The 42,691-nt window shown below is 45.8% G+C and carries 39 protein-coding genes and 3 tRNA genes; 28 read left to right on the forward strand and 14 right to left on the reverse strand.

Features of this window, described 5'->3' with window-relative positions; translation table 11 throughout:
- Positions 1-3 precede the first annotated feature (3 nt).
- From AACT18_RS08700 to luxS, 11 genes are all read left to right on the forward strand, one after another.
- Positions 4-80: transfer RNA gene (locus AACT18_RS08700), tRNA-Arg, on the forward strand.
- A gap of 36 nt (positions 81-116) precedes the next feature.
- Positions 117-193 (forward strand) — tRNA-Arg (locus AACT18_RS08705).
- Positions 194-259: 66 nt separating this feature from the next.
- Positions 260-336 (forward strand) — tRNA-Arg (locus AACT18_RS08710).
- Between the two features lie 374 nt (positions 337-710).
- On the forward strand, positions 711-965 hold the full coding sequence (locus AACT18_RS08715; protein ID WP_026027802.1) for an oxaloacetate decarboxylase subunit gamma: 255 nt from the start codon (positions 711-713) through the stop codon (positions 963-965).
- Between the two features lie 30 nt (positions 966-995).
- A complete protein-coding gene (oadA, locus tag AACT18_RS08720) occupies positions 996-2,774 on the forward strand; it encodes a sodium-extruding oxaloacetate decarboxylase subunit alpha (RefSeq protein WP_094125010.1) in 1,779 nt (592 codons plus the stop codon).
- Positions 2,775-2,783: 9 nt separating this feature from the next.
- On the forward strand, positions 2,784-3,914 hold the full coding sequence (locus AACT18_RS08725; RefSeq protein ID WP_013857700.1) for a sodium ion-translocating decarboxylase subunit beta: 1,131 nt from the start codon (positions 2,784-2,786) through the stop codon (positions 3,912-3,914).
- Between the two features lie 117 nt (positions 3,915-4,031).
- Positions 4,032-4,982 carry an NADP-dependent oxidoreductase gene (locus tag AACT18_RS08730; RefSeq protein ID WP_088720878.1) on the forward strand — a complete coding sequence of 317 codons (951 nt, stop codon included), beginning with the start codon at positions 4,032-4,034 and terminating at the stop codon, positions 4,980-4,982.
- The gene (locus tag AACT18_RS08735) at positions 4,976-5,437 is read left to right on the forward strand and encodes a YqaA family protein (protein WP_013857698.1); all 462 of its coding nucleotides are present in this window, start codon (positions 4,976-4,978) and stop codon (positions 5,435-5,437) included. The genes AACT18_RS08730 and AACT18_RS08735 overlap by 7 nt, the downstream gene beginning before the upstream one ends.
- A gap of 9 nt (positions 5,438-5,446) precedes the next feature.
- The gene (locus AACT18_RS08740) at positions 5,447-8,302 is read left to right on the forward strand and encodes a M16 family metallopeptidase (protein WP_094125009.1); all 2,856 of its coding nucleotides are present in this window, start codon (positions 5,447-5,449) and stop codon (positions 8,300-8,302) included.
- A gap of 102 nt (positions 8,303-8,404) precedes the next feature.
- The gene (gene gshA / locus AACT18_RS08745; RefSeq protein WP_094125011.1) at positions 8,405-9,970 is read left to right on the forward strand and encodes a glutamate--cysteine ligase; all 1,566 of its coding nucleotides are present in this window, start codon (positions 8,405-8,407) and stop codon (positions 9,968-9,970) included.
- A 64-nt stretch (positions 9,971-10,034) separates the two neighbouring features.
- Positions 10,035-10,553, forward strand: a complete 519-nt coding sequence (luxS, locus tag AACT18_RS08750; protein ID WP_010319518.1) for an S-ribosylhomocysteine lyase — start codon at positions 10,035-10,037, stop codon at positions 10,551-10,553.
- 83 nt (positions 10,554-10,636) lie between these two features.
- On the opposite strand, the gene AACT18_RS08755 is transcribed toward luxS, so the two are convergent.
- Positions 10,637-11,911: an HlyC/CorC family transporter gene (locus AACT18_RS08755; protein WP_017046996.1), complete on the reverse strand. Its 1,275-nt coding sequence runs from the start codon at positions 11,909-11,911 to the stop codon at positions 10,637-10,639.
- An 83-nt stretch (positions 11,912-11,994) separates the two neighbouring features.
- Complete coding sequence (locus AACT18_RS08760) at positions 11,995-12,789, reverse strand: cytochrome C assembly family protein (RefSeq protein ID WP_026027563.1); 795 nt, start codon at positions 12,787-12,789, stop codon at positions 11,995-11,997.
- 305 nt (positions 12,790-13,094) lie between these two features.
- Here AACT18_RS08760 and ffh point away from each other — a divergent pair, with 305 nt between their 5' ends.
- From ffh to rplS, 5 genes are all read left to right on the forward strand, one after another.
- Positions 13,095-14,468, forward strand: coding sequence for a signal recognition particle protein (gene ffh, locus AACT18_RS08765; protein WP_094125008.1), 1,374 nt, complete (start codon positions 13,095-13,097; stop codon positions 14,466-14,468).
- 214 nt (positions 14,469-14,682) lie between these two features.
- Positions 14,683-14,931 (forward strand): 30S ribosomal protein S16, encoded by a 249-nt coding sequence (gene rpsP / locus AACT18_RS08770; RefSeq protein ID WP_010319522.1) that lies wholly within the window; start codon positions 14,683-14,685, stop codon positions 14,929-14,931.
- Between the two features lie 29 nt (positions 14,932-14,960).
- Positions 14,961-15,515, forward strand: coding sequence for a ribosome maturation factor RimM (gene rimM, locus AACT18_RS08775; protein ID WP_013857691.1), 555 nt, complete (start codon positions 14,961-14,963; stop codon positions 15,513-15,515).
- Positions 15,516-15,542: 27 nt separating this feature from the next.
- Positions 15,543-16,289, forward strand: coding sequence for a tRNA (guanosine(37)-N1)-methyltransferase TrmD (trmD, locus tag AACT18_RS08780; RefSeq protein ID WP_010319524.1), 747 nt, complete (start codon positions 15,543-15,545; stop codon positions 16,287-16,289).
- A gap of 41 nt (positions 16,290-16,330) precedes the next feature.
- Positions 16,331-16,684, forward strand: coding sequence for a 50S ribosomal protein L19 (gene rplS / locus AACT18_RS08785; protein ID WP_010319525.1), 354 nt, complete (start codon positions 16,331-16,333; stop codon positions 16,682-16,684).
- Between the two features lie 69 nt (positions 16,685-16,753).
- On the opposite strand, the gene yacG is transcribed toward rplS, so the two are convergent.
- The 8 genes from yacG to nadC all read right to left on the reverse strand — a co-directional run bounded on the left by yacG (position 16,754) and on the right by nadC (position 23,877).
- The gene (gene yacG / locus AACT18_RS08790; RefSeq protein ID WP_094123371.1) at positions 16,754-16,951 is read right to left on the reverse strand and encodes a DNA gyrase inhibitor YacG; all 198 of its coding nucleotides are present in this window, start codon (positions 16,949-16,951) and stop codon (positions 16,754-16,756) included.
- Positions 16,952-17,040: 89 nt separating this feature from the next.
- On the reverse strand, positions 17,041-17,781 hold the full coding sequence (zapD, locus tag AACT18_RS08795) for a cell division protein ZapD (RefSeq protein WP_013857689.1): 741 nt from the start codon (positions 17,779-17,781) through the stop codon (positions 17,041-17,043).
- Between the two features lie 32 nt (positions 17,782-17,813).
- The gene (gene coaE, locus AACT18_RS08800) at positions 17,814-18,422 is read right to left on the reverse strand and encodes a dephospho-CoA kinase (protein WP_094125007.1); all 609 of its coding nucleotides are present in this window, start codon (positions 18,420-18,422) and stop codon (positions 17,814-17,816) included.
- Entirely contained in the window at positions 18,413-19,294 is an 882-nt protein-coding gene (locus tag AACT18_RS08805) for a prepilin peptidase (RefSeq protein ID WP_094125006.1), read from the reverse strand. The genes coaE and AACT18_RS08805 overlap by 10 nt, the downstream gene beginning before the upstream one ends.
- A 38-nt stretch (positions 19,295-19,332) precedes the next feature.
- Positions 19,333-20,559, reverse strand: coding sequence for a type II secretion system F family protein (locus tag AACT18_RS08810; protein ID WP_047688859.1), 1,227 nt, complete (start codon positions 20,557-20,559; stop codon positions 19,333-19,335).
- 42 nt (positions 20,560-20,601) lie between these two features.
- Positions 20,602-22,290 (reverse strand): type IV-A pilus assembly ATPase PilB, encoded by a 1,689-nt coding sequence (pilB, locus tag AACT18_RS08815; RefSeq protein ID WP_094124774.1) that lies wholly within the window; start codon positions 22,288-22,290, stop codon positions 20,602-20,604.
- The gene (locus AACT18_RS08820; RefSeq protein WP_176428362.1) at positions 22,291-22,731 is read right to left on the reverse strand and encodes a type IV pilin protein; all 441 of its coding nucleotides are present in this window, start codon (positions 22,729-22,731) and stop codon (positions 22,291-22,293) included.
- A 258-nt stretch (positions 22,732-22,989) separates the two neighbouring features.
- Entirely contained in the window at positions 22,990-23,877 is an 888-nt protein-coding gene (gene nadC, locus AACT18_RS08825; protein ID WP_017047002.1) for a carboxylating nicotinate-nucleotide diphosphorylase, read from the reverse strand.
- 124 nt (positions 23,878-24,001) lie between these two features.
- Here nadC and ampD point away from each other — a divergent pair, with 124 nt between their 5' ends.
- Positions 24,002-24,553 carry a 1,6-anhydro-N-acetylmuramyl-L-alanine amidase AmpD gene (gene ampD, locus AACT18_RS08830; RefSeq protein WP_202599069.1) on the forward strand — a complete coding sequence of 184 codons (552 nt, stop codon included), beginning with the start codon at positions 24,002-24,004 and terminating at the stop codon, positions 24,551-24,553.
- A 21-nt stretch (positions 24,554-24,574) separates the two neighbouring features.
- On the opposite strand, the gene fldB is transcribed toward ampD, so the two are convergent.
- A complete protein-coding gene (fldB, locus tag AACT18_RS08835; RefSeq protein ID WP_013857680.1) occupies positions 24,575-25,093 on the reverse strand; it encodes a flavodoxin FldB in 519 nt (172 codons plus the stop codon).
- 152 nt (positions 25,094-25,245) lie between these two features.
- Between fldB and xerD the strand changes: the two genes are divergently transcribed.
- The 7 genes from xerD (at position 25,246) to lpdA (ending at position 36,232) form a co-directional block, all read left to right on the forward strand.
- Positions 25,246-26,154: a site-specific tyrosine recombinase XerD gene (xerD, locus tag AACT18_RS08840; RefSeq protein ID WP_013857679.1), complete on the forward strand. Its 909-nt coding sequence runs from the start codon at positions 25,246-25,248 to the stop codon at positions 26,152-26,154.
- A 13-nt stretch (positions 26,155-26,167) separates the two neighbouring features.
- Positions 26,168-26,941: a thioredoxin fold domain-containing protein gene (locus tag AACT18_RS08845; RefSeq protein WP_017045785.1), complete on the forward strand. Its 774-nt coding sequence runs from the start codon at positions 26,168-26,170 to the stop codon at positions 26,939-26,941.
- Positions 26,942-26,982: 41 nt separating this feature from the next.
- Positions 26,983-28,722, forward strand: coding sequence for a single-stranded-DNA-specific exonuclease RecJ (gene recJ / locus AACT18_RS08850; RefSeq protein WP_094124741.1), 1,740 nt, complete (start codon positions 26,983-26,985; stop codon positions 28,720-28,722).
- A gap of 383 nt (positions 28,723-29,105) precedes the next feature.
- Positions 29,106-29,873, forward strand: a complete 768-nt coding sequence (pdhR, locus tag AACT18_RS08855) for a pyruvate dehydrogenase complex transcriptional repressor PdhR (protein ID WP_013857676.1) — start codon at positions 29,106-29,108, stop codon at positions 29,871-29,873.
- 53 nt (positions 29,874-29,926) lie between these two features.
- The gene (gene aceE, locus AACT18_RS08860; RefSeq protein ID WP_013857675.1) at positions 29,927-32,602 is read left to right on the forward strand and encodes a pyruvate dehydrogenase (acetyl-transferring), homodimeric type; all 2,676 of its coding nucleotides are present in this window, start codon (positions 29,927-29,929) and stop codon (positions 32,600-32,602) included.
- 18 nt (positions 32,603-32,620) lie between these two features.
- Positions 32,621-34,504: a pyruvate dehydrogenase complex dihydrolipoyllysine-residue acetyltransferase gene (aceF, locus tag AACT18_RS08865; protein ID WP_088731724.1), complete on the forward strand. Its 1,884-nt coding sequence runs from the start codon at positions 32,621-32,623 to the stop codon at positions 34,502-34,504.
- Between the two features lie 300 nt (positions 34,505-34,804).
- Positions 34,805-36,232 (forward strand): dihydrolipoyl dehydrogenase, encoded by a 1,428-nt coding sequence (lpdA, locus tag AACT18_RS08870; protein ID WP_013857673.1) that lies wholly within the window; start codon positions 34,805-34,807, stop codon positions 36,230-36,232.
- Positions 36,233-36,349: 117 nt separating this feature from the next.
- Here the strand turns inward: lpdA and AACT18_RS08875 are convergent, their stop codons facing one another.
- Positions 36,350-36,967, reverse strand: coding sequence for a LuxR/HapR/OpaR family quorum-sensing transcriptional regulator (locus AACT18_RS08875; protein WP_013857672.1), 618 nt, complete (start codon positions 36,965-36,967; stop codon positions 36,350-36,352).
- 371 nt (positions 36,968-37,338) lie between these two features.
- On the opposite strand from AACT18_RS08875, the gene hpt reads away from it, so the two are divergent.
- The gene (gene hpt / locus AACT18_RS08880) at positions 37,339-37,869 is read left to right on the forward strand and encodes a hypoxanthine phosphoribosyltransferase (RefSeq protein WP_010319544.1); all 531 of its coding nucleotides are present in this window, start codon (positions 37,339-37,341) and stop codon (positions 37,867-37,869) included.
- Between the two features lie 84 nt (positions 37,870-37,953).
- On the opposite strand, the gene can is transcribed toward hpt, so the two are convergent.
- Positions 37,954-38,622: a carbonate dehydratase gene (gene can / locus AACT18_RS08885; protein ID WP_013857670.1), complete on the reverse strand. Its 669-nt coding sequence runs from the start codon at positions 38,620-38,622 to the stop codon at positions 37,954-37,956.
- 250 nt (positions 38,623-38,872) lie between these two features.
- On the opposite strand from can, the gene AACT18_RS08890 reads away from it, so the two are divergent.
- The 3 genes from AACT18_RS08890 (at position 38,873) to AACT18_RS08900 (ending at position 42,377) form a co-directional block, all read left to right on the forward strand.
- Positions 38,873-40,540 carry a SulP family inorganic anion transporter gene (locus tag AACT18_RS08890; protein WP_094124037.1) on the forward strand — a complete coding sequence of 556 codons (1,668 nt, stop codon included), beginning with the start codon at positions 38,873-38,875 and terminating at the stop codon, positions 40,538-40,540.
- 140 nt (positions 40,541-40,680) lie between these two features.
- Entirely contained in the window at positions 40,681-41,601 is a 921-nt protein-coding gene (locus AACT18_RS08895) for an ABC transporter ATP-binding protein (protein WP_026027559.1), read from the forward strand.
- 5 nt (positions 41,602-41,606) lie between these two features.
- Positions 41,607-42,377 (forward strand): ABC transporter permease, encoded by a 771-nt coding sequence (locus AACT18_RS08900; protein WP_010319547.1) that lies wholly within the window; start codon positions 41,607-41,609, stop codon positions 42,375-42,377.
- A 65-nt stretch (positions 42,378-42,442) separates the two neighbouring features.
- On the opposite strand, the gene AACT18_RS08905 is transcribed toward AACT18_RS08900, so the two are convergent.
- The coding region (locus AACT18_RS08905; protein WP_303396196.1) for an IS4 family transposase at positions 42,443-42,691 on the reverse strand (249 nt) is incomplete at its 5' end.

Raw genomic sequence — 42,691 nt, forward strand, 5'->3', positions numbered from 1 at the left:
TGCGCGCTCATAGCTCAGCTGGATAGAGTACCTGGCTACGAACCAGGCGGTCGGAGGTTCGAATCCTCCTGAGCGCGCCACTTATTTAAAGTTAGTGATACTGTCATTAACTCTGCGCGTCCTTAGCTCAGCTGGATAGAGTACCTGGCTACGAACCAGGCGGTCGGAGGTTCGAATCCTCCAGGACGCGCCACTTATTCAAAGGGTCATTGATCCTGATACTGTTAGCGATTATCGCTGATTAATATCAAAGCTTTGCGCGCTCATAGCTCAGCTGGATAGAGTACCTGGCTACGAACCAGGCGGTCGGAGGTTCGAATCCTCCTGAGCGCGCCATTTATTAAGAAGCCTCGCATTGTGCGGGGCTTTTTTTTATGTTGGTTTTTTGTTGCTATTTTGTTAAATTGAAAATGGCAACTATTTGTTTTATCTTGTTAATCTGCAATGTTTTAACTCCCTCTCAGTATCTGCATCATTTTTTGATTAACGTAGCCGTATTGGCTAGTTAAATGCCCTTCTTAATAGAGAAAATTCAGAGTTTTGTGATTTGTGTGAGTAATTGTTCGCCGATTTTGTGTGTTATCTACAAGAGTCCCTTAAACAAAATTGACAATTATTAACCAATCGAGATAATCCTAGTCCACTTGCCAAGATCGCATTTGTAAAAATGCGTAGCAATTGTTGTCAGGATGACACAGAAAGGAAGCAACATGACTACTATTGGAAGCCTATTAGTTGACGCCGCCACCCTTATGATTACGGGGATGGCTGTAGTCTTTATTTTTCTAACTATTCTCGTTTATCTCGTTCGGTTAATGTCAACCTTGGTACCGGAAGAAGTACCACAACCGATCGCAGCGCCGATTCCACATCGAAAAGTTCAACCAAACCCTTCAGCTGTGAGCCCGCAAATTGTGGCGGCAATTTCTGCAGCAGTGCATCAGCACCGCGCATTAGCTAAATAGCATAGAAAGGATGAAAAGGAGTTTATGAGCATGTCTAAACCACTAGCTATTACGGATGTGGTCCTTCGTGATGCCCATCAGTCACTATTTGCCACGCGCATGCGTATCGAAGACATGCTGCCTATTGCAGCAGAGCTCGATAAGATCGGTTATTGGTCACTGGAAACTTGGGGAGGAGCAACGTTTGATGCTTGTATCCGTTTTCTCGGTGAAGATCCATGGGAGCGTTTACGTTCGCTTAAGCAAGCGATGCCCAATACCCCAATGCAAATGTTGCTACGCGGCCAGAATTTACTAGGCTATCGCCACTATGCTGACGATGTTGTTGAAAAGTTTGTCGAACGAGCTCACGCGAATGGTATGGATGTTTTCCGTATTTTTGATGCGATGAATGATGTTCGCAATTTTGAAAAAGCGGTCAAAGCGACAATTGATGTTGGCGCACACGCGCAGGGCACACTGTCTTACACCACTAGCCCTGTTCATAATTCAGATACTTGGGTTGATCTTGCCAAGCGGTTGGAAGATCTCGGCTGCCACTCTTTGTGTATTAAAGATATGTCTGGGCTGCTCAAGCCGTATGAAGCTGAAGATCTGATCACCCGTATTAAATCCTCTTGTGCCGTACCTTTAGCGCTGCACAGCCATGCAACGACTGGTCTTTCAGCGGCAACAGCCGTTAAAGCGGTAGAAGCTGGTATCGATATTTTGGATACCGCTATCTCGTCAATGAGCCAAACTTACGGGCACACACCAACCGAAACAGTGGTCGCTATGCTTGAAGGAACCGAGCGTGATACGGGCCTGAGCCTGACACAGCTTGAACCGATTGCCACTTATTTTCGTGAAGTGCGTAAGAAATACGCTAAATGGGAAGGACAGTTAAAAGGTGTCGATTCTCGTATTCTTATTGCGCAGGTTCCTGGTGGTATGTTGACTAATATGGAAGGTCAACTAAAAGAACAAGGAGCGGCCGATCGCCTTGATGAGGTTCTTGAAGAGATCCCTCGTGTGCGAAAAGATTTAGGTTTCATTCCCCTTGTGACTCCAACATCTCAAATCGTGGGAACACAAGCGGTGATCAACGTCCTTACTGGTGAGCGCTATAAGAGCATCACGAAAGAAACTGCAGGGGTATTAAAAGGTGAATACGGTGCAACGCCTGCGCCAGTGAATGCTGAGTTGCAAGCCAAGGTGTTGGGTAATCTTACGCCGATCACTTGCCGTCCAGCCGATTTGTTGGATGCAGAAATGGCCGTGTTGACCACTGAATTGCTTGAAAAGGCAAAAGCAGAGGGAATTTCATTAGCTACAGATACGGTGGATGATGTTCTGACTTATGCATTGTTCCCACAAGTTGGTTTGAAGTTCTTGAAAAATCGTCACAATCTGGATGCATTTGAGCCTGCGCCAACCTTGGAGTCAGCCAAACCTACACCTGCCACCGTTGTGACAAAAGGTGGTATTGAAACCTACAGTGTTAAAGTGGATGGGCAAATTTACACGGTTGAAGTGGGGCCACAAGGCCAGCTTAGCTCGATTTCTGCCAGCCAGTCTCAAGCAGCACAGCCATCAAGCGTGCCGACAAGTAACAATGCAGAAGCCGTTCCTTCACCACTCGCTGGCAACATTTTTAAAGTGAATGTTCAAGCTGGTTCTGAGGTGTTAGAAGGGGATGTGTTAGTGATTCTGGAAGCGATGAAGATGGAAACCGAGATCCGTGCGGCACGTGGCGGTATTGTTCAAGATCTTCATGTCAAAGAGGGTGATGCTGTGACTGTTGGTGCACCATTGCTTAGCTTAGCGTAAGGGAGAACCATGGACGGATTACTGACCTTATGGTCTGAAACAGGGATCGCTAATTTTCAGCTAGGCCAAATCTGCATGATTTTGGTCGGTTGTTTACTGCTGTTTTTGGCTATTCGCAAAGGCTTTGAGCCACTGCTGTTATTGCCGATCGGCTTTGGTGCGATTTTAGCGAATATTCCGAATGCGGGTTTTACCGAACCCGGCGGTCTGCTTTATTACGTTTATCATGTTGGTATTGAGACGGGCGTTTTTCCACTGCTGATTTTTATGGGCGTGGGCGCGATGACCGATTTCGGGGCATTGATTGCAAACCCTAAAACGTTATGGCTAGGTGCGGCCGCTCAGTTTGGTATTTTCGCCACCCTGTTTGGTGCGATATTACTCAACTATGTACCGGGTATGGAATTTACCATGGCCGATGCTGCGTCCATCGCCATCATTGGTGGAGCCGATGGCCCAACCGCTATTTTCCTTGCCAGTAAATTATCGCCGGATTTATTAGGTGCAATCGCTGTGGCGGCTTATAGCTATATGGCATTAGTTCCTATCATTCAGCCACCGATTATGAAGGCACTTACAACACCTGAAGAGCGAAAAATCAAAATGGCTCAGCTACGCCACGTTGGGAAAACGGAAAAAATACTGTTTCCTTTGGCGGTGCTATTGATGACGATTCTATTTTTACCGTCAGCAACGCCATTAGTGGGTATGTTCTGTCTAGGTAATTTAATGCGTGAATCGGGTGTAGTTGAGCGTCTATCCAAGACAGCACAAAATGAACTGATCAACATCGTTACTATCTTCTTAGGCTTAGGCGTTGGTTCTAAACTGCAGGCTGATAAGTTTTTGAACTTGGAAACATTAGGTATTTTGGCGCTCGGTGCTATTGCTTTCAGTATTGGTACGGCTGGTGGTGTGTTGATGGCGAAAGTGCTTAATAAATTCTCGAAAGAGGATATTAACCCTCTTATTGGCGCTGCTGGTGTGTCTGCGGTACCGATGGCGGCGCGAGTAGTGAACAAAGTGGGGCTTGAAGCTAATCCACAGAACTTCTTATTGATGCACGCCATGGGGCCAAATGTAGCAGGTGTACTGGGCTCTGCTGTTGCAGCAGGTGTTTTGCTTGCTCTTGTTGGCTAAGCCTAGACGAGCTGATGGTTATTTTGCGAGCTAAAGATTAACTAGAAGCAATAAAATGGTATATATTCAAAGGGATGCTGAGGCATCCCTTTCTTTTTATCAATAGGGAAGTTTGACATGGATAATAAACAGATCGCAATTACTGAGTTTGGTGGACCAGAGGTGCTCGTTATTCAAACCAGTGACGTTCCTCAACCTAAAGCTGGCGAAGTGTTAATAAAAGTGGCGTTTGCTGGTGTAAACCCTATTGATGTAAAAACTCGGGCTGGTCTGGGGTGGGCTGCAGCGCAAAACAAAGATAAACTGCCATGGGTGCCAGGTTACGATATTTCTGGACAAGTTGTTGAGGTAGGGAAAGATAATCGCCGCTTTCAAATTGGAGATAATGTGGCGGGCTTTGTTGGGTTTCCGTTGCGTGGCGGCGGTTACAGCCAATATCTGTGTGTGGCAGAAAGCGAACTCAGCCTTGTTCCTGATGCTGTGACCTTAGAAGCCGCAGCTGTGCTGCCACTGGCAGGGCAAACGGCGGCGCAAGCCCTAAATAAAGCGCAAGTGAAAGAGGGGGATTGCGTATTGATCCTCGCGGGCGCCGGTGGTGTCGGGCACTTAGCGGTACAAATTGCTTTAGCAGCAAAAGCCGAAGTGTATACCACGTGCAGCGAACAAAATTTGGATTATTTAGCGACTCTTGGTGCTCATGCGATTAATTACAATTTTGCTCCTGCTTCACAGCGTTTAGAAGAAGTGGATGTGCTGATTGATTTAGTCGGTGGTGATGCGGCTCTCGACGCTTTGAAATGCTTGAAAGATCATGCGCGTGTCGTTACTGTTCCGACTCTAAGTGCTGAGCTTATTTGTGAAAAAGCAAAATTACTTGGTTTTGAAGCTACAGGCATGTTAGTTGATCCTAATCCTGAACAGCTTGATACCATGCTTTATATGGTCAGCGTTGGCTTATTGAAAACGGAAATTCAAGCTGTTTATCCAATGGCGGAAGTGGCTGCGGCTCATCAACAGATTGAAACAGGCCATACTCGAGGCAAAGTTCTTCTTGATATGAAATGTTAGACATTTTTAGCACCTATTTGGAACCGCTCTCGTATTGGTTTGCTGGCTCTGCTCTGTGGGTGCTTTTTTTTAGTGGTTTTCTCAGTGCTACCTTATTACCGGGAAGCTCAGAAGCGAGTTTATTCGCCACATTAAGCCTGAATCAATTTCCCGTATTTTGGGTTATCGCCGTTGCAAGCGCTGGCAATACCCTCGGCGGTCTGACCAACTATTGGCTCGGTATCTGGTTGCCTAATCGAACTGAAAGCGAAAAGCACGGTCATAAAGCGTTAGCTTGGCTCAATAAATATGGTTATTGGGCTCTCTTATTTAGTTGGCTACCTGTGGTGGGTGATGTGCTTTGTTTGGCCGCAGGTTGGCTACGCATGAAATTTTTACCTACTTTTGTCATTATTTTGATCGGCAAAGCACTGCGTTACATCATGCTTGCCGCTGTATTCTATGGTTTTTTCTAAGGAGCTGTCATGAGAAAAATTTGGCTAGGTGCCCTTTCTCTTATTGCCATTTATGGCTGTTCATCAACGGTCGCACCTATCGCTTTTTTTTCATCATTACCGAAAGGAGTTACGCTGATTGAGCAAGTGGATGCTCAACCAGAAAAAGTGATGATCCCTTATGCAAAATATCAGCTCGATAATGGTCTTACTGTCGTGCTCTCACCGGATCACTCAGATCCTTTAGTGCATGTCGATGTCACTTATCATGTGGGTTCGGCACGTGAAGAGGTTGGAAAGTCAGGGTTTGCTCATTTCTTTGAACACATGATGTTTCAAGGAACGGAGCACGTTGGCGATCAAGAACATTTTCGTTTGATCACCGAAGCGGGAGGAACCATGAATGGGAGTACCAACCGTGACCGTACTAATTATTACCAAACCGTGCCTTCAAATCAGCTAGAAAAAGTGTTGTGGCTCGAATCTGATCGGATGGGATTTTTACTCAACGCGGTTTCTCAACGTAAATTTGAGATCCAACGTGACACAGTAAAAAACGAACGCGCACAAAACTACGACAACCGCCCCTATGGCTTGATGTGGGAAAAAATGGCGGAGGCGATGTATGCCGAAGGACACCCTTATTCATGGCAAACCATTGGTTATGTAGAAGATCTTGACCGAGTGGACGTCAACGATCTTAAAGCGTTTTTCTTACGTTGGTATGGGCCGAATAATGCGGTGCTGACCATTGGTGGCGATATTGATGTTCAGCAAACACTTGAATGGGTTAATCAATATTTTGGCACCATACCGGCAGGCCCAGCCGTTGATAACGCACCTAAACAGCCGGCCCAGTTGGCGCAAGATCGTTTCATTACCTTGGAAGATCGCATTCAGCAACCCATGGTTGTGGTGGGCTGGCCGACAGAATATCGCGGTGCTCAAAGTCAAGCATCGCTAGATGCGCTTGCCAAAGTGCTAGGCAGCGGTACCAATAGTTATCTCTACCAAGCGTTAGTCAAAACTCAAAAAGCCGTCAATGCGGGTGCATTCCAAGATTGCGCCGAATTGGCTTGTAACTTCTATGTTTATGCCATGGCCCCTTCGGGCGAAAAGGCTCAGCTTGCTCCTTTGTATCGAGAGTTAATGCAAACACTCAGTCAGTTTGAACAGCAAGGGGTAGATCAGAGTCGACTTGATCAAATTACCGGTATGGCGGAAGCGAATGCGGTCTTTGCGCTGCAAAGCGTATCTGGAAAAGTGACGCAGCTTGCGTCCAACGAAACGTTTTATGGGCAGCCTGATCGCCTAGAGCAGCAATTAGCTCAGATTCATGCGGTCACCCCAGAGTCAATTCAGCAGGCTTATCAGCGCTTCATTGCTCATCAACATAAGGTTACCTTAAGTGTTGTGCCTAAACATAAAGCCGATCTTGCCGTTCAAAAAGCCAATTTCGTACCACCTAAAAGAGTGCTACCTGAGCATCAAACGATAACCGAAGATCAATTGGCTTATCGCCAGGTTGAAGATCAATTTGATCGCTCAATCATGCCTTCTGTGGCAAAAGGTGTGAAAGCACAAATGCCGACACTGTATGAACTCTATTTTGATAACGGTATTGAGTTATTAGCCACACAAACCAGCGAAACGCCGACCGTGCTAATTAATATCAATTTACCAGCAGGAGAGCGACATGCCGCGCGTGGCAAAGAAGGGTTAGCTAATTTAACCGCGGCGCTACTTGAAGAAGGCTCAACTCGACGCTCAGTGGAAGCGATTCAAGCTCAACTCGACACGTTAGGTTCGACTATCAGTGTTACTGCCAATGAGTATTCGACCAGTATTATCGTCTCTAGTTTGAAGAAGAATGTTGCAGCAACATTGGATGTGGTTGAAGAAGTTTTATTTCATCCTGCTTTCAAAGAGAGCGATTTTACACGGCTGAAACAACAGATGCTGGAAGGGTTGGTTTACCAGCACCAAACACCGGGCTGGCTTGCTTCACAAGCTACTCGTCAAGTGCTGTTTGGCAACTCTATTTTTGCGCGTTCAAGTGAAGGCACTGAGCAATCACTAAACGATTTAACCTTAGAAGATGTAAAACGCTTTTATGCGAAACATTACACGCCACATGGTACGCAAATCGTTGTGGTTGGCGACATTTCCAAAAAAGAGGTCGCTAAACAGTTAACCTTTTTAGGGCAGTGGCGTGGTGAAGCTTCTCCTTTGTTACGTCCCCAAGTGGTGAACTCACTGACAGAGCGAAAGATATATCTGGTTGATAAGCCTGATGCGCCGCAGAGCATCGTCCGTTTTGTGCGAAAAGGGTTGCCTTTTGATGCCACTGGCGAGCTTTTTCTCAGCCAACTGGCTAACTTCAATTTAGCGGGCAACTTTAACAGCCGCATTAATCAGAATTTGCGTGAAGATAAAGGCTACACCTATGGCGCTGGGAGTTATTTCGCGAGCAATCGAGAAGTGGGCGCTATCGTTTTCAATGCTCAAGTGCGTGCTGATGCCACTGTAGCTTCAATCGTTGAAATAGAAAAAGAGATGGCAACATTCAGTCAAAGTGGCTTAACCGACCAAGAGCTAAAATTTATGCGCCTTGCTGTCGGCCAACAAGATGCACTGACGTATGAAACACCATCACAAAAAGCGCAGTTGCTTAGTAATATTTTGACCTATAGTTTGGATGAAGATTACCTACAGCAACGAAATGAACTGGTAGAAAACGTAAAAAAATCAACGCTCAATAAACTCGCCGCTAAATGGTTTGCACCACAAGAGTATCAAATTATCGTGGTGGGTGATGCGAAAACGTTGAAGCCACAACTTGAAAAATTAGATATTCCCGTAGAAGAGCTTGAAATCATCCGCTAGAGTACACATTTATAGGGGGCAGATTGTTTGCCTCCATTCTACTCTCTTGCTGAGTTAGAGCCGCTTTCATTCGGATCATTCACCTATAAGCGAATCATTATTTTGACTAATTTTGCCGCACGACTTGAACAAGTCACTAAAAAATCAGAAGTGTTTAAGCAGTTTGGCCGAGGCGTTGAGCGTGAAACGTTACGCTATACCCCAGAAGGCTCGTTAGCTCTGACTCCTCATCCAGAAGCACTCGGCAGCGCATTAACCAACCGTTGGATCACCACTGATTTTGCGGAGTCATTGCTTGAATTTATTACACCAGTCTCTCATGACGTGCCGACTTTACTCTCACAACTGGCGGATATTCACCATTTTGCTCAAACCAAATTGGGTGACGAAAAGATGTGGCCGCTTTCTATGCCTTGTTATGTTGGCAGCGAAGATGATATCGAACTGGCGCAATATGGTTCATCGAATACGGGTAAAATGAAAACCCTTTATCGAGAAGGCTTAAAGCGTCGTTACGGCAGCTTAATGCAGATCATTTCTGGCGTACATTTCAATTTTTCATTTCCAGAATCATTTTGGGATGCCTTGCATGGCGAGCAAACTGAATCCCAGCGTACTGAGACAAAATCGGCAGCCTATTTTGGTGTGATTCGTAATTACTACCGTTTTGGCTGGCTTATTCCCTATTTCTTTGGCGCATCACCTGCGTTATGTTCATCGTTTGTGCGCGGACGTGAAAGCCATCTGCCATTTGAAAATATTGGTAAAACGCTTTATTTGCCTCATGCTACCTCGTTGCGCCTCAGTGATTTAGGTTATACCAATAGCGCGCAAAGTGGCTTGCAAATTGGTTTTAATAGCTTGGATCAATATCTAGAAGGGTTGAATCAGGCGATCCGCACTCCATCAAAAGAGTTTGCAGAACTAGGCGTGTATGTCGATGGTGAACATCGTCAGCTCAACAGCAATGTTTTGCAGATAGAAAACGAACTCTATGCACCGATCCGTCCTAAGCGTGTGGCCAAAAATGATGAAAAGCCGTCACAAGCGTTAGAGAGAGGCGGAGTCGAATACATCGAAGTGCGTTCGTTAGACGTAAACCCGTTTAGCCCGATTGGTATTACTGAAGATCAAGTGCGTTTTCTCGATCTGTTCCTCACTTGGACCGCTCTTTCAGATTCAGATCCGATGGACAATTGTGAGCTGGCATGTTGGCGAGATAACTGGAACAAAGTGATTTTAGAAGGTCGTAAACCGGGTTTAGAGTTACAAATTGGCTGTCGCGGAGAGAAACTGACGCTGCAAGCGTGGGCGCATAATGTATTCGATGACTTACGCAAAATAGCGCAAGTAATGGATAGCGCTTGTGGTGGCAACGCATACCAAGCCGTATGCGAGAAACTAAGCTCGTGGATTGATAATCCAGAATTAACCTTTTCCGCCCAACTACTTGAACAGACTAAACAGTTTGGAGGGCTCGGTAAGGTAGGTTGTGCATTAGGAGCCGAATACCGACAAGCCAACCTGGCACATCACTATCAAACTTATTCTGAGTCTGTGATGGAAGAGGAAGTGCTGCGTTCTCGAGCCGCTCAGCAACAGATAGAACAACACGATACTCAAAGTTTTGAAGAATTTCTTGAAAGATATTTTTCGTACCTAAAATGATCTCTCGATCATAATCTAACATTGATAGGCAGAGCATCGCTCTTTGCCAAATAAGGAGAAAGCAATGCCATTACTCGACAGTTTTACTGTAGATCACACTCGTATGCATGCGCCTGCGGTACGTGTGGCAAAAAATATGCAGACGCCTAAAGGGGATACAATCACCGTATTTGATCTCCGTTTTACTGCTCCAAACAAAGATATTCTTTCAGAAAAAGGGATCCACACTTTAGAGCATTTATACGCTGGCTTTATGCGCGCGCACTTAAATGGTCATGATGTAGAAATCATCGACATCTCACCTATGGGCTGCCGCACAGGTTTTTACATGAGTTTGATTGGCGCGCCAACAGAAGCGCAAGTGGCGCAAGCGTGGTTAGCGGCGATGCATGATGTGCTAAAAGTAGAGAGCCAAGATCAGATCCCTGAACTAAACGAATACCAATGTGGTACAGCCTCAATGCACTCGTTAACAGAAGCTAAAGAGATTGCTCAAGCGATTATCACAGCAGGTATTGCGGTGAATAAAAATGATGAGCTTGCTTTACCTGAGTCGATGCTCAAAGAGCTGAAAGTGGATTAAAGATCGCCAGATCTGGCCCTTTAAAAACAAAAAGCTTGGCAGTGACCAAGCTTTTTTTCTTTCTTTTATGCAGTGACTGGCGATTAATGTTTTTTGGTTTTGCGTGGAAAGACTTTAACCTGCTTAATGCGGTTTTCTTCTACATCTACAATCTCCATCGCATGGCCAGAAACTTTGACACTTAAATGGCTACTTGGAATATCTTCAAGGTGCTCCAAAAGTAAACCGTTTAAGGTTCTTGGGCCCGTCGTTGGCAGTTTCCACTTCAGCCCTTTGTTAATGTCACGGATATTTGCGCTGCCATCAATCAAGAAGCTGCCATCACTTTGTGGGGTAATTTCATCGGCTAAGCTTGGTGCCATTGAGGTGGTGAATTCCCCCACAATCTCTTCGAGAATATCTTCTACAGTGATCAAGCCATTGATATCACCATATTCATCAACGATCAGGCCAATCCGCTCTTTGTTGCGTTGGAATTTAAGTAATTGTACGTTGAGCGGTGTGCCTTCCGGGATGAAGTAGACTTCATCAGCGGCACGTAAAATCATCTCTTTATTGAACTCTTTTTTTTCCAACATCAAACGAGAAGCATCACGAAGGCGCAATATGCCCACCGCTTCATCAATTTTGTCTCGGTAAAGCACCACGCGTCCGTGTGGCGAGTGAGTTAACTGACGCACGATAGATTTCCAATCATCGTTAATATTGATACCAGTAATTTCGTTACGTGGGATCATGATGTCGTTCACCGTGACATGTTCGAGATCGAGAATGGAAAGCAGCATATCTTGGTGGCGACGAGGAATAAGGCCACCCGCTTCGTTGACGACGGTTCTCAACTCTTCAGAGCTTAGATGATCCTCCGCCCCATGCTTGGCTTTAAGGCCTAGTAAGCGGATGAAACCATTGGTGATGAAGTTAATGAACATCACCAATGGTGACAATATCTTCATTAAGAAGGTCAGTAAGATGCTGCTGGCGTAAGAGACGCGTTCAGGGTAAAGCGCTGCTAATGTTTTTGGCGTCACTTCAGCAAAAACCAGAACGACCAACGTCAGCGCACCAGTGGCAATGGCCACTCCTAGATCCCCATAAAGGCGCATACCAATAATAGTGGCAATTGCAGAAGCTAAAATATTGACTAGGTTGTTGCCAATGAGGATCAAACCAATGAGGCGATCTGGACGATCAAGCAGTTTTTCAACACGCTTTGCACCTTTGTGGCCAGTATTGGCCAAGTGCTTTAAGCGGTAGCGGTTCAAAGACATCATGCCGGTTTCTGAACCTGAAAAATAAGCCGAAATTACGATGAGACCCGCGAGTAGTGCAAACAATATACCCGTTGAAATGTCGTCCAAAACGTGGTGTTTCCTTATAAATAGTGTGATTAAGTAATGATCTAATTAAATGAATGTGTCAATACGCTATCAAACGTGTTGAGTTAGCTCAAAATGATTTCTTTTACAAAACGGCTACCAAAGTAGGCCAGTGTGAGTAAGGTTGCACCAGCGACAGCAAACCAAGTCACTTTTCTACCGCGCCAACCTTTTCGGTAATGTCCCCACAACAATACAGAATAGACAACCCAAGCAATGAAAGACAAAATGCCTTTATGCGCTTTGCCTTGAGCAAACATATCACCGACAAAATCAAAGCCAGTAATCAAGGTACCAGTAAGTAATACGTTACCTATCAAGATGATTTTAAACAGTTGCCTTTCTACCATCAGTAGTGGTGGCAAATTGGGGTTGATGGTTAGCATCTTCTTTTTCTTTAGCTTGTAGTCCAGCCAAGCCAATTGCAAAGCGTAGAGTGCGCCAATCGAAAGGGTTGAATACGAAAATAGTGCTAGAGAAATATGCAACAACAGTGGCGGATTGTTTTCTAAGTGAGTCATGAACATGCTGGGAAGAAATGAGGCGGCGCTGACGTTGATCGCGGCGAAGCTATACACCACCGGCAACAGAAACCACAATCGCGTTTTTAACATCGCAATGCTCATCACCAGTGAGATGATAAAGCTTATCAATGATGCCACATTGAGCATACTGAGGTTTTGCCCATTAGCGTTGAAGATTAAATCACTCAGTAACCACGCATGAAAAGCCAGCGCCAGTGCTGAACTGAACAATACTGTCTGCGCACGAATCCCAGTTTGATTAACTAAGCCTGGAATAATGGTCGCTATGGATAAAAAATACAAAATAGTGGCGACTATTGCGATTAAGTTTTCCATACTTCTTACAAAATGGTGGCTGAATTGGCGAATTATACCTTGCATCACGATAATGAGCTACGTTGGATACCGATTGATTTGACATATACCCACCTTAGTTGAGGTCATGGTGCAAATAATTAACAGGGTGAAGGCTTTTATTCGATAAATCGCAGAGATAACTCTTTTTGACCCCCCTGTTTTGGGGACCCAATGTTGCGTTTACGGGTTTAAGTCGCTTATCGCGAAGCGTCAATGGGTATGACTATTAGATTGGCTAAGGTATACTGACCCCAATTAATCGCCGAACTAGCGAAGAGACAACGATGTTTGAAAATTTAACGGATCGACTATCCAAGACGCTGAAAAATATCAGCGGCAAAGGCCGTCTCACCGAAGACAATATTAAAGAAACCCTACGCGAAGTGCGCATGGCGCTGCTTGAAGCGGACGTTGCACTGCCTGTAGTGCGTGATTTTGTCGCGCGCGTTAAAGAGGGCGCAGTGGGTGTTGAGGTGTCTAAATCGCTGACACCGGGACAAGAGTTCATCAAGATTGTTCAAGCGCAGCTTGAAGCGGTAATGGGCGAATCCAACGAAGCGCTTAACCTTGCAGCCCAGCCGCCAGCAGTGATTTTAATGGCGGGTTTACAAGGGGCGGGTAAAACCACCAGTGTTGGTAAGCTTGCTAAGCTGCTTAAAGAACGTGATAAAAAGAAAGTACTGGTGGTTTCGGCTGACGTTTATCGCCCAGCGGCGATAAAACAGCTTGAAACTCTAGCTAACGATCTGGACGTTGAATTTTTTCCTTCTTCAGCCGACCAAAAACCGATTGATATCGCCAATGCGGCCATTGACCATGCGAAGAAGAAATTCTTCGATGTGCTGATTGTCGACACTGCAGGCCGTCTTGCTATTGATGAACTGATGATGGCAGAGATCCAAGATCTGCATGCGGCGATTAATCCGATTGAAACATTGTTCGTTGTGGATGCCATGACGGGGCAAGATGCCGCGAACACCGCAAAAGCCTTTGGTGATGCGCTGCCGTTAACGGGGGTTATCTTAACCAAAGTTGATGGTGATGCTCGAGGTGGTGCCGCACTTTCCGTTCGTCATATCACCGGTAAACCGATTAAATTCTTAGGGGTCGGTGAAAAAACTGACGCGCTCGAGCCTTTCCATCCTGATCGTATTGCATCACGCATATTGGGAATGGGCGATGTTCTCTCATTAATTGAAGATCTACAACGTAATGTTGATCACGAGCAAGCAGAACGCCTAGCTAAAAAATTCAAGGAAAAGAAAGGATTTGATTTAGAAGATTTCCGCGAACAGCTCGGGCAAATGCAGAATATGGGCGGCATGATGGGCATGCTCGATAAACTGCCTGGCATGGCAAACCTACCTGCCAACGTGAAAGATAAGGTCGATGATAAGATGTTCAAGCAGATGGAAGCGATCATCTGTTCGATGACCATGCACGAGCGTCAGCACCCAGACATGATAAAAGGTTCACGTAAAAAACGTATCGCGACGGGTTCTGGCACCCAAGTACAAGATGTTAACCGCTTACTGAAACAGTTCACCCAAATGCAGAAAATGATGAAAAAAATGCAGAAAGGTGGCATGAAAGGCATGATGCGTAATATGCAAGGCATGATGGGCGGAATGGGTGGCAGCGGTTTCTTTGGTCGTTAACCTAACTCATTGCGATGCTTAAAATTTACTAAAGCGTGATGCTCATCACTGCAAAAGCATAATGCTTCTGCTGGTGAAAAAATAGCTAAACCCCTTGCAAAGCCTCGGAATAAGAGTAAAATTCCGAGGCTTTATTTTGGCACGAGACCCCAGACTGTTTTTCGTAAATGGTTTTTGGGGTTAATTTTATTATTGAGAAAGCAAAGAGGACGACATGGTAACCATTCGTTTGGCACGTCACGGCGCTAAAAAGCGTCCATTTTATCAAATCGTAGTTGCGGATAGCCGTAACGCAGTAACTGGCCGTTTCATCGAGAAAGTAGGTTTCTTTAATCCTACGGCTACTGGCCAAGAAGAAGGCCTACGTGTTGATCTAGATCGCGTTAACCATTGGGTTGGTCAAGGCGCATCTCTATCTGATCGCGTAGCTAAGCTAGTAAAAGACGCTCAAAAAGCGGCTTAATTCTTACTTTTATAGAAGAACATTAGCTTATGTCGATGAAAGGTAAAGAAACAATGAGCAAAGAAAACGAAAAGATTGTTATGGGCAAGTTTGGTGCTACCTATGGCATTCGTGGCTGGCTCAAAGTTTTTTCCTACACAGACGAAGCTGAAAGTATTTTTGATTACAGCCCTTGGTTTATTAACCAAAAAGGCCAGTGGATCGAGTACAAAGTAGAGAGTTGGAAGCGCCATGGTAAGAGTATGGTGGTAAAACTTGAAGGTTTAGATGTTCGAGAAGACGCACATCTACTCACCAACTTTGAAATTGCTATTGATCCCGCATCATTACCAGAATTGTCAGCAGATGAATTCTACTGGCGTGAATTGTTCGGTATGCAAGTTATTACCACTAAGGGGTATAACCTTGGTGAGGTCACTGACCTATTAGAAACTGGCTCCAACGATGTTCTGGTTGTGAAAGCGAATTTGAAAGATGCTTTTGGCCAAAAGGAACGGTTGGTACCGTACCTTGAAGAGCAAGTGATCAAGAATGTTGATCGCGAAGCTCGACGGATCGAAGTTGACTGGGATCCGGCATTCTAACTCTAAAATTTCAGAGCGAGAGAACACATGTGGGTTGGCGTTATAAGCCTATTTCCTGAAATGTTCCGTTCTGTTACTGATTTTGGAGTAACAGGTCAAGCGGTTAAAAAAGGTTTGCTGTCTATTGAAGCTTGGAATCCTCGAGATTTCACTCATGACAAACATCGCACCGTCGATGACAGACCTTACGGTGGTGGTCCTGGAATGCTCATGATGGTTCAGCCTTTGCGCGATGCCATTCATGCAGCAAAACAAGCCGCACCGGGAAAGACGAAAGTCATTTACCTTTCTCCTCAAGGTCGAAAACTCGACCAAAAAGGAGTCGAAGAGCTGGCGACGAATGAGAACCTAGTTCTTATTTGCGGACGCTATGAAGGGGTAGATGAGCGTATCATCCAATCAGAAGTTGACGAAGAATGGTCGATTGGTGATTTTGTGATGACAGGCGGCGAACTGCCAGCTATGACGTTGATTGATTCTGTCTCTCGGTTTGTTCCGGGAGTATTAGGAGATTTCGCATCAGCAGAAGAGGATTCTTTTGCAAATGGCTTGCTAGATTGCCCGCACTATACGCGTCCTGAAGTGTTAGATGGAAAAGAAGTACCTGCGGTACTGAAATCCGGTAATCACGAGGATATTCGTCGCTGGCGGCTGAAACAGTCGTTGGGCCGAACTTGGCATAGAAGGCCAGAGCTCCTGGAAAACCTAGCTCTGACTGACGAACAGGAACTATTACTGGTTGAGTTCATTAAAGAAACTCAAATACATCAGTAACCTATTTAATTTAGTATCAGTTTATTCTAGGAATTTTTAAAATGAGTAACATCATCAAGGCTCTTGAAGAAGAGCAAATGAAACAAGGCCTACCTAAATTCGCACCAGGTGACACTGTTGTTGTTCAAGTTAAGGTAAAAGAAGGTGATCGTGAGCGTCTACAGGCTTTTGAAGGCGTTGTAATCGCAATCCGTAACCGTGGCCTACACTCTGCATTCACTGTTCGTAAGATCTCTAACGGTGAAGGTGTTGAGCGTACGTTCCAAACTCACTCTCCAGTGGTTGATAGCATTGAAGTTAAACGCCGCGGTGCAGTACGTCGTGCCAAACTGTACTACCTACGTGAGCGTTCTGGTAAGTCAGCTCGTATCAAAGAGAAACTTGCTAAGAAGTAATGCTATAAACTAGCGTTCTCATAGTAATAAACAGGGGTCGAGCAATCGGCCCCTGTTTTTATATGTGCGCTAATATTGATCTTCTGACCAACCATCACTGTCTGACATATCCGGTGCACCGGGAATACTTTTTTCCTCATCGGCCCACTCGCCAAAATCGATCATCTGACACTGTTTGGAACAAAAAGGACGATAAGGGCTCTGTTCTCCCCATTCGACATCGGTTTTGCACTGCGGGCATTTTACAATGGTAATTTTCTTTGACATAACGGACTTCAAGTAACGATGGATAGGCGTAAGTGTATTACCTAACGCAATGGAAAGTAAGAGTCAGTCGGGAATTGAAGCGGAATTGATTAACAGCAGACGGCGAGATCAAACTCGATATCGCGCCCTGTTGCTTGGCCTGATTGGAATTCGATAAATTTAATCGCGAAGCGATTTTTATGACCAGAGATCATGGGATATACCCCATACTCAAGTGGGATCGACAAGCGCAAGATATTGGCGTCTTCTGCATCGCTTTGATAAAAACCTAATCGTGCTAGGCGTGCTTTAAAATGGCCCGTTTCGCGGGTTAACTTCAACCAAAGTTGCAACGCATCTGATAACGGTCGCAGCGTTTCCATCCATTGGTGCGCATCTTGGGTCTTCTTTTCTATCGGAATGTGTAGCCAGTAGTGCAGGGCTGGCAGGTCAAAACAGCACGACCCGCCCGGTAAATTAAAACGTTGGCGAATCGTGCTTAAGAAACGATCTTCTTTGAGTGATTGACCAAAGCGTTCAGCGCTCATTAAATTACGATGCACCTCGTCGATCTCTTCAAGGAGCGATAGCAACATTTCTTGATCAACACCATCCACATTGAGCCAGCTACGGTAGTTCAAACGCTGTTTTTCAATATCTTTAGCCAACTCGCTTTTGAGTTGGATCTGTTCGAAGATTTCGAGTAAATCAAACAATGAACGAAAGAAGAGTTGGTGTTGAATACCGTCACGAAACTGAGCGGAATGCATCAACTGGTTAAGCAGCGCTTCGACTCTTAAATAGATACGAGTTTTTTCGTTCAGTGGGTGTTCAAACTTATGCGTGGTCATCTAGCTAGCCTTAGGTCCGGTCTGGGTTATTCTTACAGACTTAGGCTGCATATGGCTAGATACTTTTTGTGTAATTCTGTGATTTGAGGCAAAAGTTTTTGGTTTTCTGCGCTATTTTTAATCACATCGTCAGCGTATTGCAATCTTTGCTCACGGCTCACTTGAGCGGCTAAGATCGAACGGACTTGTTGCTCTGATACCTTGTCTCTTGCCATAGTGCGAGCGATTTGGGTTTTTAGATCAACATCAACCACTAAGATGCGATCGACTAAGGTTTGTAGGTTATTTTCTATCAATAATGGCACAACCAATAAAGCATAAGGCGAGGTGGTTTTTGCTAAATCAGCGATCATTTTTGCACGGATCATGGGGTGAAGAAGCTGATTAAGCCAAGCCTTTTCTTGCTCATCAGCGAAGATCTTTTCTCTTAACGCGGTGCGATCCAATTGTCCATCGGGCTTTAATATGGCAAGGCCAAAGTGCGCGCAAATCGCCGTTAATCCTTCACTACCTGGTTCGACGACTTCTCGAGCGATGATGTCAGCATCCACGACATCAATCGAGAAATGCTGCTGAAATAAATGAGCAACGGTGCTTTTTCCGCTGGCAATCCCGCCGGTTAAACCCACCACTAACCCCATGACGATAACCCCATAATTGAACCTAAATACCAACTCATAATATCGTTACCCCACAACAAGGTTAGCCAGCCGGCAATGGCGAGATAGGGGCCAAAAGGAAAGGCTTTGTCGATCCCTTTTTTTTGCAAGCGCAATTGAATTAGGCCAAAGACAATGCCAACCACAGATGACATGAGGATGATGATGGGCAGATATTGCCAGCCCAACCAAGCGCCGAGAGCAGCCAGCAGTTTGAAATCGCCATAACCCATTCCTTCTTTGCCTGTGACGAGTTTAAACAGCCAATAGACCGACCATAAGCTCAGATAGCCAGTAATGGCGCCGATCACCGCATCTTGCAAACTGACTGGGCTAATGTGCATCAATGATAAGCTGAGGCCCGCCCACAGTAGTGGCAGTGTCAGCTTGTCGGGTAACAGCATGGTATCGAAATCGATAAACGTCGCCGCGATTAGCACAAAAGTGAAAAACAATAGCGCTAGTGAAAAATAACTAAAACCGAAGTGGCTAGCCACGACAAAGCTCATACTGGCGGTGAGCAGTTCAATCAAAGGATAGCGTGCACTGATCGGACCTTGGCAACGGGAACATTTCCCTTTTAAAAAGAGCCAACTGAGTAGCGGAATATTGTCAATAATACGGATTGGCGTATCACAGTGTGGGCAGCTAGAACGGGGGACACTGAGCGTGAGTTGCCCTTCCGGTGGCGCAATGTGATATTCGGGAAAGCAGTCAGCGCACTCTTGTCGCCATTCTCGCTCCATGATTTTGGGTAGACGATAAATGACCACATTGAGAAAACTCCCCACGATTAAGCCAAACAACGCTGCAAAAAGTGGAAAGAGCCAAGGGTAATAAATAAAAACTTCCATGCACAGACTCGATAATTAAAAGATTAGCAGTGCTAATACTATCCTAATACACTCATTAAGTTAAAGATGGGCAAGTACATTGCCACCACCAAACCACCGACCACCGTACCCAAAAAGACAATGATCAATGGTTCGAGAATTTTACCTAAGTTATCGACGGTATTATCAACTTCAAATTCGTAAATGGTGGCGACTTTATTGAGCATGTCATCCAATCGGCCTGATTCTTCACCAATCATCACCATTTGCAGCACCATTTCAGGAAAGGCTTCGGTATTACGCATCGCAATATACATTGGCATACCGGCTGCCGTATCACGATAGACCTCATTAATCGCCGTCTCAAAATGGACATTGCCAGCGGTTTTGGCGGTGGTTTTTAAGCTGGCTAAAATCGGAATGCCTGCGCTAAAACTGGTGGCGAGTGTGCGACTGAATTTAGCAATAGAGGCTTTGCCTATCACCCCGCCAAGAATGGGAAACTTTAATCCTAATCGGCTGGTTTTTAAGCGTATTAAAAAAGATTTTTGCCGTACTGCTTTCACGGCAATTGTGGTGAGGATTATGATGATGAGTACCCACAAACTGTAACTTTGCACCCAATGAGAGAGTTTCAATACTTGCTGTGTAAACCAAGGTAATTCGGCTCCGAATCCTTTGAACATGCTTTCAAACTCAGGGATCACCATAGTAAGCATTAAGTAAGAAACACCTAACGCGACCAACACCACCATGGTTGGGTAGATGAGCGCTTTAATGACTTTAGCGCGCAGTTGTTCACTTTTTTCTCGATAAGTCGCTAGCCGCTCAAACACTTCAGCCAAGTTACCTGACTGTTCGCCTGTGTGAATGAGATCAACATACAAGGTATCGAAATGGGTGCTGGCGGTACGCATCGCTTTGGAAATTGGCGTTCCGGCTTCAACCCCTTTGGTGACTTGCGACAAAATGGATTTCATTTCGGCTTTACGATGGTTATCTCCGACCAGTTTTAAGGCTTGCACGATGGGCACGCCCGTGGTCAGCATGGTCGCCAATTGGCGTGTCAGAATGGTGATGTCTCTGGCCTTCACGCGATGAGTCAAGCGGGTGATAAAAGAGACGCCCCCTTTTTTGATTTTTTTGATCTGAATGTGCTGCTCTTTAAGTTTGTCACGCACTTCCAGTTCGGTTAAAGCGAGAGTTTGGCCAGATACTTTTTTGCCCGAACTATTGATGCCTTTCCAACGATAATTTTTGAGTTCTGATTTGATTTTTGTGTTCATACAATAGAGTCACCCAATGGCTAGCTAAGAGGGGTCAAAGCGTTAGAAATAGAGCACGCGTTGCAGCTCTTTGAAGCTGGTTACGCCGTTTTTGAGCTTTTCAATGCCTGATTCTTGTAGTGTCTGCATTCCGTTGGCTTTCGCGATCTGCTCTATTTGATGAATGCTTGCTTTTTGCATAATCGCTTCAGCCAGCTGTGGGTTAAACGCCATCACTTCATAAATGCCGACTCGACCTGAATAGCCCCCTGTGCATTCGTTGCAACCATGCGGGTTTGCTTCATAAATGGTTTCTGTCGCTAGCAGCTGAAAATGTTGCTGCAACTGCATTGAGGGCACGACGGCAATTTTGCAGTGCCGACAAAGGCGACGAGCTAAACGCTGGGCAATAATTAAACTGAGTGAAGAGGCTAAGTTAAACGCTTCAATTCCCATATTACTCAAGCGAATTACCGTTTCGGCGGCGGAGTTAGTATGCAAGGTAGAAAGAACTAAATGCCCGGTTTGTGCCGCTTTCACGGCGATTTCGGCAGTTTCTAAATCGCGGATTTCGCCAACCATCACAATGTCGGGATCTTGCCGTAAGAAGGAGCGTAATGCTTGCGCAAAGCCAAAGCCAATTTTTGGCTGCACTTGAACTTGGTTGATGCCGGATAAGTTAATTTCAACCGGATCTTCAGCGGTGGAAATGTTCACTTCAGCAGTATTTAAAATGCGTAGCCCCGTATAGAGCGAGACGGTTTTTCCGCTGCCCGTCGGGCCCGTCATTAAAATCATCCCTTGTGGTTTTTTTAGCGCAGCTAAGTAGAGCTGTTTTTGCTGGTCGTTATAACCCAATTTGTCGATATCTAAGTTAGCAGCGCTGCTATCGAGTAGACGTAGCACGATTTTTTCGCCCCATAAAGTGGGGAGGCTGGAAACGCGCATATCGATGGCGGTGTCTTGATTCAACCGCAGTTTAATGCGGCCATCTTGTGGTAAGCGCCGCTCGGCAATATCGAGTTTGGATAAAATTTTAAGCCGCGCGGCAAGCCGGCGACTTAAGTTGCTTGAGGGACGCTGCGTTTCCACCAAAATACCATCACAGCGCAATCGTACTCGGTAAAGCGCTTCGTACGGTTCGAAATGGATATCGGATGCGCCTTTACGCACCGCATCAAGCAGAATTTGGTTAATAAAGCGACTGACTGGGGCGTCATCTTGGCTGAGGTCTTCAATCGATTGAATCTCATCATCAGACAGCTTAACTAAGTTCGCCAGTTCATCTTGGCTGATCTCTTTCCCTGAAGGAGAGGATCCTTGAATTGTTCGGCCATACAAGCGCCGGATGGCTGCTTGCAGCGCTTTGTAGTCGGCTAAAACCAGTTCAACTTGTAAGCCTGTCGCGAAGCGAAAATCATCTTCCACTTGTAAATGGGTCGGGTCGGAAACCGCGATGGTCAGGGTTTGGCCATTATTGGCAATCGGCAGTGCTTGGTAACGGGTGATGAGATCACGCAAACCAAGCTGTTGGCAGAGCTGTGGGTAGTCGTAGCGGGTTAAGTCGGTGTCCGGTAGGCCGAAAAGGGTACTTAACTGCTCAGTCAGATCATGAGGATGGAAAAAATCCAAAGCGAGCAAAGCTTCTGGCACACTCGCACCAGACGCTTTGATATGTTCAATAACTGCGTGTTCTTGCGTCGGGCTCAATATCTGAGCCTGACGCAGAATCGCAGGTAGGTTGGTTAGCATTTAGTAAGTATTGATACAACTATTTGGTCTTGAATCAGTTGGAATATTTTTTGTTGCACACTTCCATCCAGTAGTGTTGTTTTTTGCAAATTGGACACTAGCTGTTGAGCTTCGAAGCGATCCTTGAGTGAACAAAAATGTTGCAGTACCGCCAGATGTTCCTACAGGATCTAATGTGATTGTGCCCAAGCCATTCATGCTACCATCTCCACCAATAAGGTTAGTGTTATTTGGGAATGTTCCGCCATTTTCTTGTTGGTACATATCAATGTTCGTTAACAAGCCTCTTAAGGTTGCTGTTGCTGAAGCAACCTCTGTCTTTTGAACGTAGTTTTTATAAGCGGGAATAGCTACTGCCGACAACACTCCAATAATCGCTACAACAATCATCAATTCAATTAAGGTAAAACCACTTTGTTTCGTTGTCTTATTTGTGTTCATTATTTGATTTGCTCCGTTTGAACGCATAAGGATGGGCAGAGCATAAGAAGCTTGTGGGTTGGTGTGAATGAGATAAAGAGCAGTGCGCGAGTGATTTGGATTTTTTACCTGTTTAGTTGCATATATCAATCACTAAAATACGACTGACTTAAAAATGCCGTCTTGCTTTTGATACGCAAGCAATAAAAAAGGAAGCTCGTCCGGCTTCCTTAACTATTTGAAATTTTTGATCTTTATTCCAATAATTGATGTAATTAATTACTGAAAGCGCATTGAGAGATCGAGTGCTTTAATGTGCTTAGTCAGCGCGCCGACTGAGATGTAATCGACACCGGTTCGCGCGTAATCGCCAATGGTTTCTAATGTGACGTTACCAGAATTTTCTAAAGCCGCGCGGCCTGCGTTAATTGCTACCGCTTCGCGCATCATCTCAATGCTAAAATTATCCAGCATAATGATGTCAGCACCCGCTTGAATCGCCTCTTCTAACTCTTGCAAGCTTTCGGTTTCGACTTCGACAGGTTTACCGGGGTTGAGCTGTTTAGCGGTGCTGATGGCTTGGGTAATACCGCCACAAGCAATGATATGATTTTCTTTAATTAAATAAGCATCAAACACGCCAATACGATGGTTAAAGCCGCCGCCACACGCGACAGCATATTTCAGTGCGCTGCGCAGGCCAGGGATAGTTTTGCGTGTATCAAGTAGTCGGCATTCGGTGCCTTCTAGCTGTTTGGCATACTGAGCAGTAATGCTGGCGCAACCTGACAAGGTTTGAATGAAGTTCATCGCATTGCGTTCACCAGTCAGCAGCGCGCGAGCTGGACCTTCAAGAGTGCACAAAACTTGGTTTGGCTTAACTTGATCACCATCTTGGACATGCCAGTCAATTTTCACTTCACCACCAAGTTGTTTGAAGACTTCCTCTGCCCATGCTTGGCCACAAAATACGCCATGTTCACGGGTGATGAGAGTCGCGCTATTACGCGCATCCGCTGGAATAAGGTTTGCGGTGATATCAGCAGTCGCATCCAAGCTGCCACCGAGATCTTCTCTGAGTGCATCGCTAACGGCACGAGTAATTTCCAATGGGAGTTGCTGTTTCAGATAATCAAGGCGTTGTTGGCTGTTGTGTGTATTTTTCATCGCAAATCTAATATGGTGTTGAACAGAGTGAGAATGATACGCTGAGTTTTACTCAAATTCAGCCACTAATCTCGCATTTCCTCTGGCTAAGGTTCATTTTTGTGTGAGTGTAAGGGGTCAACTGATGATCGATAAAAAGGGTTGGTATCAAAGCGCACGTCGAGTGCCATCGCCGTTTTATGATCAGCGAAGCGATGCGCAAGATATTTCATTGCTGGTGGTACATAATATCAGCTTGCCTCCGGGCCAGTTCGGCGGCCCATATATTGAGCAGTTTTTCACTGGCACGCTTGACCCGAATCAACACCCTTTTTTTCAAACCATCCACCAGATGCGCGTCTCGGCTCACTGCCTCATTCGACGAGAGGGAGAAGTAGTGCAATTTGTGCCATTTAATGCCAGAGCTTGGCATGCGGGCCAGTCAAGTTTCGCTGGCCGTGCAAAATGTAATGATTATTCGATAGGGATTGAATTGGAAGGGAGCGATGAGACGGCTTATACACCTGCGCAATATCAAGCCTTAGCGACTTTGACGTGTGCATTGCAGCGGCGTTATCCGCTCATCACCAATCAACGCATCACCGGGCATCAATACATTGCGCCATTACGCAAAACTGACCCCGGTTTGGTATTTGATTGGCGGTGCTATCGAGCCTTGTTGGCAACAAATGACTAACAACAAATAGCGAACAACGAATTAAATCGAATCGTGATATTCCACTAAAATTTGCTCAACCCAGCATTGAATGCGTTCGTCGCTTTGCTCGTATTGCGAATCTTCATCGAGTGCGAGACCAACAAAGTGGCGGCCATCTTTCGTTAGGGCTTTTGACGCTTCAAAATGGTAGCCTTGGTTGGGCCAGTAGCCAATCAATTGAGCGCCAATTTGTTTTAGCTCATCATGCAGCATCCCCATCGCATCGAGGTACCATTCGCCATAACCTTCTTGATCGCCTAAGCCGAATAATGCGACGTACTTGCCGTTTAGCGACACGCCACCGATTTGATCCCATATTGCGCTCCAATCTTCTTGGATTTCGCCAAAGTCCCAAGTTGAGATGCCCAGTATTAAAAGATCATAGTTGCTCATCAAAGAGAGTGGCGTTTCTTTCACATTGTGAATCTCCACCAAATCCTCACCGATGAGCGCACGGATCTTCTCTGCTGCCATTTCGGTATAACAAGTTGTTGAGCCGTAAAAAAGACCGATCTTCATAATTTTGTGTTCGTTTTAAATCAAGAATAGTGAATTCTAACCATAAAATGACGCGCTTTGCAGCGATTATCCTGCCGATGATGTTTTTTTATGGTATTAAACCAGTGGCTCACATAACCTGAGCAACTCGATTTTCACCACAGAGGTTTGATGTGTCTGAATATATTTCTCCTGATCAAGGGGTTGTGGAACAGTTTTTAGATGCGATGTGGATGGAGCGTGGTTTAGCTGAAAACACGCTCTCATCGTATCGCAATGATCTGACGAAATTGTTGCAATGGATGCAGCACAATAATTATCGCCTCGATTTTATTAGTGTCACTGGTTTGCAGCAGTACCAAGCGTGGCTCGCTGATCAAGACTATAAGCAAACCTCGCGGGCGCGTATGTTGTCGGCGATTCGTCGTTTATTTCAATATCTGCACCGTGAGAAACTCCGCGGCGATGATCCGAGCGCACTCTTAATTAGCCCTAAATTGCCACAGCGTCTGCCTAAAGATTTATCTGAGCAGCAAGTGGAAGATCTATTGAATGCTCCCGATACCAATAATCCTCTAGAATTACGTGACAGAGCGATGTTGGAACTCTTGTATGCAACAGGGCTACGGGTGACCGAATTGGTTTCACTGACCATGGAAAATATCAGTTTACGTCAAGGCGTAGTAAGAGTGATTGGTAAAGGTGGCAAAGAGCGTCTTGTACCGATGGGCGAAAATGCCGTTGATTGGATTGAAACTTTTCTTGAACAAGGGCGGTCTACTCTGCTGGGCGAACAAACGTCGGATGTGGTTTTCCCCAGCCGACGAGCAAGGCAGATGACTCGTCAAACCTTTTGGCACCGAATTAAACACTACGCAGTGATCGCACAAATCGATGTGGAAAAACTCTCTCCACACGTATTAAGGCATGCTTTTGCCACGCATCTACTCAATTACGGTGCCGATTTGCGTGTAGTGCAAATGCTGCTCGGTCATAGTGACTTATCGACCACGCAAATTTATACTCATGTTGCGACTGAGCGACTTAAACAATTACATAGCGAGCACCATCCAAGGGCTTGAAAAGGTGAATTTAATGAGCGTATTACGCCAACTGACTCTTCTTACATTGCCACTTTTTGCTGTGGCGTGTAACGCCGAAACCACAGAGCAAGTGACGTCAACGGCTGTGCAAGCGGCTGCGCTTGATAAAACGGTTTTTGAACAACGTTTTTCTAAACTCGGATTGGAAGTGCTGAGTGTTCAAGCCTCTGATATTCCGGGAGTGATTGAAGTGCAAACTTCCGGTGGCGTGCTGTTTTCTGCGCCTGACGCGAGCCATTTTATCGCCGGAACCTTGTATGAATTAGATAAGAATGGTGGTTATGTCGATGTGTTAGCCAAACGCCAAGCGCCCGTTAATGCGGCGAAGATCGCGCAGTTTGAATCGAGTATGATCGAATACAAAGCCGCCAATGAAAAATACGTGGTGACTGTTTTTACTGATATTACCTGTGGTTATTGCACTCGTTTGCATAGTCAAATGAAAGGGTATAACGATTTAGGGATCACCGTGCGCTACATGGCTTACCCGCGTCAAGGCGTTACGGGGCAGGTAGCTGATCAGATGGCCGCTATCTGGAATGCAGATGATAAAATGGCAGCGATGAATGAGGCAAAAACCAATCATCAATTGCCAGAAGCAGGGCAGAACATCCAACAAGCTAAGCAGTTGATTACCAAACACTATCAGCTCGGGCGTGAGTTAGGCATCAACGGCACGCCTGCGATTTTCCTACCGAATGGCGAAATGGTTGGCGGTTATTTACCACCAGAGCAATTGTTGCAACGCCTTCAGCAGATTCAATAACTTTAGGAGTCGGGCTTGAGTGTTCTTGAGCCCGCTGATTTATGATTGAAATAAAACAAAGACCAGCCCCCGATCTTTCGCAACTCCCTGACACGATTCCTACACTGCTTAAACGTATCTATATCAACCGTGGTATCACGAACCTTGAACAACTCGACAAGGCTGCGAAAGCACTGCATTCCTACCAACAATTAGGTGGTATAGAGCAAGCGGTACAACTACTTTTTTACGCCATTGAGCAGCAGCAGCGCATCATAGTCGTCGGGGATTTTGATGCTGATGGCGCAACCAGTTGCGCCTTATCTGTTTTGGCGTTGCGAATGTTGGGATCGAACAATGTGGACTATCTCGTGCCTAACCGTTTTGAAGATGGTTATGGCTTAAGCCCTGAAGTGGTCGATCAAGCGATTGAGCTTGGCGCGCAGATGATCATGACGGTCGATAACGGCGTCTCCTCTATCGACGGGGTGCGTTATGCCAAGCAGCAAGGGCTGACCGTCTTGGTGACCGATCACCATTTACCGGGACACGAGTTGCCAGAGGTTGATGCGATGGTGAATCCCAATTTGGCTAACTGCCCGTTTCCCTCGAAGGCATTAGCTGGCGTAGGGGTGGCTTTCTATTTGATGATGGCGCTGTGCGTGCATATGCGAAAAAACGGCTGGTTTACTCGACAAGGTATGAGTGAACCCAAGTTGATGGAGCTGATTGACTTAGTCGCACTGGGTACTGTCGCTGATGTTGTGCCGCTCGATGAAAACAACCGCATTTTAGTGCATCAAGGTTTGCAACGCATTCGCGCCGGGCATGCAAGGCCGGGTATTCAAGCTTTGATTGAGGTTGCTAAACGTGACGCGAGGCGTTTAGTTGCCTCGGATTTTGGCTTTGCGTTAGGGCCACGCATCAATGCGGCAGGGCGCTTGGATGATATGTCATTTGGCGTTGAGCTGCTAATGTGCAATGACATTCACGCTGCGCGTAGAATGGCCAGTGAGCTGGATAGCCTTAACCAAACTCGTAAAGAGATTGAAGAGGGGATGAAGCAAGAAGCGCTGGCTTTTTGTGAGCGCTTACAACTGAGTGAAAATAGCGAATTGCCGCACGGTTTAGTGCTGTTTCAACGCGATTGGCACCAAGGTGTGATTGGTATTTTAGCCTCACGTATTAAAGATAAATATCATCGCCCTGTGATTGCGTTTGCCGATGGTGGCGATGGCAGTATCAAAGGGTCATGCCGCTCTGTTGCTGGGTTACACATGCGCGATGTGCTGGATCGCATTGATACACAAAACCCCGGTTTAATCGTCAAATTTGGTGGTCACGCGATGGCGGCAGGTTTAACTATTGCCGAAAAAGAGTTTGAGCGTTTTGCTGAGCTGTTTGATCAAGCTGTACGTCGCGAGTTAGATGAAAGCGCGCTCAAGGGCGTGATTTTATCCGACGGGGAGTTAACACCTGAAGAGTTCTCGATGCACACCGCTGAAACCTTGCGTTCCGGTGGCCCCTGGGGGCAGGCGTTTCCTGAGCCTCTCTTTGACGGTGAGTTCAAACTATTGCACCAAAAGCTGGTAGGAGAAAAGCATTTGAAACTGATGCTTGAGCCGTTATTCAAAGGCCACCCAACCAACATTATGATCGATGGCATTGCTTTTAATGTCGATTTAAGACGCTGGCCAGATGCGTCGGTGAAAACGGTGCGTCTTGCGTATAAGCTTGATATTAATGAGTTTCGCGGCAATCAGTCATTGCAATTGATGATTGATCACCTCGAAGCGAAGTAACGGCTTGATATTTCTCTTCCTTCGATGCGTGACATGATCTCCCTCCCCTAGAAAGGGGAGGTCCCAACCAATGTTTGCTCTTACATTCCCTCCCCCTAGAAGGGGGAGGAGCCAAAGAATGTTTCCTCTTGAAAGGGTAGATGACAAAGAATGTTTCCCCATTTCTAGCCCATCATTTCCCCATCTGTATTCATTTTGTAATTGGTCTGACCAATAATATTGCTGTTTTAATCGACTATTGTTATCAAAGTGTTTAAGCGTGGGCTGTTCTATGATTTAGGTCAACTTTTGGCTGGACAGCTACGTTTTAATTATGTTAATTTCTGCACCAACTTAAAATTGGTATTACCAATTGACTGCAAAGAGTAGAAGAATAATAAATTATGGCTTATCAAAGGATTCGTCAGCCAAAACTCTCTGATGTAATTGAACAGGAGTTAGAAAGGCTGATAGTGGAAGGAACACTCTCTCCGGGGCAACAATTGCCTCCAGAACGAGAACTGGCAAAACAGTTCGAGGTGTCTCGTCCATCCATTCGTGAAGCCATTCAACGCCTCGAAGCCAAGCGTTTATTAACCCGCCGTCAAGGTGGAGGTACGTTTGTCAGTGAGAACATTTGGCAGAGTTTTTCTGATCCTCTGCTAAATTTATTGTCTAGCCACTCTGAAACCCAGCTCGATCTATTGGAATCGCGCCACGCGATGGAAGGTATTTCAGCTTATTTCGCAGCATTGCGTGGTACTGAGGAAGATTTTGCTCGCATTCAAGCCTGTTTGGCGAGAATTGGTGAACAACAAGCGAAAAAAGAGGTCGAAGCAGAAGCGTCTGCGGTGGTCGCGTTTTTAGTCGCTCTTACTGAAGCGGCCCACAACGTGGTGCTTTTGCATATTGTTCGCAGCCTCGCTCCTTTGCTTGAGCAAAATGTTCTACAGAATTTAAAACTATTACACCGCCGCCATGAAGTGGTGGAGAAAGTAAGTAGACACCGAGCTAATATCGTGGATGCGATCGTTTCTGGTCAGCCGGAAAAGGCGCGCGAAATGTCCCATTCTCACTTAGCTTATATCGAAGAAACATTGCTGGATTTGACCAAAGAAGAGTCTCGTCGTGAGCGTTCGTTGCGCCGAATTCAGCAGGGTAATGAGTCGTAACCTACGGCGAATTGCTTGTTTTATAGATCCAACCAATAGAAGGATAGATCGCCATGTCTGACATGAAGCATGACGTAGATGCACTGGAAACTCAGGAATGGCTAGCCGCCCTTGAGTCAGTTGTACGTGAAGAAGGTGTAGAACGCGCTCAGTTCTTACTTGAGCAAATTCTAGATAAAGCACGTCTAGACGGTGTTGATATGCCAACCGGTATTACCACGAACTACATCAACACCATTCCAGCTGCGCAAGAACCAGCATACCCAGGTGACACAACGCTTGAGCGTCGCATTCGCTCAATCATCCGTTGGAACGCGATTATGATCGTTCTACGTGCATCGAAAAAAGACCTCGATCTTGGCGGCCACATGGCGTCATTCCAGTCTTCTGCTTCGTTCTACGAAACATGTTTTAACCACTTCTTCCGTGCGCCTAATGAAAAAGATGGCGGTGACTTGGTTTATTATCAAGGTCACATCTCTCCAGGGATCTACGCACGTGCGTTCGTTGAAGGCCGCCTAACGGCTGAGCAACTTGACAACTTCCGCCAAGAAGTGGATGGCAAAGGTATTCCTTCCTACCCACACCCGAAATTGATGCCTGAATTCTGGCAATTCCCGACCGTATCTATGGGTCTGGGTCCAATTTCTGCAATCTATCAAGCGCGTTTCCTCAAATATCTTGATGGCCGTGGTATGAAAGACACTTCTGAACAGCGTGTATACGCGTTCCTAGGTGATGGCGAGATGGATGAGCCAGAATCACGCGGTGCGATTTCATTCGCCGCTCGTGAGAAGCTTGATAACCTATGTTTCCTTATCAACTGTAACTTGCAACGTCTAGACGGCCCAGTCATGGGTAACGGTAAGATCATCCAAGAACTTGAAGGCCTATTTAAAGGTGCAGGTTGGAACGTTGTTAAAGTGATTTGGGGTAACAACTGGGATTCTCTACTGGCGAAAGACACCACAGGTAAGCTGCTTCAGTTGATGAACGAAACCATCGATGGTGACTACCAAACATTTAAAGCGAAAGATGGTGCTTACGTGCGTAAACACTTCTTTGGTAAATACCCAGAAACAGCGGCGCTTGTTGCTGATATGACTGACGATCAAATTTTCGCGCTGAAGCGTGGTGGTCACGAGTCTTCTAAACTGTACGCAGCCTTTACTAATGCTCAAGACACGAAAGGCAAGCCAACCGTGATTCTGGCGAAGACCGTTAAAGGTTACGGCATGGGTGAAGCGGCAGAAGGTAAGAACATCGCTCACCAAGTGAAGAAAATGGACATGACTCACGTGCTGCAACTGCGTGATCGTCTTGGTCTACAAGATCTTCTGACGGATGAAGCTGTGAAAGAGTTGCCATACCTAACATTGGCAGAAGGCTCGAAAGAGCACGAATACTTACACGCTCGCCGTAAAGCGCTAAAAGGTTACACACCTCAACGCTTGCCTAAGTTCACTCAAGAACTTGTGATTCCAGCGGTTGAAGAGTTCAAGCCTCTGCTTGAAGAGCAAAAACGTGAAATCTCAACCACAATGGCGTTTGTCCGTGCGTTGAACATTTTGCTCAAAGATAAGAGCATTGGTAAAAATATTGTGCCAATCATTGCAGATGAAGCACGTACTTTCGGTATGGAAGGTCTGTTCCGTCAAATCGGTATCTATAACCCGCACGGTCAGAACTACACTCCTCAAGACCGCGACATCGTTTCTTACTATAAAGAAGCGACTTCAGGTCAGGTACTGCAAGAAGGGATCAACGAGCTGGGTGCTATGTCTTCATGGGTTGCTGCTGCAACTTCATACTCGACAAACGATCTGCCAATGATTCCGTTCTACATCTACTACTCTATGTTTGGTTTCCAACGCGTTGGCGACATGGCATGGATGGCAGGTGACCAACAAGCACGTGGTTTCCTATTGGGCGCTACCGCTGGTCGTACGACGCTGAACGGTGAAGGTCTACAGCACGAAGATGGTCACTCGCACATATTGGCGGCAACGGTTCCTAACTGTCTTTCTTACGATCCAACATTTGCTTACGAAGTTGCAGTCATCATGCAAGACGGTATTCGCCGCATGTATGGCGATCAAGAGAACGTGTTCTACTACCTAACGCTGATGAACGAGAACTACGCAATGCCTGAAATGCCACAAGGCGCTGAAGAAGGTATTCGTAAAGGTATCTACAAATTAGAAAGCTACGCTCCACAAGGAACGACTGGCTCTAAAGGTAAAGTTCAGTTAATGAGCTCAGGTACGATCATGAACGAAGTGCGCAAAGCGGCTCAAATCTTAAGTGATGAGTACGGTGTGGCTTCAGATGTTTACTCAGTAACATCATTCAATGAAGTGACTCGTGATGGCCAAGCATGTGAGCGTTACAACATGCTTCACCCTGAAGCGCAGCCGCAAGTACCTTATATTCAAACGGTAATGGGTAGCGAGCCTGCCATCGCAGCAACTGACTACATGAAAAACTACGCTGAGCAAGCGCGTGCGTTTATCCCGGCTGAATCATACAAAGTACTAGGTACTGATGGTTTTGGTCGTTCTGATAGCCGTGAAAACCTACGTCGTCACTTCGAAGTGAACGCAGGTTACGTGGTGGTTGCCGCGCTAAGCGAACTAGCGAAACGTGGTGATGTTGAGAAATCAGTTGTGGTTGAAGCGATTAAGAAATTCAACATCGATACTGAAAAAACAAACCCGCTATACGCTTAATTAAGGTAGGAAAGAATAATGGCAATCGAAATTAATGTACCGGATATTGGTGCGGATGAGGTTGAAGTTACTGAGATTCTTGTCAGCGTTGGCGACAAGGTTGAAGAAGAGCAATCTCTTATTACTGTAGAAGGTGATAAGGCTTCTATGGAAGTACCGGCTTCTCAAGCGGGTATTGTAAAAGAAATCAAAGTAGTCGCTGGCGATAAAGTATCGACCGGTTCACTTATCATGATTTTTGAAGCAGAAGGCGCAGCGGTCGCAGCGCCAGCAGTGGAAGCTGCACCAGTTGCGGCTCCTGCTGCCGCGGCTGTCGCTGAGCTTAAAGAAGTTCACGTGCCAGATATCGGCGGTGATGAAGTGGAAGTCACTGAAATCATGGTCGCAGTCGGCGATTCAATCGCAGAAGAGCAATCTCTACTGACGGTTGAAGGTGACAAAGCCTCAATGGAAGTACCGGCTCCATTTGCTGGTGTACTGAAAGAGATCAAAGTGGCCGCTGGCGATAAAGTATCGACAGGCTCACTGGTGATGATCTTTGAAGTGGCGGGTTCCGCTCCGGCGGCAGCCTCTGCTCAAGTGGCAGCACCTGTAGCTGCAGCACCAGCCGCTTCGGCAGCAAAAGAGATCCACGTACCGGATATCGGTGGTGATGAAGTCGAAGTGACGGAAATCATGGTGGCGGTTGGCGATACCGTGAGTGAAGAGCAGTCTCTTATCACCGTTGAAGGTGATAAAGCATCAATGGAAGTTCCTGCGCCGTTTGCTGGTGTTGTGAAAGAAATCAAAGTTGCAGCTGGCGATAAAGTGTCAACAGGCTCTCTTATCATGGTGTTTGAAGTTGCCGGTGCAGCGCCCGTTGCCGTAGCGGCCCCTGCGCAAGCAGCGGCTCCAGCCGCATCAGCGCCAAAAGCGGAAGCGGTAAAATCAGCGGTGGCAGCACCTGCCGAGTTTGAAGAGAACAATGAGTACTCTCACGCATCACCGGTTGTACGCCGTATTGCGCGTGAATTTGGTGTTAACCTAGCGAAAGTCAAAGGTTCTGGCCGTAAGAGCCGCATCCTAAAAGAAGACGTGCAAAACTACGTGAAAGAAGCGCTGAAGCGTCTTGAATCGGGTTCTGCCGCAGTGGCTTCTGGTAAAGGTGATGGCGCCGCGCTTGGCTTGCTACCTTGGCCAAAAGTGGACTTCAGCAAGTTTGGTGACACAGAAGTAAAACCGCTTTCACGTATTAAGAAGATCTCTGGTGCTAACTTGCATCGTAACTGGGTGATGATCCCACACGTTACCCAATGGGATAATGCGGATATCACCGAGCTTGAGAACTTCCGTAAAGAGCAAAATGCGATTGAAGCGAAGAACGACACTGGCATGAAGATCACCCCACTGGTGTTCATCATGAAAGCGGTAGCGAAAGCACTAGAAGCATTCCCATCGTTTAACTCTTCACTTTCTGAAGATGGCGAAAGCTTGATTCTGAAGAAGTACGTGAACGTGGGTATTGCTGTTGATACGCCAAATGGTCTTGTTGTTCCTGTCTTCAAAGATGTGAACAAAAAAGGTATTTATGAGCTATCAAGAGAGCTGGCTGAAGTATCGAAGAAAGCCCGTGCAGGTAAACTGACCGCTGCAGACATGCAAGGTGGCTGTTTCACTATCTCTAGCTTAGGTGGCATCGGCGGTACAGCGTTTACGCCTATCGTTAACGCGCCAGAAGTCGGTATCCTTGGGGTATCTAAGTCTGAGTTTAAGCCAGTGTGGAACGGTAAAGAGTTCGAACCACGCCTACAACTGCCACTATCACTGTCATACGATCACCGTGTGATTGATGGTGCGGAAGGTGCGCGTTTCATCACATTCCTAAATGGCGCGCTATCAGACATTCGTCGTCTGGTTCTGTAAGCCAAGTTTAGTGAAAGAGAGGGCGGCCGTTAAAGCCGCCCTTGTTAACACGAATAATTGAACAATTGGATTATGAAGGGTTTTTTCTTAATCGAATTGTCGTCTAGCTCACAGGCTAAATGGATTTACTTTTCACACCATTAACATCTCTGTAAACTGTTGCGGTCTGAAAATAATTCGTTTTAATTCATTTGTTTTAAGTAATTGGCTCAGTCATGGGTTTAATTCATTGGATTAAACACTAAAAACAACGAGAACATCCACTCAGCCTGTTAGGGATAATGACTACAAGAGGTCAAAATGAGCAAAGAAATCAAAGCCCAAGTCGTCGTACTTGGTGCCGGTCCTGCTGGTTACTCCGCTGCATTCCGCTGTGCAGACTTAGGTCTTGAAACAGTACTTGTTGAACGCTACAGCACCCTTGGCGGTGTGTGTTTGAACGTGGGTTGTATCCCATCAAAAGCGTTGCTGCACGTTGCAAAAGTTATCGAAGAAGCGAAAGCATTGGCCCAGCACGGTATTGTGTTTGGTGAACCACAAACGGACATCGATAAAATCCGCCTTTGGAAAGAAAAAGTTATCAACCAGTTAACGGGCGGTCTTGGCGGCATGGCGAAGATGCGCAAAGTGACTGTCGTGAACGGTTTCGGCAAATTTACTGGCCCTAACGCCATTGAAGTTGAAGGTGAAGACGGCAAAACCGTGGTTAACTTTGATAACGCCATCGTTGCAGCTGGTTCTCGTCCAATTAAACTGCCATTCATTCCTCATGAAGACCCACGCATTTGGGATTCAACGGATGCACTTGAACTGAAAGAAGTTCCTGGAAAACTGTTGATCATGGGTGGTGGTATCATCGGTCTAGAAATGGCGACGGTTTACCACTCGCTAGGTTCTAAGATTGATGTGGTTGAGATGTTTGACCAACTTATCCCAGCGGCGGATAAAGACATGGTTAAAGTCTACACCAAACGTATCAAAGACAAATTTAACCTGATGCTTGAAACCAAAGTAACCGCTGTTGAAGCAAAAGAAGATGGTATCTACGTTTCAATGGAAGGCAAAAAAGCACCAGCGCAAGCTGAGCGTTATGATGCCGTTCTTGTTGCTATCGGCCGTGTACCAAACGGTAAGCTGATGGATGCTGAAAAAGCAGGTATTGAAGTGGATGAGCGCGGCTTTATCAATGTTGATAAGCAAATGCGTACTAACGTTCCTCATATCTTCGCGATCGGTGATATCGTTGGTCAACCAATGTTGGCGCACAAAGGTGTGCATGAAGGCCACGTAGCGGCAGAAGTAATTTCTGGTAAGAAGCACTACTTCGATCCTAAAGTTATCCCTTCAATTGCGTACACTGAGCCAGAAGTGGCTTGGGTTGGTAAAACTGAAAAAGAAGCCAAAGCAGAAGGCATTAACTACGAAGTCGCGACATTCCCATGGGCAGCTTCTGGCCGTGCTATCGCTTCTGATTGTGCTGACGGTATGACTAAGCTTATCTTTGATAAAGAGACTCACCGCGTGATTGGTGGCGCTATCGTTGGTACTAACGGCGGCGAACTGCTTGGTGAAATCGGTTTGGCTATCGAGATGGGTTGTGATGCAGAAGATATCGCTTTGACGATTCATGCTCACCCAACGTTACATGAATCGGTAGGCCTTGCTGCAGAAGTATTTGAAGGCACGATTACTGATCTGCCAAACGCAAAAGCGAAGAAGAAAAAGTAACTTCAACGCTGATGCGTTAAATTGCCGGTTCATTAAATTGCTGGTTAGTTAAATAGTAAAAACCGCTGAATTCAGCGGTTTTTTTATGCTCATAATTCAGAGACTAGGAAGTTAAGCCTAGTGATCTTTTTTATAGATGCAGAGCATGCTGAGGTAGCTTTTCACGAGTACACCCATGCTGGCTTCGTCTTGTATACGATTTGCTTGTACAAACAGTGAGTAGAAGATACCAAGAAAGAGCGTAGCAAGATGTTCTGGTTCATGCCGATCGCACACTTCGCCACGTTCAATGGCTTTGATAAACATATTTTGTACCAAAAGTTGATTAGTACGGTTGGTGGAGACAAAAAGTGGCCACACTTCTTCGCGCGTTGAAGCGCTCCATTCAAACCATACTTTTAACCAGTGACAATCTTCAATCACAAGAGAAATCATCTTAGTGGTGATGTTGGTTAAGTTATCTTTTGCATGCAAATCAAGATCAATATTATCTGCGAGGAAGTTTGAAAACTGACGTACAACATGAGTGAGTACGTCGTCGACTAAATCTTCTCGGGTTGGAAAGTAGTTAAAGACAGTAGCGACTGAAACTTGGGCGATTTCAGCAATATCTGCGTGGCCACCTCGGCCTATTCCCCGTGTAGCAAACACTTCAAGGGCGATTTCCATCAGTTGAAGTTTGCGTTTTTGTGGTGATAAGCGAGTTCTGGGGCGTTTTTCTATCGATGTTTCCATGAGTTGTTAATCCTTGCCAATGACTGTTGAATTGAGCTTTTCGCTCTAATGATTATTTTGTTAGTTGCTTTAAAGCTTTATGAGTGTACTGCTGCATATGGTTGAGGTCAACGTTTCGAGTTTGTTTTTTGTGCGATCGTGTTAAATCCCATCGGATTCAACGTGTTTTATTGTATCTTTTATTGATGTGGCGTATTTGTGGTGAGCGTGTCTGCGGCAGCGTAGGAGCTTTATTTCATCATATCCAGAGTTTTGCTAATTATTTAACTATCCTGTGTGGCAGTGGTACTATACGCGCCAAGCTAGTTACGCGACGCCATCATTAAACTGCGATGATCGTAGCGTGTCGCATCACCCGAAAAGAGAACAGTATGAAACATACAGTTGAAGTGATGATTTCTGAGCAAGTGGTTCAGGAACGAATTCGTGAATTAGGCAAACAAATCACAGAGCATTACCAAGGTAGTGAAGATCTGGTGCTGGTGGGCTTGTTGCGCGGCTCATTTGTCTTCATGGCAGACTTAGCTCGCGCGATCGACTTAGTTCATCAAGTCGATTTTATGACCGCGTCAAGCTATGGCAACACGATGCAAAGCTCACGTGATGTGCGCATTCTGAAAGATCTGGATGATGACATTAAAGGTAAAGATGTGTTGCTGGTAGAAGACATTATTGATACGGGTAATACACTAAATAAAGTAAAAGAAATTTTGTCTTTACGTGAACCTAAATCCATTCACATTTGTACTTTACTGGATAAGCCTTCACGCCGTGAAGTACCTGTAGAGGTCAAGTGGATCGGTTTTGAAATCCCAGATGAATTTGTCGTGGGCGTAGGTATCGACTACGCGCAAAAATATCGTCACCTACCTTACATTGGTAAAGTTGTGCCGCAAGCGTAATTTTGCCAGCGATAATAGAATGCCCACTAAATAGTGGGCATTCTGTATTTTTAACTATCAGTTTTAACGGCAATTAATACGCTGTTATCGACACAGCAAGTTATGTTGCGCATTAAGAATTTTTTCCATCGCTTTTTGATAGGTGTCGTTGACTCGCTCACGTGAATCGCAGCGAACGCCTAAGTATTCCAAACGTCCGTCTTCAATACCGTAGACTACGCCATGCAGCTCGACATCTTGGCCGCGCTCCCATGCGTTTTGCAGTACGGTTGAGTTACCTAAATTATACACTTGCTCGGCAACGTTGATTTCGCACAATTTGTCGGCTTTATCTTGTTCTGGCATTGCATCTAAGTAGGTACGGTGTTTAAGGTATAAGTCACGCACGTGCAGTAACCAGTTGTTGATCAAGCCCAGTGGTGGGTTATCAATCGCTGCGTTGACGCCACCACAGTCATAGTGTCCGCAGATGATGATGTGCTTGACCTTCAGTACGTCAACCGCGTACTGCACCACAGAAAGGCAGTTAAGGTCAGTGTGAATCACTTGGTTTGCAACGTTGCGGTGTACAAACAGCTCACCAGAATAAAGCCCAGTTAAACGCTCGGCCGGAACTCGGCTATCAGAACAACCAATCCATAGAAAATCTGGGTCTTGCCCGCGAGCGAGTTTTGCAAAGTACTCAGGACGTTCAGCCTTAATCGATTCAGACCAACGTGAGTTATTTTCAAAAAGCTGTTTCAGTTCTGGCATCTCACTTCCCTTAAAAATAGTTCAATCGCATCAATGGTAATGCGCAAGAATAGGCCTGACTATACACAATGTTACAATTCTGTTCTCTTATAAAATGACAAAACACTCACTCATCTGACGAGTTTTCCTAGTAAAAAAATTAAACTGCTTCCATCGCTATTTGGATGGTCAACAGAGAATCAATCACATGTAAAATAATGGTTAATGATTAGAATGATGATTTGTTAGAGTGAGACAACCTATTTTGAGTATGAGGAAAAGCATTGTGTTTAGAGGCCGTTTTGCCGATATCGACCTAAAAGGTGACGTCTTTGGTGGCGTCACGACCGCGATTATTTCACTGCCACTTGCCTTGGCTTTTGGTGTGGCGTCTGGTGCGGGGGCAGAAGCAGGGCTTTGGGGAGCAATATTGGTGGGGCTGTTTGCTGCCTTGTTTGGTGGTTCATCTACATTAATTTCTGAACCTACAGGGCCAATGACGGTCATTATGACGGCTATTTTAACCAGCATGGTGGCGCGTTACCCTGAAACAGGGCTTGCAGTTAGCTTCACGGTTGTCATGATGGCAGGCGCTTTTCAGATTGTACTTGGCACTTTAAAACTCGGGAAATACATCACCTTAATGCCCTATAGCGTGATCTCTGGCTTTATGTCAGGAATTGGGGTGATTTTGATTATCCTGCAGTTGTCACCGCTGCTTGGTCAGGCGGCTCCCGCTGGGGGAGTTATGGGCACGTTAACCGCGTTGCCCGAGATCATTAGCCAGATGAAGTTCAGTGAGCTGTTTCTTGGTTTGTTAACCTTAGGCATTTTATTTTTTCTCCCGGCTCAATATCGCAAACAAGTGCCCGTTCAGTTGATTGCGTTAGTTGGGGTGACGCTTATTTCAGTACTGTTATTTGATAGCGATGAGATCCGCCGTATTGGTGTGATCCCTGCTGGCTTACCCTCTTTTGTTATCCCAACCTTTAATGCCGAGATGTTCACCACCATGGTGATTGACGCTTTAGTACTCGGTACGCTCGGCTGCATTGATACATTGCTAACCGCGGTAATTGGCGATTCTCTAACGCGTAAAGAGCATGATTCCGATAAAGAACTGCGAGGGCAAGGGCTCGCCAATATGATAGCAGGGCTATTTGGGGCGTTGCCGGGTGCAGGTGCAACCATGGGTACGGTGACCAATATTCAGGTCGGAGCGCGTTCTCCTCTGTCGGGTGTAGTTCGTGCTTTAGTATTAGCCTTAGTGGTGTTGGTGGCGGGAGGCTTAACCGAACCGATTCCAATGGCGGTATTGGCAGGGATTGCGGTGTATGTTGGTTTCAATATTCTTGATTGGAGCTTTATCCAACGCGCGCATAAAGTGAGTGTGCAGGGGATGGCCATCATGTATGGCGTGATGCTGTTAACTGTCTTTGTCGATTTGATTGTTGCGGTTGGTTTGGGCGTTTTTATCTCAAATATTTTGATCATAGAACGCTTGAGCCGCGAGCAAGCTCGCCAAGTGAAAGCCATTAGTGATGCTGATGAAAACGATGTGCCATTGACTGACAGCGAACGAGCTTTATTGGATCAAGCCAATGGTAAGGTGCTGTTTTTTTATCTCTCAGGGCCGATGATTTTTAGTGTATCTAAAGCGATCGCTCGCCAGCATAATCACATCAGTGACTATGAAGCGATGATTTTAGATCTTACTGATGTACCTATGATTGATGTGACGGTTGGGCTTGCTTTAGAAAACGCGATTAATGATGCCTTAGATGCCCACTGCGCGGTCTACTTACTTTGCCCAAATGTGCACACCAAACAGCAACTGGAAAAGTTTCATATTTTGGATCTGGTGCCAACCGAGCAGACTTTTTCGTTTCGTTATGAAGCGCTCAATGCTGCGGTTAAGCAGGTAGCCCAAAATCGTTAAGCGTTAAGGTTGTGCAAGAATGAATTACGCAGATCGCTGGATCTGCGTTTTTTATTTTATCAATTTCTAATATTGGGTTGAAAAACGCGAGCCTTAGCAGCACATTGGATAGGTTAACATCACAAAGAGTGCTCCGTGGAATGTACGCATTAGAAATAGAACAATTACGAAAAACTTACGCTGGTGGGTTTGAGGCCCTAAAAGGGGTGAGTTTACAGGTTGAAAAAGGCGATTTTTACGCACTGCTTGGGCCCAATGGAGCCGGGAAATCAACCACCATTGGCATTATCTCTTCGCTGGTCAATAAAACCTCTGGCACCGTTAAAGTGTTTGGTTTTGATATTGATAAAGATCTTGAGCTTGCCAAACAACACATTGGTTTAGTGCCGCAGGAGTTCAACTTCAACCAGTTTGAAACGGTTGAGCAAATAGTGCTGCAGCAAGCTGGGTATTACGGCGTGACGAAAGCGTTAGCGAAAGAGAGGGCAGAGAAGTACCTCTCAAAACTCGATTTGTGGGAAAAACGTAAAGAGCGTGCGCGTAATCTTTCTGGTGGTATGAAACGCCGTTTGATGATTGCTCGAGCCTTAATGCATGAACCTAAGTTACTGATTTTAGATGAACCAACCGCAGGGGTCGATATTGAACTGCGCCGTTCGATGTGGGAGTTCTTAACCGAAATTAACGCGCAAGGGATCACCATTATCTTAACCACGCACTATTTAGAAGAAGCGGAGATGCTGTGCCGCAATATCGGCATTATTAACCGAGGTGAGCTTATTGAAAATACCTCGATGAAGGATTTGCTGGCCAAATTACAGCTCGAAACCTTTATTCTAGATATCGCAGAGAATTCTCCGCCAGCGCCACAACTCAGTGGTGTGATCTCGCAAACCATGCTCAACGGTTCGTTACAAATTGAGTTGGAGAAAACGAAAGGGCTAAATTCAGTCTTTTCACAGTTAACAGAACAGGGAATTACGGTGCTTTCGATGCGCAACAAAGCGAACCGCCTTGAAGAGCTGTTTGTCAGTATTGTTCAACAGCAAAGCCGAGGATAATCATGATGTATCGTTTATATTGGACGGCTTTTTGCAGTTTGCTGACTAAAGAAATCAACCGTTTTACGCGTATTTGGGTGCAAACCTTAGTACCGCCAGCCATCACCATGACGCTCTATTTCATTATTTTTGGCAACCTAATTGGCTCGCGTATTGGCCAGATGAACGGCTTTAGCTATATGGAATATATTGTCCCGGGCTTAATCATGATGTCGGTGATCACTAACTCATACTCGAACGTCGCCTCTTCTTTCTTTAGTGCGAAGTTTCAGAAAAACATCGAAGAGTTGTTAGTTGCGCCTGTCCCTAACTACGTCATTATCGCCGGATTTGTGATGGGCGGGGTAGTGCGTGGCTTGCTGGTGGGCACGATAGTGACCCTTGTGTCGCTGTTCTTTGTTGATCTCAAGGTCGATCATTGGGGGATTATTGCGGCGACGGTTTTTCTCACCTCTGTTGTGTTCGCTTTAGGCGGCATGATTAACGCCATTTTTGCTAAAACCTTTGATGACATTTCGATTATTCCTACCTTTGTATTGACCCCATTAACCTACTTGGGTGGGGTATTTTATTCGATCAGCCTATTGCCTGACTTTTGGCAAGCGGTATCGAAAATCAACCCAATCGTCTACATGGTTAATGCCTTCCGTTACGGTTTTCTTGGTGTGTCGGATGTGGGAATTGTTACCTCGTTCAGTGTGCTTGGTATTTTTGTAGTGGCCCTGTATGGGGTTGCGCATTATCTGGTTTCGCGTGGTATTGGGTTAAGGACTTAATAGAGCCTCCCCCTTTTAGGGGGAGGCTAGGAGGGGGTTCACCCCACCCTAACCCTGTCTCTTGATCACAAGTCTGGTGAATCAAGAGACTTAGCCAGTTCATACCCTTCAAGGATGGTTTGTAACCTAAACCATCCTTGCCATAATGTCTTTATAGAAGCACGACCCGTTCGCTTTGTATTCTTCCAACCCCCTAATCGAGCAATACCTCTGTAAGCCCATGATATGTCCGGAGCTTCCTTCGGTAGCCCTTTTCTTTCTAGCTTTAGCCACATTAGCTTCCATGCTTTGCCTTTTAATATCGGCTCACAACT

Source organism: Vibrio sp. V04_P4A5T148, from assembly GCF_963875605.1.
Classification (GTDB): domain Bacteria; phylum Pseudomonadota; class Gammaproteobacteria; order Enterobacterales; family Vibrionaceae; genus Vibrio; species Vibrio anguillarum.

Coding starts and splice junctions, on each gene's coding strand:
- AACT18_RS08715 (WP_026027802.1), top strand. CDS start 711: ATGACTACTATTGGAAGCCTATTAGTTGACGCCGCCACCCTTATGATT.
- oadA (WP_094125010.1), top strand. CDS start 996: ATGTCTAAACCACTAGCTATTACGGATGTGGTCCTTCGTGATGCCCAT.
- AACT18_RS08725 (WP_013857700.1), top strand. CDS start 2,784: ATGGACGGATTACTGACCTTATGGTCTGAAACAGGGATCGCTAATTTT.
- AACT18_RS08730 (WP_088720878.1), top strand. CDS start 4,032: ATGGATAATAAACAGATCGCAATTACTGAGTTTGGTGGACCAGAGGTG.
- AACT18_RS08735 (WP_013857698.1), top strand. CDS start 4,976: ATGTTAGACATTTTTAGCACCTATTTGGAACCGCTCTCGTATTGGTTT.
- AACT18_RS08740 (WP_094125009.1), top strand. CDS start 5,447: ATGAGAAAAATTTGGCTAGGTGCCCTTTCTCTTATTGCCATTTATGGC.
- luxS (WP_010319518.1), top strand. CDS start 10,035: ATGCCATTACTCGACAGTTTTACTGTAGATCACACTCGTATGCATGCG.
- AACT18_RS08760 (WP_026027563.1), bottom strand. CDS start 12,789: ATGGAAAACTTAATCGCAATAGTCGCCACTATTTTGTATTTTTTATCC.
- ffh (WP_094125008.1), top strand. CDS start 13,095: ATGTTTGAAAATTTAACGGATCGACTATCCAAGACGCTGAAAAATATC.
- rpsP (WP_010319522.1), top strand. CDS start 14,683: ATGGTAACCATTCGTTTGGCACGTCACGGCGCTAAAAAGCGTCCATTT.
- rimM (WP_013857691.1), top strand. CDS start 14,961: ATGTCGATGAAAGGTAAAGAAACAATGAGCAAAGAAAACGAAAAGATT.
- trmD (WP_010319524.1), top strand. CDS start 15,543: ATGTGGGTTGGCGTTATAAGCCTATTTCCTGAAATGTTCCGTTCTGTT.
- rplS (WP_010319525.1), top strand. CDS start 16,331: ATGAGTAACATCATCAAGGCTCTTGAAGAAGAGCAAATGAAACAAGGC.
- yacG (WP_094123371.1), bottom strand. CDS start 16,951: ATGTCAAAGAAAATTACCATTGTAAAATGCCCGCAGTGCAAAACCGAT.
- zapD (WP_013857689.1), bottom strand. CDS start 17,781: ATGACCACGCATAAGTTTGAACACCCACTGAACGAAAAAACTCGTATC.
- coaE (WP_094125007.1), bottom strand. CDS start 18,422: ATGGGGTTAGTGGTGGGTTTAACCGGCGGGATTGCCAGCGGAAAAAGC.
- AACT18_RS08805 (WP_094125006.1), bottom strand. CDS start 19,294: ATGGAAGTTTTTATTTATTACCCTTGGCTCTTTCCACTTTTTGCAGCG.
- AACT18_RS08810 (WP_047688859.1), bottom strand. CDS start 20,559: ATGAACACAAAAATCAAATCAGAACTCAAAAATTATCGTTGGAAAGGC.
- pilB (WP_094124774.1), bottom strand. CDS start 22,290: ATGCTAACCAACCTACCTGCGATTCTGCGTCAGGCTCAGATATTGAGC.
- AACT18_RS08820 (WP_176428362.1), bottom strand. CDS start 22,731: ATGAACACAAATAAGACAACGAAACAAAGTGGTTTTACCTTAATTGAA.
- nadC (WP_017047002.1), bottom strand. CDS start 23,877: ATGAAAAATACACACAACAGCCAACAACGCCTTGATTATCTGAAACAG.
- ampD (WP_202599069.1), top strand. CDS start 24,002: ATGATCGATAAAAAGGGTTGGTATCAAAGCGCACGTCGAGTGCCATCG.
- fldB (WP_013857680.1), bottom strand. CDS start 25,093: ATGAAGATCGGTCTTTTTTACGGCTCAACAACTTGTTATACCGAAATG.
- AACT18_RS08845 (WP_017045785.1), top strand. CDS start 26,168: ATGAGCGTATTACGCCAACTGACTCTTCTTACATTGCCACTTTTTGCT.
- recJ (WP_094124741.1), top strand. CDS start 26,983: ATGATTGAAATAAAACAAAGACCAGCCCCCGATCTTTCGCAACTCCCT.
- pdhR (WP_013857676.1), top strand. CDS start 29,106: ATGGCTTATCAAAGGATTCGTCAGCCAAAACTCTCTGATGTAATTGAA.
- aceE (WP_013857675.1), top strand. CDS start 29,927: ATGTCTGACATGAAGCATGACGTAGATGCACTGGAAACTCAGGAATGG.
- aceF (WP_088731724.1), top strand. CDS start 32,621: ATGGCAATCGAAATTAATGTACCGGATATTGGTGCGGATGAGGTTGAA.
- lpdA (WP_013857673.1), top strand. CDS start 34,805: ATGAGCAAAGAAATCAAAGCCCAAGTCGTCGTACTTGGTGCCGGTCCT.
- AACT18_RS08875 (WP_013857672.1), bottom strand. CDS start 36,967: ATGGAAACATCGATAGAAAAACGCCCCAGAACTCGCTTATCACCACAA.
- hpt (WP_010319544.1), top strand. CDS start 37,339: ATGAAACATACAGTTGAAGTGATGATTTCTGAGCAAGTGGTTCAGGAA.
- can (WP_013857670.1), bottom strand. CDS start 38,622: ATGCCAGAACTGAAACAGCTTTTTGAAAATAACTCACGTTGGTCTGAA.
- AACT18_RS08890 (WP_094124037.1), top strand. CDS start 38,873: ATGAGGAAAAGCATTGTGTTTAGAGGCCGTTTTGCCGATATCGACCTA.
- AACT18_RS08895 (WP_026027559.1), top strand. CDS start 40,681: ATGTACGCATTAGAAATAGAACAATTACGAAAAACTTACGCTGGTGGG.
- AACT18_RS08900 (WP_010319547.1), top strand. CDS start 41,607: ATGTATCGTTTATATTGGACGGCTTTTTGCAGTTTGCTGACTAAAGAA.